This is a genomic window from Streptomyces sp. NPDC047043 (genome assembly GCF_040644055.1).
Classification (GTDB): Bacteria; Actinomycetota; Actinomycetes; order Streptomycetales; family Streptomycetaceae; genus Streptomyces.
Genome location: NZ_JBEYVO010000023.1, coordinates 1 through 57,034, shown reverse-complemented (window position 1 = coordinate 57,034; position 57,034 = coordinate 1). Strand labels below are relative to the sequence as shown.

Genomic DNA, 57,034 nt, shown 5'->3' with positions numbered 1-57,034 from the left:
TCGCTTCCGGGCGGGTCCCGCACGGAAGCCACGCAAAGCTGACAAGAACACGACATGCAACGCTTCAACGGGGGTCAACGCACCATGCGTTCCATACGTACGCCCGCAGCATCCCGGCGCGGGCGGCGCACCGCACTCGTCGCCACCGGCCTGGTCGCAGCCCTGGCGCTCACCGCCACCGCCTGCAACTCGGACGACACCAAGGCGGGTGCCGAGCCCGACTCCACGACCTCGCAGGCCGCCGACACCGGCGCCGGCAAGGTCAAGATCCCGGCCGACATCGCGAGCAAGCTCAAGGAGCACGGCATCGATGTCGACAAGTGGGCGAACGGCGGCTGGCAGGACTGGGACAAGGACAAGTGGCTCAGTGAGGCCAAGGACTTCGTCAACCCGGTGATCAAGGGCCTGTGGAAGCCGGAGCGGATGAAGTCCGCGAAGGAGGCCAACAAGACGGTCTCGACGAAGGACGCGGCCGCCGACCAGGGCGTCAGCGACCCGGATCCGGCCCCCGTCGAGGCGACGGCCGAGAAGACGCCGTACCACAACTACGCGGCCCCGGTCGGCAAGGTCTTCTTCGACTCCCCCGAGGGCTCGATGGTGTGCTCGGGCACGGTCATCAAGGACGTGAACCACCCGGGCAAGTCGAACCTGGTGTGGACGGCGGGCCACTGCGTGCACGCCGGTCAGAACGGCGGCTGGTACCGCAACATCGCCTTCGTCCCGGCCTACAACGACCTCGGCAAGTCGGAGTCCCAGCTGAGCAGCGCGAGCAGCTCGCAGATCGCTCCGTACGGCCAGTGGTGGGCGAACTGGGCCTCGACCTCCAGCCAGTGGATCCAGGGCGGTTCGGAGACGGGCGGCGCGGGTGCCGCGTACGACTACGCCATCCTGCACGTGAAGCCGGAGCAGGGCTCCAAGTCCCTCGAGGAGACGGTCGGTGCGGCGCTCGACGTCGACTTCTCCGCCCCGTCCGCGACCGAGGTCGCCAAGATGGGCGCCTGGGGGTACCCGGCGGCTCCGCCGTACAACGGTCTGAAGATGTTCAAGTGCATCGACCGGCCCGGCCGGCTCTCGCTGAGCACCTCGCTGCCGACGATGTACCGCATCGGCTGCACGATGACCGGCGGTTCGTCCGGCGGGGGCTGGTTCCGCGTGGTCAACGGCAAGACCGAGCTGGTGTCGAACACCTCGATCGGCCCGTCCGACAACACCTGGCTCGCCGGCCCGCAGCTCGGCAGGAACGCCGAGGCGCTCTACGAGAACATGAGCAAGACGTACGGCGGTCAGTGAGCCGTACCGATGCCGAAGGCCCGCTCCCTGCGACAGGGGCGGGCCTTCGGCCTGTGCCACGACCGCTCGATCCGGCTCAGGCGGCCGGTGCCGGAACGTACGGCGCGAGGTCCGCGGCCAGTTCCTCGTGCACCCGGACCTTGAGCAGGGTGCCCTCCGGGGTGTGCTCCTCGGAGATCACCTCGCCCTCGTCGTGGGCGCGGGCGACGAGCTTGCCGTGTGTGTACGGCACGAGCGCCTCGATCTCGACGGACGGCCTGGGCAGCTCGTTGTCGATGAGCGCGAGCAGTTCCGTGATGCCCTGGCCCGTGCGCGCCGAGACGGCGATGGAGCGCTTCTCGATCCGCATGAGCCGCTGCAGTGTCAGCGGGTCGGCCGCGTCCGCCTTGTTGATCACGACGATCTCGGGCACGCCGGTGGCGCCGACGTCCCGGACCACCTCGCGTACGGCGGCCAGCTGCTCCTCCGGGTTCGGGTGCGAGCCGTCCACCACGTGCAGGATCAGGTCGGACTCGCCGACCTCCTCCATGGTGGAGCGGAACGCCTCGACCAGGTGGTGCGGCAGGTGCCGTACAAAGCCGACGGTGTCGGCCAGCGTGTACAGGCGGCCGCTCGGGGTCTCCGCCCGGCGGACGGTCGGGTCCAGGGTCGCGAACAGGGCGTTCTCGACCAGGACACCGGCGCCGGTCAGGCGGTTGAGCAGGGAGGACTTGCCGGCGTTGGTGTAGCCCGCGATGGCGACGGACGGCACCTTGTTGCGCTTGCGCTCCTGGCGCTTGATCTCGCGGCCGGTCTTCATATCCGCGATCTCCCGGCGCATCTTCGCCATCTTCTCGCGGATCCGACGCCGGTCCGTCTCGATCTTGGTCTCACCGGGACCACGGGTGGCGAGGCCGCCGCCCTTGCCGCCGCCCATCTGCCGGGACAGCGACTGACCCCAGCCACGCAGCCTCGGCAGCATGTACTGCATCTGCGCGAGCGCGACCTGCGCCTTGCCCTCCCGGGACTTGGCGTGCTGGGCGAAGATGTCGAGGATCAGGGCCGTACGGTCGATGACCTTGACCTTGACGACGTCTTCGAGGTGGATGAGCTGGCCCGGGCTGAGCTCACCGTCGCAGATCACGGTGTCGGCGCCGGTCTCCAGGACGATGTCCCTGAGCTCGGTGGCCTTGCCGGAACCGATGTAGGTGGCCGCGTCGGGCTTGTCGCGGCGCTGGATCACGCCGTCGAGCACGAGCGCACCCGCGGTCTCCGCGAGGGCGGCGAGCTCCGCGAGGGAGTTCTCCGAGTCCTGCACGGTCCCCGAGGTCCAGACGCCGACGAGCACCACCCGCTCCAGGCGGAGCTGGCGGTACTCGACCTCGGTGACGTCCTCGAGCTCGGTGGAGAGGCCCGCCACGCGGCGCAGGGCCGCGCGCTCGGAGCGGTCGAACTGCTCGCCGTCCCGCTCTCCGTCGATCTCGTGGCTCCAGGCGACGTCCTCTTCCATCAGGGCATCGGCCCGAAGACCTTCGGGGTAGGTGTACGCGAAGCGCTGCGTGTCCTGGGAAGGGGATGAAGAGGAGGTCATTGGGTCCTTACGTCGTTGGGGATGCCGATTCGGCGCTCGTCACTGCGTTCAACGCACGAGCACCCCGGGAGATTCCCGTGTCCCGTGCCGCGCCGACCTCACGATGGTCGCACGGTACGGGACGTCTCGTCACCGCCTTATTTCCCGGCCTTCGCGGTCTTCGCGGTCTTCGAAGCCTTGCCGGTCCCGGCGGCCTTGGTGTTCTTCCCGTGCTTCGCATCCGGTGCCGTCTGCTTCCAGTCCGGGTGGCCGGGCATGGGCGGGGTCTTCTCACCGTAGAGCCAGCCCTTGAAGAAGCCGCTCAGGTCGCGTCCGGAGATCTCGGAGGCGAGTCGTTCGAAGTCGGCGGTGGTGGCAGTGCCGTCGCGGTGGACGGTCACCCAGGCCCTCTCCAGGCGCTCGAAGGCGGGGCTGCCGATCTCCTGGCGCAGGGCGTAGAGCACGAGCGCGGCACCGTCGTAGACGTTCGGCCGGAAGATGCTGATCTTCTGGCCGGGAGCGGGCGCCTTGGGCCTGGCCGGCGGTCCCCCGGCAGCGCGCCAGCCGTCGGAGGCGCCGTACGCGGCCTTCATGCGCTTCTCCATGGGCTTGTTCGCCTTCTCCTCCGCGTACAGGGCCTCGTACCAGGTGGCGTGCCCTTCGTTGAGCCACAGGTCGGACCAGGTGCGCGGGCTGACGCTGTCGCCGAACCACTGGTGGGACAGCTCGTGGACCATGATCGACTCGACGTACCACTTGGGGTAGAGGGGCTCGGCGAACAGCCCCTTCTCGAAGAGGGAGAGCGTCTGCGTCTCGAGTTCGAAGCCGGTGGACGCCTCGGCCATGAGCACGCCGTACGTCTCGAAGGGGTACCTGCCGACCTTGCTCTCCATCCACGCGATCTGGTCGGGCGTCTTGGCGAGCCACGGTTCGAGCTCTTTGCGGTCCTTGGCGGGCACGACGTCGCGTACGTCCAGGCCGTGCGGCCCCTCCCGGTGCAGCACGCTGGAGCGGCCGATGGACACCTGGGCGAGCTCGGTGGCCATGGGGTGCCGAGTGCGGTACGTCCAGGTGGTCGTTTTGCCGGCCCGTTCCTTGTCGGTCGGCACACCGTTGGCGACCACGGTGTAGCCGTTGGGGGCGGTGACCCGGATGGTGAACATCGCCTTGTCGGAGGGGTGGTCGTTGCACGGGAACACCAGATGCGCGGCGTCGGCCTGGTTGGCCATGGCGAGGCCGTCGTCGGTGCGCACCCAGCCGCCGTCCTCCCCCTCGGCCGACATGGGGTCGCTGGTGTGCCGCACGGTGATCCGCGTCCAACTGCCCGCCGGCAGCGGCTTGTCGGGCGTGACGACGAGATCTTCACCAGCGTCGGCGAACTTGGCCGGCTCTCCGTTGACCTCGACCGACTCGACCTTGCCGTGCGCGAAGTCGAGGTTGAGGTGGTCCAGGGTCGAGGTCGTCCAGGCGCGCATGGTCGTGACGGCCTTGAGCGGCTTGCTGTTGGTGCCGGGATAGGTGAACGAGAGGTCGTACGACTGCACGTCGTATCCGGGGTTGCCGAGGTTCGGGAAGAGGCGGTCACCGACGCCCGCCGGGGCGACCGGGGCGCCGGCGGCGAGCAGGCAGACGGAGACGGCCGAGGCGAGGAGCGCGGTCGCCTTGTGGCGGCGGGGCGTTCCGGGTTGGGCTCCGGGCCGCCGGGCCGAGGTGCCGGGGCGGGGGCGGTACGAGCCGGTGCGGGTGGCCCGGGCGCGGAAGGTCAGCAGCATGGATCACGGCTATCAGCGCACGCGCGCAGCACGGCGACGACTCGCTTTCGGCCCACCCGAACGGGTCGGTGGGGTGGGGCGGGCGGGCTCTGTACGGCTCTTGGGCGCACCCCGCGGCCCCCACTGCACCCCGTTCACGCCCCCGGCGTCTGCGCCCTGCTCACGTCGTACACACCCGGCACGTTCCGCATCGCCCGCATCAGGGCGGGCAGGTGGGCCGCGTCCGGGAGTTGGAGGGTGTAGGTGTGGCGGACGCGCTGCTGGGTCGGGGGTTCGACCGTCGCGGACACGATCTCGGCGCCTTCGAGGGCCATGGCCTCCGTCAGGTCCGCCAGCAGGTGGGGGCGGACGAACGATTCGGCGAGCAGCGTGACCCGGCACTCGGTGGTGTCGCCCCAGCGCACGTCGACCTCCGCGCGCCCCCCGCTCTTCATGCGCTCCACGGCGGCGCACTCGACGCGGTGGACGGTGACCACACCGCCGCGGACGGCGAATCCGGTCACCTCGTCGGGCGGTACGGGCGTACAGCAGCCCGCGAGCCGTACGGTCGCCCCCGGCTGGTCGACGATGACGTCGTTCGCCGGGCGGGTGGTCGACATTTCGGCGCTCGGCCGGAGCGGCGTCGAGGTCTGCCCCTCGATCGTCGGCGAGTCCTCCTGGGCCTCCGCTCCCTCCCGCTCTCCGCCCTGCGTCGGGTGCGCGGCGAGCCAGCGTTGGATGGCGATGCGGGCGGCGGGCGTGTGCGCGTGCTCCAGCCACTCCCTGGACGGCTCCGAGGCCGGGTCCTGGCCCATGAGGAGCTGGACGGTGTCGCCGTCCCTCAGGACCGTACTCAGCGTCGCCAGGCGGCCGTTGACGCGGGCGCCGATGCACGCGTGCGCGTCCTCGCCGTACTGGGCGTACGCGGCGTCGACGCATGTGGCGCCCTCGGGCAGGCCGAGCGTGCCGCCGTCGGGGCGGAAGACGGTGATCTCGCGGTCCTGGGCCAGATCCTCGCGGAGCGTGGACCAGAAGGTGTCGGGGTCGGGCGCGGCCTCCTGCCAGTCGAGGAGGCGGGAGAGCCAGCCGGGGCGGGTGGGGTCGACGCGCTCGCCGTCGGCCGCCGACTGCTCCTCCGAAGGAGGAGCGTAGGGATTGCCGAGCGCGATGACCCCGGCCTCGGCGACCTTGTGCATCTGGTGCGTACGGATGAGGACTTCGGCGACCTGGCCGTCCGCGCGGGCGACCGCGGTGTGCAGCGACTGGTACAGGTTGAACTTGGGGACGGCGATGAAGTCCTTGAACTCCGAGACGACGGGCGTCATACAGGTGTGCAGTTCGCCCAGGACGCCGTAACAGTCCGCGTCCTCGTTCACCAGCACCAGGAGACGGCCGAAGTCGGAGCCGCGCAGCTGACCGCGCTTGCGGGCCACGCGGTGGACGGAGACGAAGTGCCGTGGCCGGATGACCACTTCGGCCGGAATGTCGGCGTCGCGCAGGACCGTCCGCACCTCGTCGGCGATGTCGGCGAGGGGGTCGTCCGGGCGCGAGGCGTTGTCGACGATCAACTCCCGTGTGTGTTCGTACTCTTCGGGGTGGAGGATCGCGAAGACGAGGTCCTCCAGTTCGGTCTTGAGTGCCTGGACACCGAGCCGTTCGGCCAGCGGGATGAGGACGTCGCGGGTGACCTTGGCGATGCGCGCCTGTTTCTCGGGGCGCATGACGCCGAGGGTGCGCATGTTGTGCAGCCGGTCGGCGAGTTTGATCGACATGACGCGCACGTCACGGCCACTGGCGACGAGCATCTTGCGGAAGGTCTCGGGCTCGGCGGCGGCGCCGTAGTCGACCTTCTCCAGCTTCGTCACGCCGTCGACGAGATAGCTGACCTCCGCCCCGAACTCCTCGCCGACCTGATCGAGCGTCACGTCCGTGTCCTCGACGGTGTCGTGGAGCAGCGAGGCCGTCAATGTCGTGGTCTCGGCGCCGAGTTCGGCGAGGATCAGGGTCACGGCGAGCGGATGTGTGATGTACGGCTCACCGCTCTTGCGCATCTGGCCGCGGTGCGAGGACTCGGCCAGCACATAGGCACGGCGCAGGATTTCGAGGTCGGCGCCGGGGTAATGGGCCCGGTGCGCGTCGACGACATGGCTGATGGCGCTGGGCAGCCGGTCACGGGTGGCGGGGCCGAGCAGGGCGGCGCGGCCGAGGCGGCGCAGGTCGATCCGCGCCCGCCAGCGCGCCGCCGGGCCTGTTACCGGACCTGGGGTCGCGGGGTTAGTGGCCTCCGCACTCATGGGCACCTCCGGCTGCGTGGACCGGCGGACGGGGTGCCCCAGGGCGGACACGGCACAGGGGGATGGCAACGGTCCCCCGTCCGGGCCGGTGCTTGATGCTACCGAGCCCATCACGTGCGGCTGACCGCCTCTCGGCGAGCGTGAAACGGATCACCCATTCGAGCGAAGGTTTGTAGGTTTACGGTTTCACGCCATCTGACATGCCGTCGGCCGTGGTTTCGAACCCGGCGTCGGCGCCCCGGAGTTCCCCTTGTGCACCACCCGGCACACGAGCCTCGGATCCCAAGCCGCCCCGGTGTTCAGCGAACGAATGTTTCCAGCCACTCGTTCTCGATCTCGCCTTCGGCGACGATCACCGCGGGACCCGTCATCTCGATCTCGCCGTCGGGCCGTTCGGTGATCACCAGGGTTCCGCCGGGCACATCGACGGTGTACGTCGCCGGGGTTCCGGTGACGGCGGGGTCGGCACCGTCACGGCGGGCGGCGGCCACGGCGACGGCGCACGCGCCCGTGCCGCACGAGCGGGTCTCGCCGGAGCCGCGCTCGTGCACGCGCAGGGCGACGTGACGGGGGCCCCGGTCGACGACGAACTCCACGTTGACCCCGTCCGGGTAGGCGGAGGCCGGGCTGAAGGGCGGCGGGGAGTACAGGTTGCCGGCGTGCGCAAGGTCCTCCACGAAGGCCACCGCGTGCGGGTTGCCCATGTTCACGTTCCGCGCGGGCCAGCTGCGCTCGCCGACGCTCACCGTGACGTCCCCTTCGGGGAGCCGTGCCTTGCCCATGCCCACCGTGATTTCGCCGTTCTTGGCGAGGTGCACGGTCTTCACGCCCCCGCGTGTGGCCACGGCGAGGTCGCCCTCGGTGATGTGGCCGGCGTGCTGGAGGTAGCGCGCGAAGACGCGTACGCCGTTGCCGCACATCTCCGCGATCGAGCCGTCGCCGTTGCGGTAGTCCATGAACCACTCCGCCTCGGCCGCCATGTCCTTCGCCTCGGGGTGCGCGGCGGAGCGCACCACGTGCAGCAGACCGTCGCCGCCGATGCCCGCGCGGCGGTCGCACAGGGCGGCGACGGCGGCCGGGGGCAGGTCGACGGCGTTCTCGGGGTCCGGGACGATCACGAAGTCGTTCTCCGTGCCGTGGCCCTTGAGGAAGGCGATGCGGGTCATTCCTCGATGGTAGGCGACCGTCGTTCTTCGGCTGCAGTGCCGTCGTGACTGGTCGCGACCGCGCGACGGAGCCGCACATCGATACCGCCCCGCGCCCCTTCCAGGGGTGTTTCAGCGCAGTCTGGCTACGCGCCACACCGCCAGCACGACCACTGCCGCGACCAGGACGACGTAGGCCACGACGACCCGCCAGTCCGCTCTGCGTCCGGAGCCGCGCTGTGGCAGGCCCGGCCAGGTGTAGCCGACCCTGCGGGCGGCCATCATGCCCCAGCCGGCCGCGCAGGAGCAGATCAGCAGCCCCAGCATGGCGATCACGGCCCCGCTGTCGCCGAAGTCGAAGGCGAGCGGGAAGGCGAACATCAGGGATCCGACCGCGGCCAGGGCGACGATGGGAGCGAGCTGCCAGATGCGCAGCCTGCGCTGCGGGCGCAGCTCCACCTCGACCTCGGGCCCGCCCGCGAACATCTCCTCGGGCTCGGGGCCGTCGGCGGTCACTCCGCCCTGCGTGTCGTCGGGCCCGTCGGGGCTCAGACGGTCCCCGTCCTGCTCCGGTTCACCGCTGTCCACGGTGACGGGCTCGGTGCCTTGTGCGGTGTCGCGAGGGCCGGCCTCCATCGCCACGCGCCCTCCCAACTAGGACTTCACTGGTCGATCGAAGCTCGATGATGGCACGGCGCCGGAGGCCCGGATGGCGGCCGGAGCGTCCCGATGCCATGACGTGATCAGGCTGTAACCGGTCGTTCGACCAACGCCAGTGCGAGGTGCGGAAGTTCTGTGAGATCCGCCGCAGCCCCACTGAGCCAGTGCACCCGGGGGTCCCGCCTGAACCAGGAATCCTGGCGGCGCGCGAAGCGCTTGGTGGCGCGTACGGTCTCGGCCCGCGCCTCGTCGAGCGTGCACTCCCCCGCGAGCGCCGCGAGCACCTGCTGGTACCCCAGTGCGCGGGAGGCCGTACGCCCCTCGCGCAGGCCCTGCGCCTCCAGTGCGCTCACTTCGTCCACGAGCCCCGCGTCCCACATCCGGTCCACGCGGCGTGCGATGCGCTCGTCGAGCTCGGGGCGTGCCACGTCGACGCCGATCTGGACGGTGTCGTAGACCGAGTCATGGCCGGGGAGGTTGGCGGTGAAGGGCTTGCCGGTGATCTCGATCACTTCGAGGGCCCTGACGATACGGCGGCCGTTGCTGGGCAGGATCGCGAGCGCGGCCTCGGGGTCGGCGGCGGCCAGGCGCGCGTGCAGCGCACCGGAGCCGCGCAGGGTGAGCTCCTCCTCCAGCCGGGCCCTGACCTCGGGGTCGGTGCCGGGGAACTCCAGGTTGTCGACGGCGCCGCGGACGTAGAGCCCGGAGCCGCCGACCAGGATCGGCCAGCGGCCTTCGGCGAGCAGGGCATCGATCCTGGCGCGGGCCAGCTTCTGGTACTCGGCGACGGATGCGGTGACGGTCACGTCCCAGATGTCCAGGAGGTGGTGCGGAATGCCGCCGCGCTCCTCGGGCGTCAGCTTGGCGGTGCCGATGTCCATCCCCCGGTAGAGCTGCATGGAGTCGGCGTTGACGACCTCGCCGCCGAGCTGCCGGGCGAGAAATACGCCCAGATCGGACTTTCCTGCCGCGGTCGGTCCGACGACGGCGATGACTCGGGGGGCGGGGGGTGCGCTGCTCACCGCACCAGTCTCGCAAACCCCGGAGGGTCTCCTCGAACGAGTTACGTGACGAAGCGGGGCTGGGGTCGTTGCCCGTTGCGAGGTTCTCGCCGCCGGTTTTCGGGCGGCGGCCACCTGGTGCACGCAAACGGACGCACCGGACGACGCGGGATTTCGCCCGCACGAGTAGCGTATGGAGTGGATATGGGCGTTTTCGCACGACTTCTGCGGAGGTCGAAGGCTACGGAGGAGGCGTCAACCGCCGAGCCGCAGGCCGGTACACAGACGGCCGAATCCGAGGCGGATGAGGCGGCAGAGACGAAGGGGTCGGCCGGGACCGAGGCCACTGACCGGGCCGAGACCGAGTCGCCGGCCACGACGGAGGCCGACGAGGCCGCCTCCGGCGAGGACGTCGAGATCCCCAAGCAGCAGTCCGCCGGGGAGGCGGCCGACACCGAGGCCGGCGAGGGCGCCCGCACGTGACCGCCCCGCGCGAGCGGGCCTGAAGGGCGCGCCCGCGCGCAAGGGAAGGTGGACCATGGGTCTCCTGGACAATCTGAAGCACAAGCTCTCCCCGGCCAAGGACAAGGTCTCGGGCCTCGCGCAGCAGCACGGGGGCAAGATCACGCATGGTCTCGACAGGGCCGCGAAGGTCGTCGACGAGAAGACCAAGGGCAAGTACAGCAACAGGATCCGGACGGGGACCGGCAAGGCCAGGGACGCCATGGACCGACTCGCGCACAGGGGCGACAAGGGCGCGAGCGGCGGCAGGACCGTGCCGCGGGACACTCCGACGCCGCCGGTTTCCTGAACGCGACGGCACATCGACGGACGGCCGCGGGGCCCGAGGGCTCACGGCCGTCCGCCGTTTCGCCGGCCCGTCGGGTCTACGGCGCCGGCTCCCTGAACAGCTCTAGGACCAGGTCGCGACCACGTACCCCACGCCGTACGGCGCGTCCTCGTACAGCAGCGCGCCGGCGAGGTCCGCGCCCTCGGCCGCGCCGGCGAGGACCTGCCAGGGGGCTCGGCCCGATGCCTTCAGTTCGTACGCCAGCTCGGTGTCCAGCGCCTTGAGGGCCGCCACGTCCGCCGTCCCCAGCGCACGCGCGACCTCCGCGTCGAAGGGTGCCGCGCGCTCGTCGAGGTAGCCGGGAGCCTTGAGCGTGCGGCAGGCGCTGGCGTCGCCCATCACCAGCAGCACCACCCGCTCGGCCCGGGCGGCGATTTCCCTTCCGACTTCGATACACCGCTCGGCCTCGAGCGGTTCCCCCACACCGATTCCCTCGATCGGGGCGTCCGACCATCCGGTGCGCTCGAGCAGCCACGCGGCCACGGCGAGGGACGGCGGAAGTTCACGCCCGGACGCCTCGCCCGTCGCTCCGCCCAGCCGTACGTCGACATCCACGCCGAAACCGCGGAAGGAACCCGGCGTGCCCTCGGGGTGCGTGCCGCGCCCGCTCCGCTCGGCGGGTCCGAGGACCACGAGCCGGTCGGGCCGGGCCGCGGCGAGCACACCCAGCGCGTCCGTGCAGGCGGCACGTGCGGTGTCCAGCTCGGGCGCGGCACCCGCGGCGAGCTCGGGCACGAGAAGCGGCGGGCAGGGGCAGACGGCAGCGGCGACAAGCATGATCGGCAGCCTACTGCCGCGGGTCGGGCACGGGATCGGTGCTCCACGCGAGTTCGGCCAGCCGGTACAGCACGCGAAGCGTCGACATCACGCCTTCGATGTTCGCGTAGTACGCGTCCCCGTCCCCGATCCGGTAGACCTGGCGGCGCTGTTGGCGCAGGGCCATGCGCGGACGGTGGGTGCAGGCGATCTCGTACAGGCGGGCGCGGGCCTGCTCCAGGGTCCCGTCGAAGTGCGCCGCCTCGTCGACCTTGTACTGGTCTCCGCTACCGAACTGCACGACAACCACCCAGCGCGCCATGTCCCGCCCCCCGCCGTCCGATCGACGGGAGGAGTATGACGTGATCTCAGTGCGCCGCGCAGCCGCCCGTCGCGACCGGCAGCGGCTCCGGTACGCCGATCTTCGGCAGACCGAGCATCACGCCCGCCGGCTTCGCCGCCTCCGCCGCGTTGCGCTTCTCCCAGGCGTCGCCCGCGCGCGTCCGGCGCACGTCGAGAACGGCGCCCTCGGCGAGGAGGTGGTGCGGGGCGGCGTAGGTGATCTCGACCGTGACGACGTCGCCGGGGCGTACCTCCTGCTCCGGCTTGGTGAAGTGGACCAGGCGGTTGTCGGGGGCGCGGCCGGAGAGGCGGTGGGTGGCGCCGTCCTTGCGGCCCTCGCCCTCGGCGACCATGAGCTCCAGGGTGCGGCCGACCTGCCTCTTGTTCTCCTCCCAGGAGATCTCCTCCTGGAGGGCGACGAGACGCTCGTAGCGCGCCTGGACGACCTCCTTGGGGATCTGGTTCTCCATGGTGGCGGCCGGGGTACCGGGCCGCTTGGAGTACTGGAAGGTGAAGGCCTGGGCGAACCGGGCCTCGCGGACGACGTGCAGGGTCTGCTCGAAGTCCTCCTCGGTCTCGCCGGGGAAGCCCACGATGATGTCGGTGGTGATCGCCGCGTGCGGGATGGCGGCCCGCACCTTCTCGATGATCCCCAGGTAGCGCTCCTGGCGGTAGGAGCGGCGCATCGCCTTCAGGACCGTGTCCGAGCCGGACTGCAGGGGCATGTGCAGCTGCGGCATCACGTTCGGGGTCTCCGCCATCGCCGCGATCACGTCGTCCGTGAAGTCGCGCGGGTGCGGGGAGGTGAAGCGGACACGCTCCAGACCCTCGATCGTGCCGCAGGCCCGCAGCAGCTTGCTGAAGGCCTCGCGGTCGCCGATGTCGGAGCCGTACGCGTTGACGTTCTGGCCGAGCAGCGTGATCTCGGAGACGCCCTCGCCGACCAGGGCCTCGATCTCGGCCAGGATGTCGCCGGTGCGGCGGTCCTTCTCCTTGCCGCGCAGGGCCGGGACGATGCAGAAGGTGCAGGTGTTGTTGCAGCCGACCGAGATCGACACCCACGCCGCGTACGCGCTCTCGCGCCGCGTCGGCAGGGTGGAGGGGAATGCCTCCAGGGACTCGGCGATCTCGACCTGGGCCTCTTCCTGCACGCGCGCGCGTTCCAGCAGGACCGGCAGCTTGCCGATGTTGTGCGTGCCGAAGACGACGTCCACCCAGGGCGCCTTCTTCACGATGGTGTCCTGGTCCTTCTGCGCGAGACAGCCGCCGACCGCGATCTGCATGCCGGGGCGCTTCGTCTTCATAGGGGCGAGGCGGCCCAGGTTGCCGTACAGCCGGTTGTCGGCGTTCTCCCGGACGGCGCAGGTGTTGAAGACGACGACGTCCGCGTCCCCGTCCGACCCCTCGGGCGCGCGCACGTACCCGGCCTCTTCGAGCAGCCCGGACAATCGCTCGGAATCGTGGACGTTCATCTGGCACCCGTAGGTACGGACTTCGTAGGTCTTCACGCCCACTGCCTGGCTCCGGTCGATGCTGCTCATGTGACAAGAGTAGGCGGTGCCGAAAGTGCCCCCGGCCGCCCTGTGGACAACCTGGTGCTCACGCGCTGTCCGGCGCCCATCCCTGGCGGCGCAGCACCGCCGACACGTCCGGCGCCTCGTAGTGCTCGCCCTTGAGGACCTTGCCGTCGGCTCTGCGGGCGACCCGGCCGTCCGGGCCCAGCTTGGTCATGTTGGAGCGGTGGATCTCGGCGATCACGGCGTCCAGGTCCACGCCGTGGACGAGAGCCGTGCCGTACGCCACGTAGACCACGTCGGCCAGTTCGTGCGCGAGCCTGTCGAGGGGGCCGGTCACGGAGACCTCGGCGACCTCCGCGGCCTCCTCGGCGAGCAGCTCGCCCCGGTGGGCGGCCATGCGGGGAGAGACCTCGGTGGGCGTACTGCGGGCGTCGAGCCCCATGGCGAGATGGAATTCGCGGACCAGGTCGGCGGGCGAAGAGCTCATACGGCGACTCTAGCGATCACCACTGACAGTGCCGTCCCGCCCGGTCGTGATCGTCTTGTGATCCCTGCCCTGGTCAGCACCGCGCACCGGCTGGCAGGATCCCTGGCATGTCCAAGGTGTTCTCCCGGATCGGCAGGAACCGGGTCCTGCAGGGCGCGGCCGCCGGCCTCGTCGCCCTCGGGATGCTGCTGTGGTGGCTGCTGCCCCTGGGCGAGGACCCGCCGAGCGGGACGATCACGTTCAGCACGGGCACGCAGGCCGGGGTGTACCAGCAGTACGGCAAGCTCCTGCGCAGTGCGCTCGACAAGGACATGCCGGACCTCAGGGTGACGCTGCGGACCAGCGACGGCTCCCAGGAGAACGTCAGGCGCGTGGCGACCGGCGGGGCCGACTTCACGATCGCCGCGGCCGATGCGGTGGAGACGTACGAACTCGGGCCCGACAACCCCGGCGCCGACCAACTGCGCGGGGTCGCCCGGCTGTACGACGACTACGTGCAGCTGATCGTCCCGCGCGACTCGGACATCGAGTCCGTCGCGGACCTCAAGGGCAAGCGGGTGGCCATAGGACGGCCGAGTTCGGGTGTGCGGCTGATCGCCGAACGAGTGCTCAAAGCGGCGGGCATCGACCCGAAGAAGGAGATCACGCCGTTCGCCGACGGCATCGACACAGGCCCGGACCGGCTGAAACGAGGCAAGATCGACGCGTTCTTCTGGTCGGGCGGGCTGCCGACGCAGGGCCTGCAGAAGCTCGCCGAGACCTTCACCTTCCGGTTCGTGCCGATCTCCGCCGGTCTCGTCGCCAAGCTGCACGACCAGGGCGGCGCCACCCGCTACTACCGCGCCACCAACATGCCGGAGTCGGCCTACCCCAGCATCCAGAACGGCATCGCCGTACCCACGCTGGCGGTGTCCAACCTGCTGATGACACGCAAGGACATGGACCCCCGGCTCACCGAGTGGATAACCCGCACCGTGATCAGGAGCCGTGACGGCATCGGCACGCAGGTCCACTCCGCACAGCTCGTCGACCTGCGCACGGCGATCTACACCGACCCGCTGGCGCTGCACGAGGGCGCGCGGCGCTACTACCGGTCCGTCAAGCCGTAGGGCAGTTCCGCGGCACCGACACCGTGACGGTCAGCCCGTGCGTCCCGTGGTGGCCGTACGAGATCGAGCCGCCGCCCGCCGCGAGCAGGGTGCGGGAGATGGACAGGCCGAGGCCGGAGCCCTTGATGTTCTGGTGGCGGCCGCTGCGCCAGAAGCGGTCGCCGACCCGGGCGAGCTCCTCGTCGGTCAGTCCGGGGCCGTTGTCGCTGACCACGACCATCGAGGTGTCGCCGTCGGCCGCGACCGTCACCTCCACGCACTCGTCCTCCGGCGTGAACTTGACCGCGTTGTCGATCACCGCGTCCAGGGCACTGGAGAGGGTGACCGGATCGGCCCAGGCGGTGGTCGGCGGACAGTCGCCCACCAGCCGTACGCCCTTGGCCTCCGCGGTCGGCGTCCAGGCCGCGACGCGCTCGGCGGTCAGCGCGCCGATGTCGGTGATCCGCAGATCGGCCTCGGTGTGCTCGGCCAGCGCGAGGTCGAGCAGGTCGTCGAGCACCTCCGCGAGGCGCTTGCCCTCGGTGCGGACCGATGCGATCTCCTCGTTGTCCTCCGGCAGTTCGAGCGCGAGCAGTTCGATGCGCAGCAGCAGCGCCGAGAGCGGGTTGCGCAGCTGGTGCGAGGCGTCGGCGACGAAGGCGCGCTGCTGCTCCAGCACGTCCTCGACGTTGTCCGCCATCTCGTTGAACGAGTGGGCCAGGCGCCTGAGTTCCGGTGGACCGCCGGCAGCCGCCACCCGGGACTTCAGACGGCCGCTCGCGATCGCGTGGGTCGTGGCGTCCAGGACGCGTACGGGCCTGAGCACCCATCCGGTCAACCGCAGCGCGGCGCCGACGGCCAGCAGCATCGCGGCGATCTCGCCCACGCCGATGACCAGCCAGCCGTGCAGGATCCGCGAACGCAGCGCCCCCGTGGGCGAGTCGGTGACGACGACCGCGACGACGTCGCCGTCCCGGATGACCGGTGAGGCGACGACGAGACGGCTGCGCTGCCAGGGCCAGACCTGCTTCGGGTCGTGGCTGCGGCGGCTGAGCTTCGCCTCGGAGAACGCCTCGCGCACCACGCCCGAGTCGGGCAGGAAGAACGTCGGCGGCGCCTGCGCCATGGGGATGTCGGTGCGGCAGAACACGCCCGCGCGGATGTCGTAGACGCCGTAGTAGCTGTTGAGTTCACTGTTGAGGGTCTCGAGGCGCTCGTCCGTGGACGTGCGCGTGGAACTGCACGCATCGGTGACGAACTGGGCGAGGGCGGCGAACCGCGCGGTGTCGTCGATCCGGTCGACGACCACCTTCTGCTGCTGGGCCGCGGCCACACTGACGGCGAGCGGGATGCCGAGCGCGAGCAGCACGGCTGCCATCAGGACGATGAGCAGCGGAAGAAGTCGTGTACGCACCCGTGCACGCTACGAGGCCGGGGCGACGAGCCGGTAGCCGACGCCGCGTACGGTCTCGATCAGGGCCGGCATGCGCAACTTGGCGCGCAGGGAAGCGACATGCACCTCCAGGGTGCGTCCGGTCCCCTCCCAACTGGTGCGCCACACCTCGCTGATGATCTGCTCCCGGCGGAAGACGACTCCGGGGCGCTGCGCGAGCAGGGCGAGAAGGTCGAACTCCTTGCGGGTCAGTTGGACGACCGAACCGTCCACGCTGACCTGCCGGGTGGGCAGTTCGATGAGTACGGAGCCGAGGCGCAGCGAACTCTCGCCGCCCGCGTCGGCGTCCTCGTGGGCGGTGCGCCGGCTGACGGCGTGGATCCGGGCGAGCAGTTCCCCGGTGTCGTACGGCTTCACCACGTAGTCGTCGGCGCCGAGGTTGAGGCCGTGGATGCGGGAGCGGACGTCGGAGCGCGCGGTGACCATGATCACCGGGGTGCTGGTGCGCTTACGGATCTTCCCGCAGACCTCGTAGCCGTCCTGGTCGGGCAGGCCCAGGTCGAGCAGGACGACACCGAAGCCGTTGCCCTCGGGGACGAGTGCCTGGAGGGCCTCCTCGCCGCTACGCGCGTGCGTGACGTCGAAACCGTGCCGCGCCAGAACCGCTGAGAGAGCGGCGGCGACATGGTTGTCGTCCTCGACGAGGAGCAGTCTCATCCGGGCCCCCTTCGGTTCATCGGTCGTACGATCAGGATGGATACAAAAACGCGTGCACGCGCGTGTGCATCAACGCAGTCACGCTGATGGACGAGGACGGCGTCAAGTGGGTTCCGGTTGCGCGCCTCTTTAGTTACCCGGCCGATACGTCCCCGCGCGCAACTGCTACGACACGTGTCCGATTGCTATCGGATCGTGATGCTCAGATTCCCCTCAGATGTAATGACGCTGGTGGAACGGGGTTACTACTGTCCTCCGAAACCGAGGAGGACGGAGCCCGATAGCGATGACCGAAGTATCGGTGGCCAAGGAAGATGTGGCCGCGACCGGCGAACTGGTCGTCCTGAAGAGCGTCAACAAGCACTTCGGCGCGTTGCACGTACTCCAGGACATCGATCTGACGATCGCCCGCGGCGAGGTCGTCGTGGTCATCGGGCCCTCCGGGTCCGGTAAGTCCACCCTGTGCCGCACCATCAACCGCCTGGAGACCGTCGACTCGGGCGCGATCTCGATCGACGGCAAGCCGCTGCCCCAGGAGGGCAAGGAGCTGGCCCGGCTGCGCGCCGACGTCGGAATGGTCTTCCAGTCCTTCAACCTCTTCGCGCACAAGACCGTGCTCGAGAACGTGATGCTGGGCCAGATCAAGGTCCGCAAGGCCGACAAGAAGAAGGCCGAGGAGAAGGCCCGCGCCCTGCTCGACCGGGTCGGCGTGGCCACTCAGGCGGACAAGTACCCCGCACAGCTCTCCGGCGGCCAGCAGCAGCGCGTCGCCATCGCACGGGCCCTGGCCATGGACCCCAAGGTCATGCTCTTCGACGAGCCGACGTCGGCCCTCGACCCGGAGATGATCAACGAAGTCCTCGAGGTCATGCAGCAGCTCGCCCGAGACGGCATGACCATGATCGTCGTCACCCATGAGATGGGCTTCGCACGATCGGCTGCAAACCGCGTGGTGTTCATGGCGGACGGCCGAATCGTCGAGGAGGCTGCGCCCGACCAGTTCTTCAGCAATCCGCGCAGCGACCGCGCCAAGGACTTCCTCTCGAAGATCCTTCACCACTGACGTCGGCGCCTTCCGCCATTGCCGGTCCTCATCTCTTCATCAGCCAAAGGATGTTCATCATGAAGCTCCGCAAGGTCACCGCAGCCTCGGCCGCCGTACTCGCCCTCGCCGTGGCCGCCACGGCGTGCGGTTCCAGCGACAACGACAAGGACAGCGGTTCGTCCTCCGGAGGCGGCGACAAGAAGATCACCGTCGGCATCAAGTTCGACCAGCCGGGCCTCGGCCAGAAGACCCCGCAGGGCTACGCCGGCTTCGACGTCGACGTCGCCACGTATGTCGCCAAGAAGCTCGGTTACAGCGCGAACCAGATCGAGTGGAAGGAAGCGAAGAGCGCCGACCGCGAGACCATGCTGAAGCGCGGCGACGTCGACTTCATCGCTGCCACCTACTCGATCACCCCGGAGCGCGAGAAGTCGGTCGACTTCGCCGGCCCGTACCTGCTGGCCCACCAGGACGTCCTGCTCCGCGCCGACAACACCGACATCAAGTCGCCGGCGGACCTCAACAGCAAGAAGCTGTGCTCGGTGACCGGCTCCACTTCCGCGCAGAACGTGAAGGACAAGCTGGCGCCCAAGGCCCAGCTGCAGCAGTACCCGACCTACTCTGCCTGTCTGACGGGTCTGCAGAGCGGTGCCATCGACGCGCTCACCACGGACGACTCGATCCTCGCCGGTTACGCCTCCCAGGCCCAGTACAAGGGCAAGTTCAAGCTGGGCGGCTTCAAGATGACCAACGAGAACTACGGCATCGGCGTCAAGAAGGGCAGCGACCTCAAGGCCAAGATCAACAAGGCCCTCGAGGAGATGGTCTCCGACAAGTCCTGGGACGCGGCCGTGAAGAAGAACCTCGGCCCGGCGAACTACAAGAACGAGCCCGCGCCGACGATCGGCGACATCAAGAGCTGAAGCAACGCCTGACAGGTGCGCCGTCCTCCGCGGCGGCGCACCGGGGCATCCCTACACGCGGGAGCGCGGGAGATCGTGTTCGACTTTCTTGAAGGTTACGACGTACTGGGGGCCTTCTGGACGACGGTGCAGCTGACACTGCTCGCCGCCGTCGGTTCCCTGGTCTGGGGCACTCTGCTGGCCGCCATGCGCGTCGGCCCGGTACCTCTGATGCGCGGTTTCGGCACCGTCTATGTGAATACCGTGCGGAACATTCCGTTGACCGTGATCATCCTGTTCACGTCGCTGGGCCTCAACAACACCCTGGGCATCGACCTCGGCGCGCACGGGATCGTCGACACGGCCAACTTCCGGCTCGCCGTCCTCGGCCTGGTCGCCTACACATCGGCGTTCGTATGCGAGGCGATCCGGTCCGGCATCAACACGGTGCCGGTCGGGCAGGCGGAGGCGGCCCGGGCGATCGGCCTCAGCTTCTCCCAGGTGCTCCGGCTGGTCGTACTGCCGCAGGCGTTCCGTTCTTCCGTAGGCCCGCTGACCAACGTCCTGATCGCGCTCACGAAGAACACCACGGTGGCCGCCGCGATCGGCGTGGCCGAGGCCGCGACCCTGATGAAGACGATGGTCGAGAAGGAGGCCCAACTCATCCCGATCGCGGCGGTCTTCGCCCTGGGCTTCGTGATCCTGACGCTTCCGACCGGTCTGATCCTCGGCTGGGTGGGCAAGAAGGTGGCGGTGAAGCGATGAGTTCCGTTCTCTACGACGCGCAGGGACCGCGCGCCAAGCGGCGCAACGTTCTCTTCACCGGCGTCTTCGTGGTCGCCGTCGCGGCAGTGGTGTGGTGGGTGTACACCAGCCTCGACGACAAGGACCAGCTCGAGTGGGCACTGTGGAAGCCCTTCTTCTCCGGCACGGAAGCCTGGTCCACGTACATCTGGCCTGGTCTGAAGAACACGTTGAAGGCCGCGGCGCTGGCCATGGTCATCGCGCTGCCGCTCGGTGCGTTCCTGGGCATCGCCCGGCTCTCCGACCATGCCTGGGTCCGTGTACCGGCCGGGGTGGTGGTGGAGTTCTTCCGGGCCATCCCCGTGCTGGTCCTGATGATCTTCGGGCAGGCCCTGTACGCCAACTACACCAACGTCAGTTCGGACGACCGCCCGCTGTACGCGGTCGTCACCGGCCTCGTGCTGTACAACGCCGCGGTCCTCGCGGAGATCGTCCGGGCCGGCATCCTGGCCCTGCCCAAGGGCCAGTCCGAGGCGGCCGTGGCGATCGGCATGCGCAAGGGCCAGGTGATGCGGATCATCCTGCTGCCGCAGTCGGTCACCGCGATGCTCCCGGCCATCGTCAGCCAGCTCGTCGTGATCGTGAAGGACACCGCCCTGGGCGGCGCGGTCCTCACCTTCCCCGAGCTGCTCGCGTCGGCCAACACGATGATCGGCTACTACGGCAACACCATCGCCAGCTTCACGGTCGTCGCCGTGATCTTCATCGTGCTGAACTTCTCGCTCACAAGCTTCGCGAGCTGGCTGGAGGCCAGGCTCAGGCGCAGCAAGAAGAGCACGGGCGCCGTGGTCGGAGTGGACATGATCGAGGACCTCGAGACGGCTGGGCATGCCGCGCCCGGACAGGGAAGCGGCCTCAAGGAATAGGCACTCGGGACAGAGCTTCGAGCGAGCTCGCAATCCGCACGAGGGGTGGCGCACATGATGGCGCCACCCCTCGCGGCTGTTCGACACGGCCGCTCAATGCAGGCAGGTGCCGGCACGGAGGAGCAAGGTCAACGCCCCGGGGACCACGCCCCGGCCGCCACCGAGCCCGTCACTTGACGCAAGCACCGGCAATGGGTTGCATACGTTCTGTGATCGTGCACCCTGCTCCAACTTCCTGTTCACATACGTCCGTCAGGACACCGCCGCGGGCAGGGGGCGCCGCGCCGTGGACCCGGTGATCATCGTCGGAGCGGGGCCCGTCGGGCTCACGCTCGCCCTGGCGCTGGCGCGTCAGGAAGTGCCTTCCGTCGTGCTGGACGAGGGCCCCGGCAAGGAGGAACCGCGCCTGGCGCGCACCGTCGTCCTGCGGGAGGACACCGCCGCCCTCATGGAGCGGCTCAGCGGTGTGCCCCTGGCGCGGGAGGGTGCGCACTGGGCCGGATGGCGGGCACTGCGGCGCAAGCAGGTGATACGCGAGGTCACATTCGGCGACGACACCGAGCCCGCGCCCCTGCACATCGCCCAGCACGTCCTGACCGGCGCCCTGCGCGAGTCCCTGGCCGGCGAGCGGCTCGTCAAGGTCGCCGTCGACAGCCGCCTCGACACGATCGAGCAGGAACCCTCCGGCGTCACCGCCCACACCCGCGGCCCCAACGGCACGTGGTGGCGCGGCAGTTACCTGGTCGGCTGCGACGGCCCGCGGTCGACCGTGCGCAAACTCCAGGACATCCGCTTCCCCGGCCGTACGGCGGTGGAGCGACACGCCGTTGCCTCGCTGCGCGCGGAACTTCCGTGGACCGACGAAGCGTTGCTCCATCGGATGCCGCCGTGGCGGACGTCCGGGCCCTCGGCCGTGGAGGTGACCGCCCGCCCCCTCCCGGACGGTGTGTGGCGCGTGGACTGGCTGCTGCCGCCGGGCAAGGACCTGGTCACGCCCGAGCTGCTGCTGGCGCGCGTCCGGGAGACGCTCGCCGGCTGGACCGGCGGGCCCACACCGCCGTACGAACTCCTCGACACCGGAGTCCACACGGTCCACCACCGCCTGGCCCGCCGGTGGCGGGTCGGACGGGTCTTCCTCGCCGGGGACGCGGCGCACCTGCTCGGCGCGCTCGGCACACAGGGGCTCGACGAGGGACTCAGGGACGCCGAGAACCTCGCCTGGAAGCTGGCGCTGGCCTGGCATCACGGGCGGCACGAGGCGCTGCTCGACAGCTACCAGGCGGAGCGGCGCGCGGTGGTGGCCGCCCGGCTGCGCGCCGCCGACCAGGCGCTGCCGCTGCTGCGCGGCGGCGGAGGGCTGCGCGCGTACGTCCCCGGTTCCGCCCGGGGCCACGACGCGCTGCTCACGGACGGTCACCTGGGGCGCGGAGTGCTCGGCGCTCCGGGTGCGTACGCCCTCTCGCCGCTCGCACCCCGGCACCTCGAGGGCGAGGTGCCGGTGAGCACCGAGCCGGGGGCGATGGTCAGCGATGTGCGGGTAACCGCCGAGGACGGTTCCTTCGTACGGCTGCGGGACCGGCTCGGGCGCGGTGCGCTGCTGGTGTTGCTGGTCGCACCGGGCACGGGTGTGTGGGACCGCAAGCACTGGGCGACCGCGGGGATCATGCCCCGGCTGGCGGCTGCCGTGGCGGCGCTGCCGCATCCCGCAGAGCTATTGGTCGCGGAGAGTTACCCAGGAGCGGCTGCCCACACCGTGCTGCTGATCCGGCCCGACGGACACCTCGTCGCGGCCCTCGGCGGAGTGCGGCCGGCAGACCTGTACGCGGCGGCGGAGGCAGCGCTGGGTGGACCGGCGAAGGCGGAGGCCACGGCCGGCTCGGCTGCGAAGTGACCGTACTCACCGTCACTGTGCGGTCCACATAGTGACGGTGAGTTGACCCTTCTGCCCCCTCATGGTGTACTCCGGATCGTGACCGACACCTGTGTGCGCCTGTGGCGGAGGGTCCATATGGACCTCATCCGCTATGCGGGCTGCGTGTGTCGCCCGTCCTGCTGAATTCGCATCTCTCTCACCTGCGCGCGCCGCCCTGAGCTGTCGCGCGCTCTCCGCGAACGCTCTTCAGGACGGTGCCCGTGTCTGTCTCTCCCTCTGTCTCCGCACCTGCCCAGGCTCCGACGCAGGCGGACCTCCTCGACTTCGTACGGCGTACGGCCGCCGACGCCGAGCTGATCGCCTCACTCCCGCTCGACCCCGAAGGCCGCACCTGGGTGCGCCTGGAGGGACCCGGCGGCAGTGAAGCGTGGCTGATCGGCTGGCCGCCCGGCACGGGAACCGGCTGGCACGATCACGCCGAGTCCGTGGGCGCCTTCGTGACGGCGGCCGGCGAGCTCAAGGAGTACTCGCTCGCCGTCCGGCTGCCCGCCGACGGCTGGAAGACCCTGGAACTCACCGACGGCGTGGACCGGGAACGGCAACTGCCGGCCGGCAAGGGACGCGCCTTCGGCCGGCACCATGTCCACGAGGTGCTCAATGAGTCCACCGACCGGCACGCGATCTCCGTCCACGCCTACTACCCGCCGCTGCCGCAGATCCGCCGCTACAGCCGTGTGGGTCAGGTCCTGCGCCTGGAGCAGGTGGAGCGCCCGGAGGACTGGCAGTGAGCGGCCCCGGCGAACTGCCCGTCGGCATCGACGAGTTGCTGGAGCGGGTCCGCGCGGGCTACGAGCGGATCGAGCCGAAGGAGGCGTACGACGCCGCCCGGACCGGCGGGGCGCTGCTGGTGGACATCCGTTACGCCGCCCTGCGCGAACGGGACGGCCTGATCCCCGGCGCCCTCGTCGTCGAGCGCAACGAGCTGGAGTGGCGCCTCGACCCGCAGGGCAGCCACCGTGCGCCAGAGGCCACGAGCCATGACCTGCGAGTGGTGGTGATCTGCAACGAGGGCTACGCGTCGAGCCTCGCGGCATTGTCCCTGCACCAGTTGGGGCTACGACATGCGACCGACCTGGTCGGCGGGTTCCAGGCGTGGAAGGCTTCGGGGCTGCCGGTTACGTCCTAGGGAGCGACGCTCGTGCGGTTGGCGGTCTGCTCCGAGGCCGGCGGTTGCTCCTCGAAGACACCCGACGGTCCGTCAGAACCCCTCGTCCCCGAGGAATTCCGTGTCCTCGCCCTCCTTCTCCAGCGCCTGCCGAACCACCCGCAGGGCCATGCCCTCGGAGTAGCCCTTGCGGGCCAGCATGCCGGCGAGGCGGCGCAGGCGCTTGTCGCGGTCCAGGCCGCGTGTGGAGCGCAGCTTGCGAGCGACGAGCTCGCGCGCGGTCGCCTCCTCCTGCTCAGAGTCGAGCTGCGAGACGGCCTCGTCGATCAACGTGGAGTCGACGCCCTTGGTCCGCAGCTCCTGGGCGAGCGCACGCCGGGCCAGGCCCCGGCCGTGGTGCCTGGACTCCACCCAGGCGTCCGCGAACGCGCTGTCGTTGATCAGCCCGACCTCCTCGAACCGCGACAGCACCTCCTCGGCGGCGTCGTCCGGGATCTCCCGCTTGCGCAGCGCGTCGGCAAGTTGCTTGCGCGTGCGCGGGGTCCCGGTGAGCAGGCGCAGACAGATCGCCCGCGCCCGCTCCACCGGATCCCCTGGAGACTCCTCCTGCTCGGCCCTCGACGAGGAGGAGGAGCCCCCGTCCGCACCGAACGACTCCCCGCGGCGCCGCTGCCGACGCCCGCGGGAGCCGCCCGCACCACGGGCTCCGCCTCCACGGCGTGAGCCGCCACCGGAGGCGCCGAAGCCGTCCGGCGCCCCGTCGTCCGGCCACTCTGCGGCGCCCGGCCCGTCGCCGTACGACCCCCCCGTGCCGTACGAGCTCCTCGTGCCGCGCGCCGCCGCGCGGCCGTGTCCCCCGTCCGCGCCGTGCCCCGCATCGTCCCCGTACGCATCGCCGCCCGGCCCGGCAGAACCCCCGTCGCTTGTCCCGTCCCGCCCGTGCGGAGGGTCCGGGTAGGCGTACTCGGCCCAGTCGGTTCGCCGTGTCATGGGCTAGCTCTTGGCGGCCGGGGCCTTGGCCTTGGTCGCCTTGGCCGCCGGGGCGGGCACCGTCTTCGCGGCGTCGTCCGCGGTGGCGGAGACAGCCGCGGCGTCCTTGCCCGGCTCCGCGGTCGGCTCCTCCGGCCGCACGCCGACGCCCAGCTTCTCCTTGATCTTCTTCTCGATCTCGTTGGCCAGGTCGGGGTTGTCCTTCAGGAAGTTGCGCGCGTTCTCCTTGCCCTGGCCCAGCTGGTCGCCCTCGTACGTGTACCAGGCGCCGGCCTTGCGGACGAAGCCGTGCTCCACGCCCATGTCGATCAGGCCGCCCTCACGGCTGATGCCCTGGCCGTAGAGGATGTCGAACTCGGCCTGCTTGAAGGGCGGCGCGACCTTGTTCTTGACGACCTTGACCCGGGTGCGGTTGCCGACCGCGTCGGTGCCGTCCTTCAGGGTCTCGATGCGGCGGATGTCCATGCGCACCGAGGCGTAGAACTTCAGCGCCCGGCCACCGGTCGTGGTCTCCGGGGAGCCGAACATCACGCCGATCTTCTCGCGGAGCTGGTTGATGAAGATCGCGGTGGTCTTGGACTGGTTGAGCGCACTGGTGATCTTCCGCAGCGCCTGGCTCATCAGACGGGCCTGCAGACCGACGTGGCTGTCGCCCATCTCGCCCTCGATCTCCGCGCGCGGGACGAGCGCGGCGACGGAGTCGATGACGATCAGGTCGAGGGCGCCGGAGCGGACCAGCATGTCCACGATTTCCAGAGCCTGCTCGCCGTTGTCCGGCTGGGACAGGATCAGGTTGTCGACGTCGACGCCGAGCTTCCGCGCATACTCGGGGTCGAGGGCGTGCTCCGCGTCCACGAAGGCCACCTGGCCTCCGGCCCGCTGCGCGTTCGCCACCGCGTGCAGCGTCAGGGTCGTCTTGCCGGAGGACTCCGGTCCGTACACCTCCACCACTCGGCCGCGCGGGATGCCGCCCACGCCGAGTGCGACGTCGAGTGCGGTCGACCCTGTGGGGATGACCTCGATGGGCTCGTTCGGCCGCTCGCCCATGCGCATGACCGCGCCCTTGCCGAATTGCCGTTCAATCTGTGCGAGCGCGGCATCCAGGGCCTTCTCGCGGTCGGTTCCTGCCATGGGTTCCACCCGGTTTGCTTGAGTCGATCGCTTCACGTCAAAGACGCTAACGCCTGCCACTGACAATGCGCCCCGACGCCCGTCCTGCCTGTGGATAACTCGGGTATCTATCCGTCAAAAACGGGTCGAATTACCCGTCGTGAGCCTTGCCGGAACCTCCATGAGAATGGATGTTCGATTTTGGTGTCAAGCGCACCACGCGGCACCTCCGAGACTACGTCCGGCTCCTTCACGGGGCGTCCGCGCGCTGCCCACGGCTTCCGCTGCTTCCCACGTCGTACGACCGCTGTCTCCGGTCGTACGACGACGACGCACGGTGTCCCCGCGATGCTCTGTCCATGAATGACGAGAGAAACGCGCGAGGCGGCCACCACCCCCTTCGCTTCCGAGCTGCGCTCAGCAAGCTGTCGGTGGTGGACCGCCTCTGCCGTGCGACCGGTCTCCTCCTCGTTCTCTCCGGCCTCGTGCACCTGGTGGTGTTCGCCGTCGACGGCGGCCCGTGGGACGGTCCCGTCTCCTGGCGCAAGCCCGTGACGTTCGGGCTGTCCTTCGGGGTGACGCTGATCGCGGTCACCTGGGTCACGTCGTATCTGCGCGTCAGTCCGCGGCTGCGCTCCCTGCTGCTCGCCGTGTTCGCCGCCGACTGTGTCGTGGAGGTCGGCGGCATCACGCTTCAGGCCTGGCGGCGGGTGCCCTCGCACCTCGACATGGAGACGCCCTTCGACACCGCGGTGTCCATGACGCTCGCGGTGGGCGGGGGCGTCCTCGTGGTGCTGCTCACCGTGTTCGCGGTCGCCTCGTTCCGGTACCGGCCCACGGGCCCGGCGGGGATGGCGCTCGCAGTGCGTTCAGGTTTCGCGATCCTGCTCGTCGCGCTCGCTTCGGGCGCCGCGATGATCGCGCGCGGTGTCGTGCTCACCCGTACCGGGCACCAGGAGGCTGCGTACCACTCGACGGCCCCGCTCAAGCCGCTGCACGGCGTCAGCCTGCATGCCGTGCTGGTCCTGCCCCTGCTGGCCTGGCTGCTGTCCCGCACGTCCTGGAGCGAGCCGGCCCGGCGGCACATCGTGCTCGCGGCGACCGGCTGCTACGTGGTCGCCGTCATCGGCGCCGGGGTCTGGGCCGTCCTCACGTACTGAGCGTTCGCGCGCGCTCGTCCCGTCCCGCTCTCTTACGCCTCCGCAGTCCCTCGGGAGGAGCCGTCCCCGGACTCCTGCCGCTCGGTCAGGTCTGCCGGTTCGGCCTCCTGTCGCGGTGCCCACAGCTGTCTGGCGCGCGTGAACAGGCCGCTCCCTGATCCGCCTCTCCGGTGGCCGTGGACGCGGGGGTCGTCCGTGACCGCGTACCGCTTCACATACGCCCCCAGGAAGGCCTGCAGCGTGGCGACCGCCGGGATGGCGATCAGCGCGCCGACGGCACCGAGGAGCGCCGTACCGGCGATGACCGAACCGAAGGCGACGGCGGGATGGATGTCGACGGTCTTCGCGGTCAGCTTAGGCTGCAGCATGTAGTTCTCGAACTGCTGGTAGACCACCACGAAGATCAGCACCCACAGCGCGTACCAGGGATCGACGGTGAAGGCGATCAGCATGGGAAGGGCGCCCGCGAGATACGTCCCGATGGTCGGGATGAACTGCGAGACCAGGCCCACCCAGACGCCGAGCACGGGCGCGTAGGGCACGCCCAGGATCTGCAGCAGGATGTAGTGCGCTATGCCGGAGATGAGCGCCATCAGGCCACGCGAGTAGATGTAACCGCCGGTCTTGTTGACGGCGATCTCCCATGCGCGCAGCACCTCGGCCTGTCGCGCGGGCGGCAGTACGGAGCAGATCGCGCGGCGCAGCCGTGGGCCGTCCGCGGCGAAGTAGAACGAGAACAGCGTGATCGTCAGCAGCTGGAAGAGACCGCCGATGACCTGGGCGGACACGTCCAGTACGCCGGTGGCGCTGTTCTGCACGTAGTTGCGCAGCCAGTCGGAGCGGAGCAGGCCCTCCTGGACGTCCACGCGCTTCAGGTCGGTGTGGAAGTGGGTGTTGATCCAGTTGATGACGGAGTCGAGGTAGTTCGGGAAGTCCTCGACGATCTTGATGATCTGGCCCGCCAGCATGGAGCCGAGCAGCGTGACGAAACCCGCCGCGAGGATCATGACGGCGAGGAAGACGATGCCGGTGGCCAGCCCTCTGCGTATCCCGCGCGAGGCCATCCAGCTCACCGCGGGCTCGATGGCGAGGGCCAGGAAGAACGCGATCAGGATGTTGATCAGCAGGCCGGTGAGCTGGTGGAAGGCCCATGTGCCCAGCTGGAAGGCGGCATAGAGGCCGAGCACGAGCACCACGGCCCGCGGCAGCCAGCGGGGCATACGGGCGCCCCGCGAGGCGGCGCCGTCGGCCGGGGGCCGGTCGGGCGGCGTCGTGCCGAACGGAGATGCCTGCTGGGCCGTCTGCCCGGTCTCGTCAGTGGGTGCCACGGATCAAGTCTCGCCCACTGGTCTGACAATCAACTACCGCCCTGCGATCTTCGTGACCGATCAGCGCTTCTCCCCCGGAACGTCCATGACTGTGCAGACCACGCGCCATACGTCTTTGGCATCCCAGCCGGCCTGCAGTGCGCCGTGCACCGTGAGACCGCCGAGCTCCGCCATCACGTGGTCGCGCGCGAAGGTGTCGGCGTATCCGGAACCGAAGTGATCCGCCATCCGCTGCCAGAAGACCGTCAACCGCATGCATCCAGTATCCCGCTCCTGGGGGTGGGCCTGGGCCGGGGCCCCTTGCCGAGACCGCTTTCCGCCCTACGGTCTGACGCATGTCCGAAACAGGAGCTTCCCCACTCCCTGCCACGCCCCAGGTGCGCTCCCCGCTCTTTCGCGCCGAGCACTTCGTGTGGCTCACCGCGCGCGTGCTGGAGCAGCGCCTCTTCGCGCACCACTTCCTGAACGGGAGCGCCGACCCCGTGGAGACCGCGCTGGACGCCTACCGCAACGAGGACGGGGGGTACGGCCATGCGCTGGAGCCCGATCTGCGCGGCCCGGTCAGCCAGCCGCTGCACACCGGGCACGCGCTGCGCGTCCTCGACTCCATCGGGCGCTGCGGGGGACAGCGTGTGGAGCGCGTGTGCCGCTATCTGACCGCCGTGTCCACGGCGGACGGCGCGCTGCCGGCGATCCTTCCCAGCCAGCGCGGCTATCCGGCGGCCCCGTTCATCCCGATCGTGGACGAGCCGCCGAGCGAGCTCCTCGCCACGGGGCCGGTGGTGGGCCTGCTGCACCGCAACGAGGTGTGGCACGCCTGGTTGTTCAGGGCCACGGACTTCTGCTGGCAGGCGGTGGAATCACTGGAGAAGTCCCACCCCTACGAGATCGAGGCCGCCGTGGCGTTCCTGGACTTCGCTCCCGACCGCCCGCGCGCGGAGGCCGCCGCCGATCGCCTCGGCCGCCTGGTGCGCGCACACCGGCTCGCGGCTCTGGACCCGGACCACCTCGACGCCTGTCCGGTCGCGCCCGGTTACGCGCCCGGCGAGCAGCATTTCCCGCACGACTACGCCAAGACGCCGAGCTCACTCGCGCGCGCGTGGTTCACGGACGACGAGATGACCCGCTCCCTGGACTTCCTCGCGGCCGCGCAGGAGGAGGACGGCGGCTGGCCGATCCTCCCCCATTGCTTGACGCGTGGGCGGTACCCCCAGCGCCAGTGGGCACCCGGCATCGCCCTCGAGGCTCGCCCCCTGGTGACCATCGAGGCACTGTGCACCCTCAGGGCGTACGGCCGCTCCATCGGCTGACCCCAGGGTGCGGTCATCCGCCCATGGCCCGCACCCCGGCGGTCACGATCACGGCCGCCGCCACGACGAGCAGGAACGGGGCGCGCAGGAGCAGCGCGAGGGCGGCCGCGGCGAGCCCCGCGACCCGTGCGTCGAGCACCAGGGTGTGCCCGTCGGCGAAGGTCTGCTGGGCCGTGAGCGCGGCGAGGAGAGCCACGGGCAGGAGAGCGGCCAGACGCTTGACGAGCGGCCTCTCGAGGGCGCCCGCGGGCACGAGCAGACCGGTGAGCTTGACGACGTAGCAGCCGAGGGCGGTCGCACCGATCGCGATCCAGGTGTTCAACGGGCTTCCTCTTCCGGGTCGTTGCGTGAAGTGCCCCCGCGGCGGCCCTGCAGCCAGAGGACGGCAGGCGCAGCGAGCGCGGCCACCAGGACGGGCACACCGGCGGGCAGCACGGGCAGCAGGCCGAGCCCCAGGACGACGGCCAGGCCGGCCACGACGCGCTCGGTGGTGGTCTTCAGCATCGGCGCGAGCAGCGCCAGGAAGACCGCGGGCCCGGCGGCGTCGAGACCCCAGGCATCCGTGTCCCCGATGGCGCTCGCGCCCAGTGCGCCGAGCAGCGTGGTGAGGTTCCACAGCACGTACAGGCTGAGCCCGGTGACGGCGAACCCGATCCGCGCACTGCGCCGCGTGGGCTGCGCCAGCGTGACAGCGGTCGTCTCGTCGATGACCCACTGGGCGGCGAACGGCCGCACCGCGCGCGGGAGGGCCAGCAACTGTGACAGGCGCAGCCCGTAGAAGGCGTTGCGCACGCCCAGGAAGAAGGCGCCGGCGGCCGCCGTGAGCGGGTTGCCCCCGGCCGCGAGCGCCCCCACGAGCGCGAACTGGGAGGCGCCGGTGAACACCAGGAGGCTGAGTGCGCAGGTCTGCAGCAGCGTGAGCCCGCTGCCGGCCGAGGTCACCCCGAAGGCGAAGCCGGACAGTCCTACGGCGACGCCTACTCCGAGGGCGTCCCGTACGACGGCGGCGTCCGGTTTCCCTCCGTCTTCGGGACGTGTGTCTGCGAGAGCTGTCTGTTCTGCCACGCCTCGGACGGTAGGAGCAGCCGTCCTCGCGCGTCTTGTACGTTCTTGCGCTCACGCCGGTACGCACCCGGGGGCACTCCGACGATCCGGGTGAAGTGCCGGTTCAGGTGCGGCTGGTCGGTGAACCCGACGGCGACAGCGGCCTCCGCGGGCGCCGTACCGGCATCGAGCAGCCGCCGCGCATGCCGCACCCGTGCGTCCGTCAGCCAGGCGTGGGGCGGCATCCCGTAGGCGTCCCGGAACGCCCGCAGCAACGCGAACGGACTGGTGCCGAGATCGGCCGCGAGCCTCTCCAGGGTCGGCGGCTCGGCCAGCCGCTCCTCCAGCACGGCACGCGCGCGTGCCGCGATCCGGGCACCCGCCGTCCGCACCTCGCGCTGCGGCAACGGCCCGCCATTGAGCCGCAGCAGCCTCGTCACTGCGATGCGCAGCAGCGTGTCGGCGGCCAGCGCATTGCCGTCGTCCGCGGCCCGCAGCACCCGATGCACGAGCCGCACGGTGTACGGATCGTCGAGCACCGGACTGACGAACCCCGGCGTCCCACGAATGAGCGTGGTCTCGGCCGCGATCTCGCCGACCACCTCGGGCGACGGATACACGGCCCCGTACCGCCACCCCTCGGGCACACCGGCCCGTCCCGTGTGCGGCGTATCGGGATTGACCAGAGCGAGCGCCCCGGCCCCGGCGTACTGATCGGCCCCGCGATGGTGAAAGACCTCGACTCCGTCCGCGATGGCGGCGATGACGAAGTTCTCGTGCGTGTGCCGCACGAACTCCTTGCGGATGTACCGGGCGCGCAGCAGATCGACCCCGGGCAGCTCGGCGTACTGCCAATGCCGCGCCAACTCCTTCCCCGAACCCGCCATGCCCCCATTCTCCGCCAGGCCGGCGCAAGGCAGCCTCGGCCCGCGCGCCCCGAACCCACCCGCAGCCCTCGACCCACGACGAACCCGAACGCGCCCGGCCCAGGCCCAGCTCAGCGAAACCGCAGGTCAGAACCATTGTCAGTGGGCGGGTGCAGGATGGACGCATGGTCAGCTCCGCACACCGAGCCCTGGACGGCTTCTCCCCCGCGACCCGCGGCTGGTTCACGGGGGCCTTCTCCGCGCCCACCGCGGCCCAGGCCGGCGCGTGGCAGGCCATCGGAGAAGGCTCCGACGTGCTGGTGGTCGCCCCCACCGGTTCCGGCAAGACGCTGGCCGCCTTCCTCGCCGCCCTGGACCAGCTGGCCTCGACACCGCCACCGGCCGACCCCAGGAAGCGCTGCCGCGTCCTGTACGTCTCACCGCTCAAGGCCCTCGCGGTCGACGTCGAGCGCAACCTCCGCAGCCCCCTGACCGGCATCCGCCAGGAATCCGTACGGCTGGGCCTGCCCGAGCCCGAGGTCAAGGTCGGCATCCGCTCCGGTGACACCCCGGCCGCCGAGCGCCGCGCCCTGTCCACCCGGCCGCCGGACATCCTGATCACCACCCCGGAGTCCCTGTTCCTGATGCTGACGTCGGCCACGCGCGACGCGCTGACCGGCATCGAGACGGTGATCCTCGACGAGGTGCACGCGGTGGCGGGCACCAAGCGCGGCGCGCATCTCGCGCTCTCCCTGGAGCGGCTGGACGAGATCCTGCCGAAGCCGGCCCGCCGCATCGGCCTCTCGGCGACGGTCCGCCCGGTCGACGAGATCGCCCGCTACCTCTCGCCGCGCCGCAAGGTGGAGATCGTCCAGCCGAAGTCGGCCAAGGAGTTCGACCTCTCGGTCGTCGTCCCGGTCGAGGACCTGGGCGAGCTGGGCGGCTCCCCGGTCGCCGACGGCTCCGAGGGCACGGAGCGCCCGTCGATCTGGCCGCACGTCGAGGAGCGGATCACCGACCTCGTCCAGGCCCACCGCTCGACGATCGTGTTCGCCAACTCCCGCCGTCTCGCGGAGCGTTTGTGCAACAGGCTCAACGAGATCGCGTACGAGCGGGCCACCGGCGAGCCTCTGGACGAGCACCACGCCCCGGCGGAGCTCATGGGCGGCTCAGGCGCGGCCCAGGGCGCGCCGCCCGTCATCGCGCGCGCTCACCACGGCTCGGTCTCCAAGGAGCAGCGCGCCCTGGTCGAGGAGGACCTCAAGGCGGGCCGGCTGCCCGCCGTGGTGGCCACCTCCAGCCTCGAGCTGGGCATCGACATGGGCTCGGTCGACCTGGTCGTCCAGGTCGAGTCGCCGCCCTCCGTCGCCTCCGGCCTGCAGCGCGTCGGCCGCGCGGGACACCAGGTCGGCGCCGTCTCCACAGGCGTCGTCTTCCCGAAATACCGCGGCGACCTCGTCCAGGCCGCGGTGGTCACCGAGCGCATGCGCACCGGCTCCATCGAGTCCCTCAAGGTACCCGCCAACCCCCTGGACGTGCTGGCCCAGCAGCTGGTCGCCATGACGGCGCTGGACACCTGGCAGGTCGACGACCTGCTGTCCACGGTCCGGCGCGCGGCCCCCTTCGCCTCACTGCCCGAGTCCGCCTTCACTGCCGTCCTGGACATGCTCGCGGGCCGCTACCCCTCCGACGCCTTCGCCGAGCTGCGACCGCGCGTGGTGTGGGACCGCGTCGCCGGCACGGTCACGGGCCGCCCCGGCGCACAGCGCCTCGCCGTCACCTCCGGGGGCACGATCCCCGACCGCGGCCTCTTCGGCGTCTTTCTCGCCGGGGCCGACCCCAAGAAGGGCGGCGGCCGGGTCGGGGAGCTCGACGAGGAGATGGTCTACGAGTCCCGCGTCGGCGACGTCTTCACGCTCGGCACCAGCTCCTGGCGCATCGAGGACATCACCCGCGACCGCGTCCTGGTCTCCCCCGCACCGGGCGTCCCGGGCCGACTGCCCTTCTGGAAGGGCGACCAGCTGGGCCGCCCGCTCGAACTGGGCCGCGCGGTGGGCCAGTTCCTGCGCGAGGTCGGCTCACTGCCGAAGGAGGACGCCCGCCTGCGCCTCCTCGCGGCGGGCCTGGACGCCTGGGCCGCGGACAACGTCCTGTCCTACCTCGACGAGCAGCGCGAGGCCTGCGGCCATGTCCCCGACGACCGCACGATCGTCGTGGAGCGCTTCCGCGACGAGCTCGGCGACTGGCGGGTCGTCGTCCACTCCCCCTTCGGCGCCCAGGTGCACGCCCCGTGGGCGCTGGCGCTCGGCGCCAAGCTCTCCGAGCGCTACGGCATGGACGCGCAGGTCATGCACGCCGACGACGGCATCGTCCTGCGCCTGCCCGACGCCGACCTCATGGGCCTGGAGTTGCTCGACCAGGAGCCCATGAAGGCGGGCACGGAGTACGACGCCGACCAGGCACCCGTCGGCGCGGCGGACGTCGTCTTCGACAAGGGCGAGGTCGACCAGGTCGTCACCGACCAGGTCGGCAGCTCCGCCCTGTTCGCGTCCCGCTTCCGCGAGTGCGCAGCCCGCGCACTGCTGCTGCCCCGCCGCAACCCGGGCAAGCGCACCCCGCTGTGGCAGCAGCGCCAGCGCGCCTCCCAACTGCTCCAGGTGGCCAGCGAGTTCGGCTCGTTCCCGATCGTCCTGGAGGCGGTCCGCGAGTGCCTCCAGGACGTCTTCGACGTCCCCGGCCTCGTCGAGCTGATGGGCGACCTCGAGTCCCGCAAGGTGCGCCTGGTCGAGGTCACCACCCCCGAGCCGTCGCCCTTCGCCCGCTCCCTCCTCTTCGGGTACGTCGCCCAGTTCCTGTACGAGGGAGACTCACCGCTCGCCGAGCGGCGCGCCGCCGCGCTGTCCCTGGACTCGCGGCTGCTGGCCGAGCTGCTGGGCCAGGCGGAGCTGCGCGAGCTGCTCGACGCCGAGGTGCTCACCGAGCTGGAGCAGGAGCTGCAGTGGCTCACCGAGGACCGGCGAATCAAGGACGCCGAGGGCGTCGCGGACGTGCTGCGCCTCCTGGGCCCGCTCACCGACGCCGAGTTGGCCGAGCGGGGCGCCGAACCGCAGTGGGCCCAGGAACTCGCCGGCACCCGCCGCGCCATCCGGGTCCGTATCGCCGGCGCAGACCACTGGGCGGCGATCGAGGACGCGGGCCGCCTGCGCGACGCCCTCGGCACGGCCTTGCCGGTCGGCGTCCCGGAGGCCTTCACGGAACCGGTGAAGGATCCGCTCGGCGACCTGCTCGCACGCTACGCCCGCACCCACGGCCCCTTCACATCGGCGACGGCGGCGACCCGCTTCGGCCTGGGCGTGGCGGTCACGGAGGGCGCGTTGCAGCGGCTCGCCGCGAACGGCCGTGTCGTACAAGGGGAGTTCCATCCGGCGGGCATCGGCCAGGAGTGGTGCGACGCGGCCGTACTGCGCCGTCTGCGCCGCCGTTCCCTGGCCGCCCTGAGGCACGAGCTGGAGCCGGTCGCCCCGGCGGCACTCGCGCAGTTCCTCCCCCAGTGGCAGCACATCGGCAAGGGGCACGGACTGCGAGGCATCGACGGACTGGTGCGTGCCGTCGAGCAGTTGCAGGGCGCATCCGTGCCCGCGTCGGCCCTGGAGAAGCTGGTCCTGCCGTCCCGCGTCGCGAACTACACGCCCGCGATGCTCGACGAACTCACCTCCGCCGGGGAATTGGTGTGGGCCGGAGCGGGCTCGCTCCCCGGCAAGGACGGCTGGGTCTCCCTGTACCTGGCGGACGCGGCCCCCTTGCTGCTGCCCCCGCCGCACCCCCTGGAGCTGACGGCGCTGCACCAGTCCGTCCTGGACGCCCTGTCGGGAGGCTACGGCCTGTTCTTCCGCCAGATCGCCGACCAGGTCCGCGCCACCACCCACCCCGAGGCCACCGATCCCCAACTCGCCGACGCCGTCTGGGACCTGGCCTGGTCCGGACACCTCACGAACGACACGCTGTCCCCCATGCGCTCCCTGCTCGGCTCGGGCCGCACCGCCGGCTCCACCGCCCACCGCGCCAAGCGCGCCGTCCCGCGCGGCCGCTACGGCTCCCTGACCGCCGCCGCCCGCCCCGCCTCCCGCAGCGGTCCGCCCACCGTCGCCGGCCGCTGGTCCCTGCTCCCGTCCCGCGAAGCCGACCCCACGGTGCGCGCACACGCTCTCGCCCGCACGCTCCTGGACCGGCACGGTGTGGTCACCCGGGGAGCCGTCGCCGCGGAAGGGGTCGAGGGCGGCTTCTCGGCGACGTACCGCATCCTGTCCGCCTTCGAGGAGAGCGGTCAGGCCCGGCGCGGCTACGTGGTGGAGGGGCTCGGCGCGGCCCAGTTCGCGATGGACGGCGCCGTGGACCGCCTGCGCGCGGTGTCGAACGCCCGAGAGCGCGGCGAGACACTGCCCCCACAGCCCTTCGGCGACGGCACCCCCGACGGCTTCGCATCGCAGCCCTTCGGCGACGGCGCCCAAGACGGCTTTGCATCCCCCGACTTCGGCTCGCGCGGCGGCTTCGATCCGACCGCCGGAGCCGCCCCCAGCACGCCGCCGGGAAACCTCGCCCGCCAGAACAACTCCGAGTTCGACATCACCGGTTTCGACGACGACTTCAGCTTCCCGGACACCCCCACCTCCCGCGACGAATACACATCGCCCCGCGACCTCGCTGCCCCGGGCGCGGGCGGCCCACGAGGCGGACCGGGCTCCGCGTACGGCGGCGCATACGGATCCGCCTTCGCGAGCCGCCGCACCCGCCCCACCCCCGACTCCCGAGCCGTCGTCCTGGCCGCCGCCGACCCGGCGAACGCGTACGGCGCGGCGCTCCCCTGGCCGAAGCCGCCGACCGGCGCGGGGCACAAGCCGGGCCGCAAGGCGGGCTCCCTGGTGGTCCTCGTCGACGGCGAACTGGCTCTCTACATGGAGCGCGGCGGCAAGACCCTGCTGGCCTGGCCCGCCGACCCCGACAGCACGGCCACCGAAGACCCCCGCCTGCAGTCGGCCGCGGAAGCCCTCGCCGCAGCCGCCCGAGCGGGTTCCCTCGGCACGGTCACGGTGGAGCGGGTCAACGGCACCTCGGCCCTGACGTCCCCCATCGGCACCCTCCTGGAAGGAGCAGGCTTCATCGCCACCCCACGCGGCCTCCGCCTACGCGCGTGACCCACCGCGCATCCGTCGGCGGCCCCGCATCCCCCGACAATCACCTGCGCACGAAGCCAGACGCAGCCTCCGCCCCGAGCCACCGCACACCGGCCAGCGACCCGCCCCGCCAACGAGAAGCCCCGCACGAAACTCCACGCAGCTCCGCCCGCAGGCACGTCCCCACCACACGCCCACCGACGACCCACCCCTGCCGACAAGAGCCGGGTCCCGGCCTGCGCCCACCCGCATAGCCCCTCCACGTATCAGCCGACGGCACGCCCCGCCGACAAGGAGCCCAGCAGCCACGCCCTGCGGTATCCGCCCGCGCACATAACGCCACCCCGAGCCCACCGGCAGCCCGCACCCACCGCCAAGGCCCCCACCACTCACGGCCTCCTCCCCCGCCCACGCGTCCGCCACCGAAGCGCACCCGACCAAACCCCCATGTCCGAAGCGCTGCAGCACCCCACCGCGCGCCCGTGACCTCCGCATCCCCCCCACCCCACGCCCCGCCCACCCATGCCACCCTTGACCCATGCCCGAAGGAGACACCGTCTGGCAGACCGCGAAGCGCCTGCACATCGCGCTCGCGGGCAAGGTGCTGACCCGCAGCGACCTCCGGGTGCCCAAGTACGCCACCGCCGACCTGACCGGCCGCACCGTCCTGGACGTCACCCCGCGTGGCAAGCACCTGCTGACCCGTATCGAGGGCGGCCTGACGCTCCACTCGCACCTCAAGATGGACGGCTCCTGGAAGGTGTACGAGAACGGCCGGCGCTGGAGCGGCGGCCCGTCCCACCAGATCCGCGTGATCCTGGGCAACGCGGACCGCACAGCCGTCGGCTACCGCCTCCCCGTCCTCGATCTCCTCCGCACCACCGACGAACAGCGCGTCGTCGGCCACCTCGGCCCCGACCTCCTCGGCCCGGACTGGAACCCGGACCAGGCCCTGGCCAACCTCCTCGCCGACCCCGCCCGCCCCCTCGGCGAGGCCCTGCTCGACCAGCGCAACCTCGCCGGCATCGGCAACGTGTACAAGAGCGAGCTCTGCTTCCTGCTCGGCGTCACCCCATGGCTGCCGGTCGGCGCCCTGCCCACCGAGCGCACCGCGAAGCTACCCGGGCTCGCCAAGAAGCTCCTGGAGGCCAACCGCGACCGCCCGGTCCGCACCACGACGGGCCGCCGCGGCCAGGACCTGTTCGTGTACGGCCGCGCACCCCGCCCCTGCCTGCGCTGCCAGACGTCGATCCGGGTGGCCGACCAGGGCGACGGCTCCCGCGACCGCCCCACCTACTGGTGCCCGGCCTGCCAGACGGGACCGGCCCCGAACCCCGCCCCACATCGCGGAACCTCACGCCGTACAACTAATTGACGATCCGTCAGAAACCCTCGTACCGTCCCTTCATGCCCGTCAAGGCGTACGACCTCACCGGACGCACCGCATTCGTCACCGGGGCCGCCGGCGGCATCGGCCGCGCCTCGGCCGTGCTGCTCGCCGAAGCAGGCGCCACCGTCCACTGCGCCGACCGCGACACACAGGGCCTGCACGAGACGGCGACCCTGATCAAGGACGCCGGCGGCAGCGCCCGTACCCACCACCTCGACGTCACCGACCGCGAACAACTCCGCCAGGCCGTAGCCGCGTGCGAGCGCCTGGACGTCATGGCAGCCATCGCCGGGATCATGCACAGCAGCCCGGTCCTGGAGACCGTGGACGAGGACCTCGACCGCGTGCTGGACGTCAACTTCAAGGGAGTCCTGTACGCCTGCCAGGAGGCGGCCCGCGCGATGCTCACCCAGGAGACCGGCGGCAGCATCATCACGATGGCCTCCAGCGCCATCGACACCGGCCGTCCGGGTCTGCTCTGCTACGGCGCCGCCAAGGCGGCCGTCGTGCAACTCACCAAGACGCTGGCGAGCGAGGTCGGCAGGCACGGGATCCGCGTCAACGCGGTCGCGCCGGGCTGGACCCGCACGCCCATGACCGACCGCCATGAGGCCGAGGCGCAGGCACAGACCGAGGCGATGATGGCCCGGATGTCGCCGCTGGGCCGGGTCGGAGAACCGGAGGACGTCGCCCACACGGTGCTCTTTCTCGCCTGCGACGCGTCGTCCTTCACGACCGGCCAGATCCTGCGTCCGAACGGCGGGGTGGCGATGCCGTGGTGACCCGGGCCGCCCGCCAGGCCCTGCTCCACCGCCCGGCCTCGAGGGCCCCCGTCGCCCGGGCCTTGGGCACACAGTGCACCGGCAGCAGACTGAGCCCCCATCCCCCGGCGGCGACCGCCCCCTCCAGCGCCCCTGCACCGGGCGACAGCGCGAGCCGCAGCACGGCCCACCACCACAGCACCCCGAGCCCCAGAACAGCCCCCCGGCGCACTATCGGACCTGCCATGGACCGCCACCTCCAGCCCCGAAGCCTGCCTGCCGCCTTCGCCCGCAGGCAGGGCGCAGGGACGGCACACGGGCGCACCGCAGGCCTCCACCATGACCGTCCGGGGCCTCACCGGCAAACGGACCAGTGACGCCGTACAAGGCCCCCGAACGAGCCGTAGAAGGTCCCGAACAACACGAAAACCCCGACCGCACCTCCCCGGTTCTTCCCGGGAAGGCCCTGGCCGGGGCCTCACACGTGCTTGTCGGCTCACGCACTCACGCGCGCGAACGTCAGGCGGCGACCACGTCCACCGCCTCGGCGGGCGCCTTGATGGTCACCCGTTCCGGTGGCACACCGGTCACCGACACGGAACCCAGCATCGGACGTACCGGCGCCGGTACAGGCTCGGTGGCCGCAGCAGACTGGGCCAGCTCGGCGAGGGCGAGCTCGTCGCTCACTTCCCGCATGAGCTCGGACATCCGTACGTCCAACGCGTCGCAGATGGCGGAGAGCAGCTCGGAGGAAGCCTCCTTCTGCCCCCGCTCCACCTCGGAGAGATAGCCGAGTGAGACTCGGGCGGACGAGGAGACTTCGCGCAGAGTACGGCCCTGGCGCTGGCGCTGCCGACGCAGCACGTCACCAAGCAGGCGACGGAGCAGAATCATCGGTGGCTCCCTCCTCGGACCGCGTAGCCGCATCCTTCTCGCCCCACCGTACCGCCTTGCGCCGCGGCCGTGCGGGGAGCGATGTCGTGTTCACTCAGGGCTGCAAACATCAAAACCCCCCGTTCTGTTCCGTATCCTGTGCCCGCTCATTCCCAGTGTGTTCGCCCGCAAGCTCCTTCAGGAGCAGTGCGAGTACGCTCCGTACACTCTCCATACGAATTTCCGCGCGGTCGCCGTTCAACCGCAGGGCCTCGACTTTTCCGCCACCGGCAGAACCGGAAGCGGCTTCGAACGGCCCGTCCAGAGCGATGAAAACCGTCCCGACGGGCTTCCCGTCCTGCGGTTCGGGCCCGGCGACGCCGGTGGTCGCAAGGCCCCAGTCGGCACCGAGCGCCTTGCGTACTCCGGCCGCCATCTGGGCCGCGACCTGCGGATCCACCGCTCCGCGCTGTGCCAGCAGGGTGGCGTCGACACCGAGCAACTGATGCTTCAGCTCGGTGGCGTAGGCGGTCACCGAACCCCGGAAGGCCTTGGAGGCTCCGGGGGCGGCTGTGATTTCCGCCGCAACGAGCCCGCCCGTCAGCGACTCAGCGACCGCGAGGGTCTCACCCTTCACTGTCAGTAGTCGCACGACGTCGGCCGCCGGGGAACTCACGCTTCCGTCTCCTCCAACGCGGCCTTGCGCTCGGCGATTCCCTGCCTGCGCAGCACAATGGCCTGTCTCACATAGTCGACCCCGGTCGCCACGGTCAGCACGACCGCGGCCGCCATCACCCACCACCTCAGCGTGGCCAGCCAGCCCGTCAGCGCCAGGACGTACATGCCGACGGCCACGCCCTGCGTCAGGGTCTTGAGCTTGCCGCCGCGGCTCGCCGGGATGACGCCGTACCGGATGACAAGGAAACGCAACAGCGTGATTCCGAGTTCCCGGCCGAGGATGACGATCGTCACCCACCACGGCAGATCGCCCAGCGAGGAGAGACAGATCAGCGCCGCTCCCATGATCGCCTTGTCGGCGATGGGGTCGGCGATCTTCCCGAAGTCGGTGACGAGGTTGTAGGTGCGCGCCAGATGACCGTCGAACAGGTCGGTGATCATGGCGATGGCGAAGGCCGCCCAGGCGAGCGAGCGCCATGCCGGGTCGTACCCGCCGTCGGCCAGCATGAGCGCGACGAAGCCGGGCACGAGGAGCAGCCGCAGCATGGTGAGCAGATTGGCGATGTTCCAGACGCTGGCCTGGTTGACGGCCGCGGCCGCGATCTTTCCGCCGCGCGCCGGCTTCCCGCCGCCCGCCGCGGCATCGGAGCCTGCGACGACGGCCGCATCGGAAGCGGCATCCGACGTGGCGCCCGGAGCCGCGCTCGCGGGTGCGCCCTGCGCGCCGGAGGGGCCGTTCGCCGCCGATGCCGGTACTCCGGTCATCTGCCCGCCTCCTCACTACACGCGAACGAGCCCGCCAGCGGCTCGGCCACCAGGTCGACACCTTCCGTACCGACCACCTTGGCCTCGACGATACGGCCGACGCTCAGACCTTCGCCGCTCGTGAGCAGCACCTGGCCGTCGGTCTCCGGCGCCTGGTGCGCCCCACGGCCGTGGACACCCTCCTCGTCCACGGACTCCACGAGCACGTGCACGGTCTCGCCCACGCGCTCCTCGGCCCGCTGCGAGACCAGCTCCTCGGCCAGCCGGGAGACACGTGCCAGCCGCTCGGCGACGACGTCCTCGTCCAGCTTGTTCTCGTACGTCGCCGCCTCGGTGCCCTCCTCGTCGGAGTACCCGAAGACACCGATGGCGTCCAGGCGCGAGCCGTTCAGGAACCGCTCCAGCTCCGCCAGGTCGTCCTCGCTCTCGCCCGGGAAGCCCACGATGAAGTTGGAGCGCACGCCCGCCTGGGGTGCCTTGCTCCGGATGGTGTCGAGCAGCTCCAGGAAGCGGTCGGTGTCGCCGAAGCGGCGCATGGCGCGCAGCACACCGGGGGCCGAGTGCTGGAAGGACAGGTCGAAGTACGGGGCGATCTTCGGCGTCGAGGTCAGGACGTCGATCAGCCCGGGCCGCATCTCGGCCGGCTGGAGGTAGCTGACGCGCACCCGCTCGAGGCCGTCGACCTCGGCGAGCTCGGGCAGGAGCGACTCCAGCAGGCGGATGTCGCCCAGGTCCTTGCCGTACGAGGTGTTGTTCTCGGAGACCAGCATGATCTCCTTGACGCCCTGCTCGGCCAGCCACCGCGTCTCGTTCAGCACATCGCTCGGGCGGCGGGAGATGAAGGAGCCGCGGAAGGACGGGATGGCGCAGAAGGAGCAGCGCCGGTCGCAGCCGGAAGCGAGCTTGACCGAGGCGACCGGAGCACCGTCCAGCCGGCGGCGCAGCGGCGCACGCGGGCCCGAGGCGGGCGCGAGGCCCTCGGGGAGATCCACCGGCGCGTGTCCCGGCAGTGCGACCTCAGCGGCCGAATCCTGGCGCTCCGCGGGGCTGATCGGCAGCAGCTTGCGCCGGTCGCGCGGGGTGTGGGAGGCGTGGATGCCGCCGTTCAGGATGGTCTGCAGGCGGTCGGAGATGTCGGCGTAGTCGTCGAAGCCGAGCACGCCGTCGGCCTCGGGGAGGGCCTCGGCGAGATCCTTGCCGTACCGCTCGGCCATGCAGCCCACCGCCACGACGGCCTGGGTTCTCCCGTGCCCCTTGAGATCGTTGGCCTCCAGGAGGGCGTCGACGGAGTCCTTCTTGGCGGCGTCGACGAAGCCGCAGGTGTTGACGACGGCGACGTCCGCGTCCGCGGCGTCCTCCACGAGGTCCCAGCCGTCCGCCTCCAAGCGGCCTGCGAGCTCCTCCGAGTCCACCTCGTTACGGGCGCAGCCAAGGGTGACGAGTGCGACGGTACGGCGTTCAGGCATGGGCTCAAGACTACTTTGTCTCACTGACAGCCCACGTCGACGGGGTTGGCCGATCTTGGCCAACCCCGTGTGCACTCAACCGTTCCGACCGGGTTATCCGACCTGCGGGTCGCCCTTCGTATACGTCAGGCGCTCCACCGCTCCGGGCTGGAAGTCGTCCTCGATCTTCTTGCCGTTGACGTAGAGCTGGATCGCCCCGGCGTCGCCGAGGACGAGGTTGATCTTCTCGCTGTCCTGGAAGGTCTTGGAGTCGCCCTGCTTGAGGAGCCCGTCGAACAGGAGCCGGCCGTTGTGGTCCTTGGCCGAGATCCAGCTGCGTCCGTCGGCGGCGCTGACCTGGACGGTGACCTTGTCCTGGGGCGCGGCCGCGATGGCGCTGTCCGACGGGTCGGACTTCGGGACGTCGGACTTGCTGTTCTTGGGCGTGGGAGAGGCGGACTTGCTGGTCGTGGGCGTGGAGCCCTCGGCGACCTGGGTCTTGGTGCCGCCGCCGTCGTCGCCGCCCTTGAAGGCGGTGAACCCGACGAAACCGATCACGGCGACGATCGCGGCGACCATCGCCGCGGTCCAGTTGGGCCCGCGCCGCTCGGGGCGGATGCGTTCCGCCTCGAAGAGGGGGGCCGCCGGGGTCGGGGCCGGGCGGCCGCCGTGGTCGGCGTCGTACTGCTCGAGCAGCGGGGCCGGATCGAGGTGGACAGCCTTCGCCAGGGTCCGGATGTGCCCGCGCGCGTACACGTCTCCGCCGCAGGGGGCGAAGTCGTCCGCCTCGATGGCGTGCACGATGGCGATGCGGACCCGGGTGGCATTGGTGACGTCCTCGACGGTCAGCCCGGCGTCGATGCGCGCCTGTTTGAGGGCGCGGCCGACGGAGAGGCGGGCTGCCTCGCGGTCGTCTTCGAACGGACGCTCGTCTTCAGGGGAGTTGCCGATGGACACGGGGGCGCCTTTCGAGCGTTTAAGCCACCTGTGCTGCAGGTTCAGTCTATGGGGGGTGCGAAAGGGTGGGGCAACCGGGCGGTGGAGCTTGTTAGCCCATCGGTATGGCCGGACACGCCGATGGTGGTGCGCGCGCTTGTCGCTTCCCTCAACTTGACGTACGCGGAAGGGAAACGGTTGCTCAATGATCCCTTACGGGTGAGTCACGATCGCACATCGAAGCCCCACCCGCGCGAGCTCTTCCTCAAGCCTCCCCGCGGATCACCGCGAGCACGCCGTCCAGCTCATCAGGCTTCACAAGAACGTCACGAGCCTTCGACCCTTCGCTCGGCCCGACGATGCCCCTGGACTCCATGAGGTCCATGAGCCGCCCGGCCTTGGCGAACCCGACGCGCAGCTTCCGCTGGAGCATGGACGTCGAACCGAACTGCGTCGACACCACGAGCTCGGCCGCCTGGCACAGCAGGTCCAGGTCGTCGCCGATCTCCTCGTCGATCTCCTTCTTCTGTTTCGTCCCTACGGTGACGTCGTCCCGGAAGACGGGCGCCATCTGGTCCTTGCAGTGCTGGACGACGGCCGCGACCTCCTCCTCGGTCACGAAGGCGCCCTGCATACGGGTCGGCTTGTTGGCCCCCATCGGCAGGAACAGCCCGTCACCCTTGCCGATCAGCTTCTCGGCACCGGGCTGGTCGAGGATGACGCGGCTGTCGGCGAGCGAGGAGGTGGCGAACGCCAGCCGCGAGGGCACGTTCGCCTTGATCAGACCGGTGACGACGTCGACCGACGGCCGCTGCGTGGCGAGCACGAGGTGGATACCGGCCGCACGCGCGAGCTGCGTGATACGGACGATCGCGTCCTCGACGTCGCGCGGCGCGACCATCATCAGGTCGGCGAGCTCGTCGACGATCACCAGCAGGTACGGGTACGGCTGCAGCTCCCGCTCACTGCCCTCGGGCGGCTTGACCTTGCCGTTCCTGATGGCCTCGTTGAAGTCGTCGATGTGCCGGAAGCCGTACGCCGCCAGGTCGTCGTAGCGCAGATCCATTTCTCGTACGACCCACTGGAGTGCCTCGGCGGCCCGCTTCGGGTTGGTGATGATCGGCGTGATCAGGTGCGGAATGCCTTCGTACGCCGTGAGTTCGACGCGCTTGGGGTCGACGAGGACCATACGGACGTCCTCGGGAGTCGCGCGGACCATGATTGACGTAATCAGGCAGTTAATGCACGACGATTTACCGGAACCGGTGGCTCCGGCCACGAGCACGTGCGGCATCTTCGCGAGGTTGGCCATCACATAGCCGCCCTCGACGTCCTTGCCGAGCGCGACCAGCATCGGGTGATCGTCCTCGGCGGCCGCCGCGAGGCGCAGCACGTCACCGAGGTTGACCATCTCGCGGTCGGTGTTGGGGATTTCGATGCCGACCGCGGATTTGCCGGGGATCGGGCTGATGATCCGCACGTCCGGGCTGGCGACCGCATACGCGATGTTCTTCGTCAGCGCGGTGATCCGCTCGACCTTCACGGCGGGGCCGAGTTCGACCTCGTAGCGCGTGACCGTCGGCCCGCGCGTGAAGCCCGTGACGGCGGCGTCGACCTTGAACTCGGAGAAGACGTTGGTGAGCGAGGCGACCACCGCGTCGTTGGCGGCACTGCGCGCCTTGCCGGGACCGCCCCGCTCGAGGAGGTCGAGCGAGGGCAGCGAGTAGGTGATGTCGCCGGACAGCTGGAGCTGCTCGGCGCGCGGCGGCAGCTCGCTCGGAGCCTCGGGCGCGGGCTTGGTGAGGTCCGCGACCTCGACCTTCAGCTTCTCCTGCTTGGGTCGAGCGGCCGGTACCGGCGTAGGGGTGGGCGTCGTCTCCTCGCGGTCGCCCACGCTCACGCCCTGCGTGAGGTCGGCGACGATCGGCGAGGGCGGCATCCCGTGCATGACGGCGCCGTCGAGCGCGGCAGCGGCGGCCGCGGCGACGTCCACTGCGTCCATCGAGCGCCCCATGTCGGGCTGCGGCACCGCGGACCGCCGCGGGCGTCCCCGACGCCGCGAGAGGGCCTCCTGCTCGGCGCCGTCGGGGTCGTACGACTCCGGGGCGGGACCGCGCCTGCGGGTGCGCTGGGGCAGCGCGTCGCGCCACTGGTCGTCGTAGCGCTCGTCGTCGTCGGTGAGTTCGTCGTCCTCCGGGTCGTGGAGGATGCCGAGCTTCACGCCGAGAAGCCGCATCCGCTGCGGGATCGCGTTGACCGGGGTGGCCGTGACGACGAGCAGACCGAAGATCGTCAGCAGCACCAGCAGCGGCACGGCGAGCATTTCGCCCATCGTGTACGTCAGCGGGGTCGCCGCAGCCCAGCCGATGAGGCCCCCGGCGTCCCTTATCGCCTGCATGCCGTCGCTGCGGGCGGGCGCGCCGCAGGCGATGTGGACCTGGCCGAGCACGCCGATGACGAGTGCGGACAAGCCGATCACGATGCGGCCGTTGGCCTCGGGCTGCTCGGGGTGCCGGATGAAGCGCACGGCGATGACCGCGAGCAGTATCGGCACGAGCAGGTCGAGGCGGCCGAAGGAGCCGGTCACCAGGATCTCGACGAGGTCGCCGACGGGGCCGCGCAGGTCGGCCCAGGTGCCCGCGGCGACGATCAGTGCGATGCCGAAGAGCAGCAGGGCGACGCCGTCCTTGCGGTGTGCGGGGTCGAGGTTCTTGGCGCCGTTCCCTATGCCGCGGAAGACGGCGCCGACGGCGTGCGCGACGCCGAGCCAGAGGGCGCGTACGAGCTTGTAGATGCCCCCAGTCGGGTTCGGCGCAGGCTTCGGCGGCGGCGCCGACTTCTTCGCCGCGGCTTTCTTGGCGGGCGTCTTCTTCGCCGGAGCCTTTTTCGCAGCGGCCTTCTTCGCCGGAGCCGCCGCCTTCTTCGCGGGCTGCTTCTTGGCAGCGGAGGGACGTGAGGCCATAGGTGTGAGGTTACCGGTGTGGACGACGACGGACACGTGTGCCCACTGCTTCACCCGTTCGTGTCGCCCCTGTGAAGGCGCGGAACTGACGCGTCCTCATCCGCAACTGTGCCGCGCCCGGGCGTCAGTTCTGCGAGGACACCGAGGAGGCGCTGCCGGCACCCGGCTCCAGCGCGTCCAGCGCCCGGCGCAGTCCGGTGAGTTTGCGTTCGAGATGGGCTGCGGTCGCCACTGCCGCCGCGTCCGCCGACTCGTCGTCGAGCTGCTTGGACAGCGCTTCCGCCTGCTCCTCGACCGCCGCGAGCCGCGCCGACAGCTCGGCCAGCAGACTCGCCGGCTCCTTGGCCTCGCCGACCGCGGCCTTGCCGCCGCCACCCTCCAACTGGAGCCGCAGCAGCGCCGCCTGCTCCCGCAGCTGGCAGTTCTTCATGTACAGCTCGACGAAGACCGAGACCTTCGCGCGCAGCACCCACGGGTCGAACGGCTTGGAGATGTAGTCGACCGCGCCCGCCGCGTAGCCACGGAAAGTGTGATGCGGACCGTGGTTGATCGCGGTGAGGAAGATGATCGGGATGTCCCGGGTCCGCTCCCGCCGCTTGATGTGCGCGGCCGTTTCGAAACCGTCCATGCCCGGCATCTGGACGTCCAGCAGAATGACCGCGAAGTCGTCCGTGAGCAGTGCTTTGAGCGCTTCCTCCCCGGACGATGCCCGCACCAGCGTCTGATCGAGCGCAGAGAGGATGGCCTCCAGCGCCAGCAGATTCTCCGGCCGGTCATCGACCAGGAGGATCTTGGCCTTCTGCACCATGGCCCGCCCTCCTCGCCCCGGATGTGCACCGGGCGCCGCCCCTGGGGACGACTCCCTTTCGCCGCCCGTCCTTGTGCCGGTCATCGTAGCCGCACCCCGCCTGTCGCCACACCCTGTCACCGCGATGTCACTGTGCACGTAGCAGAAACGTAGCGGGAGACCAGAAGGTTCCCCGAATCCCGTACTTCTACACGGCTTCGGCCACACTGAGTCAGCAACTCCGCGTGAACATCGATGGTTCCCGTCACTCCCCCCGCATCCACTGCTCCATCACCGCCAGCAGGTGATCGGGATCGACCGGCTTGGTGACGTAGTCGGAGGCGCCCGACTCGATCGCCTTCTCCCGGTCGCCCTTCATCGCCTTCGCCGTCAGCGCGATGATCGGCAGGCCCGCGAACTGGGGCATCCTGCGGATCGCCGTCGTCGTTGCGTAACCGTCCATCTCGGGCATCATGATGTCCATCAGGACGACCGCGACATCGTCGTGCTGTTCCAGGACCTCGATGCCCTCGCGGCCGTTCTCCGCGTACAGCACGGACAGTCCGTGCTGCTCGAGGACGCTGGTCAGCGCGAACACGTTACGGATGTCGTCGTCGACGATCAGCACCTTCTGGCCGCCGAACCGGATGCCGCGATGCACCTGCGGCGCCGTGGTCTGCTCCTCGGCCGACCACGGCTCCGACGGCGCGGAGCGCTGGTCCGCGTCCAGTCCGTTCCTGCGGCGGCGCCTGAAGAGCGCGGCGGCGCCGTTCTGCGCCTGCTGGTACGAGCGCACCTCGGCCGGCGTCTCGATCTCCGCCTCGGAGAGCTGGGACAGGTCGACGGCGGCCACCAGGTCACTCGCCCCGAGGGCGGCCACGGGCTGCTGATAACCCTGCGGCGGCAGTTCGCTCGGGTGCAGCGGCAAATACAGCGTGAACGTCGAACCGCGTCCCGGTTCGCTCTGCGCGTGGATCTCCCCGCCGAGCAGCTGGGCGATCTCCCGCGAGATCGACAGGCCGAGGCCCGTACCGCCGTACTTGCGACTGGTCGTACCGTCCGCCTGCTTGAACGCCTCGAAGATCACCCGCATCTTGCTGGCGGCGATCCCGATGCCGGTGTCGGTCACCGAGAACGCGATCAGGTCCGCGTCCGGATCGCTCATCGAGCCGGTCTCGAGCAGCTGTTCCCGGATCGCCACCGGAACATCCCGTCCGGCGGGCCGGATGACCAGCTCGACGGCCCCGGAGTCGGTGAACTTCACCGCGTTGGACAGCAGGTTGCGCAGCACCTGCAGGAGGCGCTGTTCATCGGTGTGCAGCGTGGCGGGCAGCTCCGGGGAGACCCGTACGGACAGGTCGAGGCCCTTCTCCGCGGTCAGCGGCCGGAAGGTGGCCTCCACGTAGTCGACGAGCTGGACGAGCGCGATACGCGTCGGGGAGACGTCCATCTTGCCCGCCTCGACCTTCGACAGGTCGAGGATGTCGTTGATCAGCTGAAGCAGGTCGGAGCCGGCACCGTGGATGGTCTCGGCGAACTCGACCTGCTTCGGGGTGAGGTTGGAGTCCGCGTTGTCGGCGAGCAACTTGGCAAGGATCAGCAGCGAGTTGAGCGGCGTACGCAGTTCGTGCGACATGTTGGCGAGGAACTCGCTCTTGTAGCGCATCGACACCGCGAGCTGCTCGGCACGCTCCTCCAGGACCTGCCGCGCCTCTTCGATCTCGGTGTTCTTCACCTCGATGTCGCGGTTCTGCTGGGCCAACAGCTCGGCCTTCTCCTCCAGTTCGGCGTTGGACGCCTGCAGTGCCTTCTGCCGGTTCTCCAACTCGGCCGAGCGCTCACGGAGTTGCTCGGTAAGCTCCTGCGACTGCTTCAGCAGCTGCTCCGTCTTGGTGTTGACGGAGATGGTGTTGACGCTGGTCGCGATCATCTCGGCGATCTGATTGAGGAAGTCCTTCTGGATCTGCGTGAACGGGGTGAAGGAGGCCAGCTCGATGATGCCGAGCACCTTGCCCTCGAACAGCACGGGAAGGACGATCACTTGCGCGGGCGGCGCCTCGCCGAGGCCGGAGGAGATCTTCAGATAGCCGCTGGGCGCGTTCTCCACCAGGATCGTGCGTTTCTCCTCGGCGGCCGTCCCGATCAGCGCCTCACCCGGCCGGAACGCCGTCGGCATGGAGCCCATGGAGTAGCCGTACGACCCCAGCATGCGCAGTTCGTACGCGTCCTCGCTTTCGGCGCTCAGGTCCTTGCCGTCCATGAGCGGCATCGCCACGAAGAACGCGCCGTGCTGTGCCGAGACCACCGGGGTCAGCTCGCTCATGATCAGCGAGGCCACGTCCTGCAGGTCGCGGCGGCCCTGCATCAGCGCGGAGATGCGGGCCAGGTTGCCCTTGAGCCAGTCCTGCTCCTTGTTGGCGATCGTGGTGTCGCGCAGGTTGGCGATCATCTTGTTGATGTAGTCCTGCAGTTCCTGGATCTCGCCGGACGCGTCGACGTCGATCTTCAGGTTCAGGTCGCCACGGGTCACCGCGGTCGCCACGCGCGCGATGGCGCGCACCTGCCGGGTGAGGTTTCCTGCCATTTCGTTCACGGACTCGGTGAGGTCGCGCCAGGTGCCGTCTACGTCACGCACGCGTGCCTGGCCGCCGAGCTGTCCCTCGGTGCCCACCTCGCGGGCCACTCGGGTGACCTCCTCGGCGAAGCTGGACAGCTGGTCGACCATGGTGTTGATCGTCGTCTTGAGCTCGAGGATCTCGCCGCGAGCGTCAATGTCGATCTTCTTGGTCAGGTCACCCTTGGCGATGGCCGTGGTGACCATGGCGATGTTGCGCACCTGACCGGTCAGGTTGGACGCCATCTGGTTCACGGACTCGGTGAGGTCCTTCCACGTACCGGCCACACCGGGTACGTGCGCCTGGCCGCCCAGAATGCCGTCCGTGCCCACCTCGCGGGCCACCTTGGTGACCTGGTCGGCGAACGAACTCAGCGTCTTCACCATGGTGTTGAAGGTGTCGGCGAGCTGCGCGACCTCGCCGCGCGCCTCGATCGTCACCGTCCGGGTGAGGTCGCCGTTGGCGACCGCGTTCGCGACCTGGGAGATGTTCCGCACCTGCATGGTCAGGTTCTTGGCCATCAGGTTCACATTGCCGCTGAGGTCCTTCCAGATGCCCGTGACACCCGGCACGTGCGCCTGGCCGCCCAGGATGCCCTCGGTGCCCACCTCGCGGGCCACCCGGGTCACCTGCTCGGCGAAGCTGGACAGCTGGTCCACCATCGTGTTGACCGTCGTGACGAGCTCGAGAATCTCGCCCTTCGCGTCAACAGTGATCTTCTTCGACAGGTCGCCCTTGGCGACCGCCGTCGTGACCTCGGCGATGTTGCGCACCTGGATGGTCAGGTTGTTCGCCATGAAGTTCACGGACTGCGTGAGGTCCTTCCAGGTGCCGGAGACACCCTGCACCTCGGCCTGACCGCCGAGCTGGCCCTCCGTACCCACCTCACGGGCGACCCTGGTGACCTCCTCCGCGAACGACGACAGCTGGTCGACCATCGTGTTCAGCGTGTTCTTCAGCTCCAGGATCTCCCCGCGCGCGTCCACGGTGATCTTCTGGGAGAGGTCACCGCGGGCGACCGCGGTGGCGACCTGGGCGATGTTGCGCACCTGAGCGGTCAGGTTGCCGGCCATTCCGTTCACGGAGTCCGTCAGGTCCCGCCACACGCCGGCCACGCCGGGCACCTGCGCCTGACCGCCCAGACGGCCCTCGGTGCCCACCTCGCGGGCCACGCGGGTCACCTGGTCGGCGAATCCGGAGAGCTGGTCGACCATCGTGTTGATGGTGTTCTTCAGCTCCAGGATCTCCCCGCGCGCGTCCACGTCGATCTTCTGGGACAGGTCGCCCTGGGCGACCGCGGTCGTCACTTGGGCGATGTTGCGCACCTGGGCCGTCAGGTTGCCGGCCATTCCGTTGACGGAGTCGGTGAGCTCCTTCCACGTACCGGCCACGCCCGGTACCACCGCCTGACCGCCGAGGCGGCCCTCCGTGCCCACGTCCCGGGCCATCCGCGTCACCTGGTCGGCGAAGGACGACAGCTGATCCACCATCGTGTTCACGGTGTTCTTCAGCTGGAGCATCTCGCCGGAGACGTCGACGGTGACCTTCTGGGAGAGATCACCGTTGGCCACGGCCGTGGTCACCTGGGCGATGTTGCGCACCTGCCCGGTGAGGTTGCGGAACGCGGTGTTGACCGAGTCGGTCAGGTCCTTCCACGTACCGGCGGCGCCGGGCACCTGCGCCTGACCGCCCAGCTCGCCCTCGACACCGACCTCCCGCGCCACGCGCGTGACCTCGGAACCGAAGGACGACAGCTGGTCGACCATCCCGTTGACGGTGTTCTTCAGCTCGAGCATCTCGCCGGCCACGTCGACGGTGACCTTCTGGGACAGGTCACCGTTGGCCACGGCCGTCGTCACCGCGGCGATGTCCCTCACCTGAATGGTGAGATTCCGGAACACCGTGTTGACGGAATCCGTCAGGTCCTTCCACGTACCCGCCGCGCCCGGCACGTTCGCCTGCCCGCCCAGCTGCCCGGCAGCACCGACCTCGTTGGCCACACGCGTGACCTCGTCCGCGAAGATCCGCAGCGTCTCGGTCATCTGGTTGATCGTGTCCGCGAGCTGCGCGACCTCGCCACGTGCGGAAACAGTCACCTTCTGCGACAGGTCACCGTTGGCGACCGCGGTGGTGACCTGCGCGATCCCGCGCACCTGGGCCGTCAGGTTGCCCGCCATGAGGTTCACCGAATCGGTGAGGTCCTTCCACACACCGGCCACACCCGGCACCTGCGCCTGACCGCCGAGCTCACCCTCGGTGCCCACCTCGCGCGCGACTCGCGTCACCTCGGAGGAGAAGGACGACAGCTGGTCCACCATCGTGTTGACGGTGTTCTTCAGCTCCAGCATCTCGCCGGCGACATGAACGGTGACCTTCCGCGACAGGTCGCCCTTCGCCACCGCGGTCGTCACCAGAGCGATGTCCCGCACCTGGGCCGTCAGCCGGTACGCCATCGTGTTGACGGAGTCCGTGAGGTCCTTCCACGAACCCGACATGCCACGCACGCGTGCCTGCCCGCCGAGCTTGCCCTCGGTGCCCACCTCACTGGCCACGCGCGTGACCTCGTCGGTGAACGTCGACAGCTGATCGACAAGATTGTTTACAGTCCGCCCGACCTTGAGGAACTCCCCGCGCAGCGGATGCCCGGTCCCGTCCGGAGCCTGCGTCCGCAGCTCCATGCGCGGAGACAGATCACCCTCCGCCACCGCCGACAGCACCCGGCCGACCTCGGAGACGGGCCGTACAAGGTCGTCCACAAGCGCGTTGGAGGCCTCGATCGCGGCCGCCCAGGAACCCTCGTAGGCACCTGTCTCCAGCCGTTCCGTGAGCTTGCCCTCACGGCCCACCATGCGCCGCACCCGCGACAACTCACCCGTCAAATGCAGATTGCGGTCGGCCACCTCGTTGAAAACCGCAGCAATCTCCGACATCACGCCGTCGCCCGACACCGTGAGCCTCTTACGGAAGTTCCCGTCCCGCATCGAAACGAGAGCCGCCAGCAGTCGGTTCAGGGCCGCCGTGTCCACCGCGGTGGTTCCACCACGCGGTTTGCGCTGGTTGTCCAGGGACTGTCCGCCTTTCGCGCGCGTCTTAGTGCCCCGCGTCGCTGCGCCAGACTCCACTGTGTCCCTCCCGCAGGGGTCGACCGTTACTGCCGTGCTCCGGTACTACTGCCCGACGTACCCGTTACTGCTGCGTATTTCTGCCCGATATACCAGGCCACACCACGGGCTGCTGCCCGCTGTACGCGGAAGTCACTCAGCCTGCCCGGACCTTCACAAGAAGCTTGCCCAGTGTTTCACCCTGCCTGAACCCGGCCATAACAGTTCGGCAGCTTCGCACATCGTCCGCACACCCTCTGGGCGGAAACACTGCAGACCGGCATCCGCATGGCCGTCGAAGGTAAGTAACCTTGCATGCGGCTGTCCAGCCGCGCCGGTCCGTCCGGTCTGGGCGGTGGCACGAGTACGAGCGGGCATCGGAGGGGCGGCCGCACACATGACCACCGGACTGATCCCGGGGGGACAGCCCCCGGACCCCCGGCCGACGGGCGGTCTGCCGCATCAGCGGCACGAGCCGGTCGGCCAGGGAGCCCTGCACGTCGACAACCGGACGAGGAGTTCTGTGATCACCGCGCGCGCGGCCGCCAGCTTCGAGCCCGTCGGGCGATCGGTAGCGACTGCCCGCTCCTTCGTCCGCGACACCCTTCAGGGCTGGGGCTTCGCCGACATCGTCGACGACGCCGTGGTCCTCACCAGCGAGCTGGTGACCAACGCCGTGGTGCACGCCGGCACGTCCGCGGACGTCCTGTGTCTGCGCACCGACGAAGGGGTACGGATCGAGGTCGCCGACCGCTACCCGGAGCGCGAGATCCCCCTCCAGGGCTCGCCCGTCAACATGGGCAGCCCCGACCGCGAGGGCGGCCGTGGGCTCCAGCTGTGCGCGGCGCTGGCCGGCCGCTGGGGCGTCGAGTACACGCCGACGCACAAGCAGGTCTGGTTCCAACTCGCCCTCCCCGAGCGCGCCGTGGGCACGCGCGCGGCAGGCCCGTCCCTCCCCGCCGACCTCCTCCCGCTCGCCGACGGCCGGGTCCGCGTCGCGGTCGTCCAGATCGACCGCACCGGCGCCATCACGTCGTGGAACGAGGATGCGGAGGAACTCTTCGGCTACGCGGCCGACCAGGTGATCGGAAAACCTCTCACCGATCTCGCCGCCTGGCCGCACACCCCCGGCACCAGCACCGGCATCGCAGAAGCTCTCCAACTCTCCCGCTGGGAAGGCAGTTACGGCATAAGGGGCGCCAACGGCCGTGTCACGCCCGTGTACGCCTCCCACCTCCGCGTCCGAGACACGGGCGGCGAGCCGTCGACGGTCTGCCTCCTGGTCCGCGACCACGAACGGGCCGTCCTGCAGACCCCGTTGCGCATGCCGGCGTCCGACAGCGGCACCGTCTCCGACGGCCAGAGCACCGACCCCTTCGAGGTGTTCATCGGCTCCCCGGCCCCGGACGACCTCGACGGCCTCCTCCAGCGCACGGTGGAACGCGCCCGCGACATGCTCGACGCCGACTCCGCGTTCCTGCTTCTCGCGACCGACGACGAAACGGAGTTGGAGGTCCGCGCCTCCACCGGCCTGCCCTCCGCCCGCCAGCGCTTCGCGCGCGTGCCCGTCGAAGCGGGCCCCGGTCGCTACGGCTCGGCCCGCATGCCTGCGGTCCACGACGACCTGACGGCCGTACCGGGCGCCGTACCGCTGCTGAGCGGCACCGGCATGCGCTCGGTCGTCACGGTCCCCCTGAAGGTCGAGGGCCGCCTCACGGGCTCCCTGGGCGTTGCGGCCGAGGCACCCGGCAGATACTCCAACGAGGAGGCACTGCGCCTCCAATTCGCCGCCGACCGCATCGCGTTGGCCGTCGAGTCGGCCCGCCTGGGCGAGCTGGAGCGCCTGCGCCGCGGCTCACTCAGCTTCCTCGTCGAGGCCTCCGACCTCCTCGCCGGCACCCTGGACCGCGACCAGACCCTGGCCCTGATGGCCCAGATGACAGTCCCCACGCTCGCCACCTGGTGCGCGGTCTACACGATCGCCGACCAGGCCTCCGAGCCGTACCTGTCGTACGTCCTGCACGAGGACGAGGAACTCATCGACGGCATCAAGTCGTTGCTCTCGAAGGTCCCGCCGCCGGACCCGGTCCCGACGCCCGGCGCCCGCGTCTGGTCGGCTCCCGGCGAGGTCGCCCACCGCGCGGCCCTGCGCAGCTCGATGCGCAGCCTGGGCCTGAGCGGCGGCCCGACCCACCAGATCGCCTCCGGCATCGGCCCGACCCTCGCCACGGCCTCCGCGGTCGGCGGCGAAACCGTCGTCCTCCCCCTGGTCGCCCGCAACCGCGTCATCGGCATGCTGACCCTCGGCAAGCCCACCGACGAACACTTCCGCCAGGAAATCCTGGAACTGGCCGAGGACTTGAGCCGCCGCGCCGCACTGGCCCTGGACAACGCCCGCCTCTACTCCGAGCGCACGGCCATCAGCCAGTCCCTCCAGCGCAGCCTCCTGCCCCCGGAGCTCCCGGAGATCGGCGGCGTCGAGGTCGAGGTCATCTACCGCGCGGCCGGCGAGGGCAATGAGGTCGGCGGCGACTTCTACGACCTCTTCCCGATCAGTGACGGCGCCTACGGCTTCGCAATCGGCGACGTCTGCGGTACGGGCCCGAACGCAGCGGCAGTCACGGGCCTGGCCCGGCACGCCCTGCGCCTGCTGGCCCGCGAGGGCCTCAGCGGCCCCGCGGTCCTGGAGCGGCTGAACTCGGCCATTCTCGACGAAGGCGCCCGCAGCCGCTTCCTGACCCTCCTCTACGGCGAGCTGCGCCCCCAGGAGGACGGCAGCGCGGAACTGAAGGTGGTCTGCGCCGGCCACCCGCTCCCGCTCCGCCTGCGCCAGGATGGCACGGTCGAACCGGCCGCCGAACCCCAGCCGCTCCTCGGCGTCATGGACGACCTGGAGCTCTACGAGCAGACGGTCACCCTCGACCCGGGCGATGTCCTCCTGTGCGTCACTGACGGCGTCACGGAGCGCCGCGAGGGCACCCGCATGCTGGGCGACGACGGCCTCACCGACGTCCTCACGACCTGCACGGGCCTGACGGCGGGCGCGGTCGCGGCCCGCATCATGCGCGCAGTGGAACGCTTCGCATCCGACGCCCCGTCCGACGACATGGCGATCCTGGCAATGCGGGTCCCCGGCCTCCACAAGGACTGAGAAAGATACGGGCACGAAAAAGGCCCCGCCCAATTGGGCGGGGCCTTTCGAATAGAGCCCCCAAACGGAATCGAACCGTTGACCTTCTCCTTACCATGGAGACGCTCTGCCGACTGAGCTATAGGGGCCTGTCGCCTTTTCGAGGTTTCCCTCGCGGCAACGGAGTAGATCATACCCCGAACATACGCGTGCTCCCAACCACGACGGCCGGTCCGGCCGCCTGCTCAGAAGGCAGGCTGAAGCAGTCCACCCAGCGCATTGCAGGCGCCTACGATCCGCTGCATGTCCCGCTTCGTCAACGCTGCGTCCACAGGCAGCGCGAGAGTCTCGTCGGCGGCCCGCTCGGTCTCCGGCAGCGACACACACCGACGGAACTCCGGCAGCCGGTGCACGGGCGTCTTCACCGGCACCCGACACTCAACTCCCCTGGCCCGCACGGCCCGAGCGAAGGCGTCCCGATCGGGCCGCCCGTTCCCCGGCACCCGCACGACGTACTGCTGGTATGTGTGCCCGTCACCGCCGTCGGGCGTGCGCACACCCCTCAACTTCGCATCGAGATACGCGGCCCGCTCCCGCCGCTGAGCAATCTCGTCGTACGGCGCCTCGGACTCGCCCTGCTCCAGCACCAGAAGCCCGTGCCGCTGCCCGACACCGTGCAGCCGCGCGATGTCGGCCGGCCGACCGAAGCGGTGTACGACAACGACCGCCGCCGTACGCGGAGTTATGGACGCCTCCACAGCGGACGCGTCGAGGCAGTACGTCACCGGATCTATGTCGGCGAACACCGGCAGCGCACCGGCGAGGGCGACGGCCCCGGCGACCTCGGTGTTCCCGAAGGCCGGCACGACGACCTCGTCACCGAGTCCGACGCCGGCGGCCCTGAGCATTGCAGCAGTACCCATGCTTCGGATGGTTGTTGCGCAACGTGAACTTCAAGTGACGCAGAACAAAAAAGGGTTGGACCCCGAACCGAAGTTCAGGATCCAACCCTTTGAATAATTGTTCGGCGGCGTCCTACTCTCCCACAGGGTCCCCCCTGCAGTACCATCGGCGCTGTAAGGCTTAGCTTCCGGGTTCGGAATGTAACCGGGCGTTT

At 70.2% G+C, this 57,034-nt stretch carries 47 protein-coding genes, 1 tRNA gene and 1 rRNA gene; 18 read left to right on the top strand and 31 right to left on the bottom strand.

Going from position 1 to position 57,034, the window contains the following annotated elements:
- Positions 1 to 84: 84 nt before the first annotated feature.
- Positions 85 to 1,290, top strand: coding sequence for a hypothetical protein (locus tag ABZ880_RS32545; RefSeq protein WP_361270141.1), 1,206 nt, complete (start codon positions 85 to 87; stop codon positions 1,288 to 1,290).
- A gap of 76 nt (positions 1,291 to 1,366) precedes the next feature.
- On the opposite strand, the gene hflX is transcribed toward ABZ880_RS32545, so the two are convergent.
- From hflX to miaA, 6 genes are all read right to left on the bottom strand, one after another.
- Positions 1,367 to 2,860, bottom strand: coding sequence for a GTPase HflX (gene hflX, locus ABZ880_RS32540; RefSeq protein ID WP_361270138.1), 1,494 nt, complete (start codon positions 2,858 to 2,860; stop codon positions 1,367 to 1,369).
- Positions 2,861 to 2,997: 137 nt separating this feature from the next.
- Positions 2,998 to 4,611 carry a M1 family metallopeptidase gene (locus ABZ880_RS32535; RefSeq protein ID WP_361270135.1) on the bottom strand — a complete coding sequence of 538 codons (1,614 nt, stop codon included), beginning with the start codon at positions 4,609 to 4,611 and terminating at the stop codon, positions 2,998 to 3,000.
- A gap of 134 nt (positions 4,612 to 4,745) precedes the next feature.
- Positions 4,746 to 6,884, bottom strand: a complete 2,139-nt coding sequence (locus ABZ880_RS32530) for an HD domain-containing protein (protein ID WP_361270133.1) — start codon at positions 6,882 to 6,884, stop codon at positions 4,746 to 4,748.
- A gap of 299 nt (positions 6,885 to 7,183) precedes the next feature.
- Complete coding sequence (dapF, locus tag ABZ880_RS32525) at positions 7,184 to 8,050, bottom strand: diaminopimelate epimerase (protein ID WP_361270130.1); 867 nt, start codon at positions 8,048 to 8,050, stop codon at positions 7,184 to 7,186.
- A 111-nt stretch (positions 8,051 to 8,161) separates the two neighbouring features.
- Positions 8,162 to 8,665 carry a hypothetical protein gene (locus ABZ880_RS32520; protein WP_361270458.1) on the bottom strand — a complete coding sequence of 168 codons (504 nt, stop codon included), beginning with the start codon at positions 8,663 to 8,665 and terminating at the stop codon, positions 8,162 to 8,164.
- A gap of 107 nt (positions 8,666 to 8,772) precedes the next feature.
- Positions 8,773 to 9,711, bottom strand: a complete 939-nt coding sequence (miaA, locus tag ABZ880_RS32515; RefSeq protein ID WP_361270127.1) for a tRNA (adenosine(37)-N6)-dimethylallyltransferase MiaA — start codon at positions 9,709 to 9,711, stop codon at positions 8,773 to 8,775.
- A gap of 183 nt (positions 9,712 to 9,894) precedes the next feature.
- On the opposite strand from miaA, the gene ABZ880_RS32510 reads away from it, so the two are divergent.
- Both ABZ880_RS32510 and ABZ880_RS32505 read left to right on the top strand, forming a co-directional pair.
- Positions 9,895 to 10,173 (top strand): hypothetical protein, encoded by a 279-nt coding sequence (locus ABZ880_RS32510; RefSeq protein ID WP_361270125.1) that lies wholly within the window; start codon positions 9,895 to 9,897, stop codon positions 10,171 to 10,173.
- A 55-nt stretch (positions 10,174 to 10,228) separates the two neighbouring features.
- Entirely contained in the window at positions 10,229 to 10,501 is a 273-nt protein-coding gene (locus ABZ880_RS32505; RefSeq protein ID WP_361270122.1) for an antitoxin, read from the top strand.
- Between the two features lie 102 nt (positions 10,502 to 10,603).
- On the opposite strand, the gene ABZ880_RS32500 is transcribed toward ABZ880_RS32505, so the two are convergent.
- From ABZ880_RS32500 to ABZ880_RS32485, 4 genes are read right to left on the bottom strand one after another with little or no spacing between them, the layout of a single operon-like run.
- The gene (locus ABZ880_RS32500; protein ID WP_361270119.1) at positions 10,604 to 11,317 is read right to left on the bottom strand and encodes a class III extradiol dioxygenase subunit B-like domain-containing protein; all 714 of its coding nucleotides are present in this window, start codon (positions 11,315 to 11,317) and stop codon (positions 10,604 to 10,606) included.
- 10 nt (positions 11,318 to 11,327) lie between these two features.
- Entirely contained in the window at positions 11,328 to 11,618 is a 291-nt protein-coding gene (locus ABZ880_RS32495) for a hypothetical protein (protein ID WP_361270116.1), read from the bottom strand.
- Between the two features lie 46 nt (positions 11,619 to 11,664).
- Positions 11,665 to 13,179 (bottom strand): tRNA (N6-isopentenyl adenosine(37)-C2)-methylthiotransferase MiaB, encoded by a 1,515-nt coding sequence (gene miaB / locus ABZ880_RS32490; RefSeq protein WP_361270113.1) that lies wholly within the window; start codon positions 13,177 to 13,179, stop codon positions 11,665 to 11,667.
- Positions 13,180 to 13,237: 58 nt separating this feature from the next.
- Positions 13,238 to 13,642, bottom strand: a complete 405-nt coding sequence (locus ABZ880_RS32485) for a MazG nucleotide pyrophosphohydrolase domain-containing protein (protein ID WP_361270111.1) — start codon at positions 13,640 to 13,642, stop codon at positions 13,238 to 13,240.
- A gap of 107 nt (positions 13,643 to 13,749) precedes the next feature.
- Between ABZ880_RS32485 and ABZ880_RS32480 the strand changes: the two genes are divergently transcribed.
- Positions 13,750 to 14,751, top strand: a complete 1,002-nt coding sequence (locus tag ABZ880_RS32480) for a TAXI family TRAP transporter solute-binding subunit (RefSeq protein ID WP_361270108.1) — start codon at positions 13,750 to 13,752, stop codon at positions 14,749 to 14,751.
- On the opposite strand, the gene ABZ880_RS32475 is transcribed toward ABZ880_RS32480, so the two are convergent.
- Entirely contained in the window at positions 14,741 to 16,144 is a 1,404-nt protein-coding gene (locus ABZ880_RS32475) for a HAMP domain-containing sensor histidine kinase (RefSeq protein WP_361270105.1), read from the bottom strand. The two genes, ABZ880_RS32480 and ABZ880_RS32475, sit on opposite strands and share 11 nt — an antisense overlap.
- 9 nt (positions 16,145 to 16,153) lie before the next feature.
- A complete protein-coding gene (locus tag ABZ880_RS32470; protein ID WP_361270103.1) occupies positions 16,154 to 16,840 on the bottom strand; it encodes a response regulator transcription factor in 687 nt (228 codons plus the stop codon).
- Positions 16,841 to 17,126: 286 nt separating this feature from the next.
- Here ABZ880_RS32470 and ABZ880_RS32465 point away from each other — a divergent pair, with 286 nt between their 5' ends.
- The 8 genes from ABZ880_RS32465 to ABZ880_RS32430 all read left to right on the top strand — a co-directional run bounded on the left by ABZ880_RS32465 (position 17,127) and on the right by ABZ880_RS32430 (position 23,516).
- Entirely contained in the window at positions 17,127 to 17,903 is a 777-nt protein-coding gene (locus tag ABZ880_RS32465) for an amino acid ABC transporter ATP-binding protein (RefSeq protein WP_361270100.1), read from the top strand.
- A 59-nt stretch (positions 17,904 to 17,962) separates the two neighbouring features.
- On the top strand, positions 17,963 to 18,808 hold the full coding sequence (locus ABZ880_RS32460) for a glutamate ABC transporter substrate-binding protein (RefSeq protein ID WP_361270097.1): 846 nt from the start codon (positions 17,963 to 17,965) through the stop codon (positions 18,806 to 18,808).
- A gap of 75 nt (positions 18,809 to 18,883) precedes the next feature.
- Positions 18,884 to 19,552 (top strand): amino acid ABC transporter permease, encoded by a 669-nt coding sequence (locus ABZ880_RS32455; protein WP_361270095.1) that lies wholly within the window; start codon positions 18,884 to 18,886, stop codon positions 19,550 to 19,552.
- Positions 19,549 to 20,457: an amino acid ABC transporter permease gene (locus ABZ880_RS32450; protein ID WP_361270093.1), complete on the top strand. Its 909-nt coding sequence runs from the start codon at positions 19,549 to 19,551 to the stop codon at positions 20,455 to 20,457. The genes ABZ880_RS32455 and ABZ880_RS32450 overlap by 4 nt, the downstream gene beginning before the upstream one ends.
- 286 nt (positions 20,458 to 20,743) lie before the next feature.
- Positions 20,744 to 22,348, top strand: coding sequence for an FAD-dependent monooxygenase (locus ABZ880_RS32445; protein WP_361270090.1), 1,605 nt, complete (start codon positions 20,744 to 20,746; stop codon positions 22,346 to 22,348).
- A 78-nt stretch (positions 22,349 to 22,426) separates the two neighbouring features.
- Positions 22,427 to 22,513 carry a putative leader peptide gene (locus ABZ880_RS32440; RefSeq protein WP_310875732.1) on the top strand — a complete coding sequence of 29 codons (87 nt, stop codon included), beginning with the start codon at positions 22,427 to 22,429 and terminating at the stop codon, positions 22,511 to 22,513.
- Positions 22,514 to 22,590: 77 nt separating this feature from the next.
- On the top strand, positions 22,591 to 23,118 hold the full coding sequence (locus tag ABZ880_RS32435; RefSeq protein WP_361270087.1) for a cysteine dioxygenase: 528 nt from the start codon (positions 22,591 to 22,593) through the stop codon (positions 23,116 to 23,118).
- The gene (locus ABZ880_RS32430; protein WP_361270085.1) at positions 23,115 to 23,516 is read left to right on the top strand and encodes a rhodanese-like domain-containing protein; all 402 of its coding nucleotides are present in this window, start codon (positions 23,115 to 23,117) and stop codon (positions 23,514 to 23,516) included. The genes ABZ880_RS32435 and ABZ880_RS32430 overlap by 4 nt, the downstream gene beginning before the upstream one ends.
- 72 nt (positions 23,517 to 23,588) lie before the next feature.
- Here ABZ880_RS32430 and recX read toward each other — a convergent pair whose 3' ends face one another.
- Together recX and recA are read right to left on the bottom strand one after the other, a co-directional pair.
- The gene (recX, locus tag ABZ880_RS32425; protein ID WP_361270082.1) at positions 23,589 to 24,485 is read right to left on the bottom strand and encodes a recombination regulator RecX; all 897 of its coding nucleotides are present in this window, start codon (positions 24,483 to 24,485) and stop codon (positions 23,589 to 23,591) included.
- A gap of 3 nt (positions 24,486 to 24,488) precedes the next feature.
- A complete protein-coding gene (recA, locus tag ABZ880_RS32420) occupies positions 24,489 to 25,616 on the bottom strand; it encodes a recombinase RecA (RefSeq protein ID WP_361270079.1) in 1,128 nt (375 codons plus the stop codon).
- Positions 25,617 to 25,954: 338 nt separating this feature from the next.
- Here recA and ABZ880_RS32415 point away from each other — a divergent pair, with 338 nt between their 5' ends.
- The gene (locus ABZ880_RS32415; protein WP_361270077.1) at positions 25,955 to 26,755 is read left to right on the top strand and encodes a hypothetical protein; all 801 of its coding nucleotides are present in this window, start codon (positions 25,955 to 25,957) and stop codon (positions 26,753 to 26,755) included.
- 32 nt (positions 26,756 to 26,787) lie between these two features.
- On the opposite strand, the gene ABZ880_RS32410 is transcribed toward ABZ880_RS32415, so the two are convergent.
- Together ABZ880_RS32410 and ABZ880_RS32405 are read right to left on the bottom strand one after the other, a co-directional pair.
- Positions 26,788 to 28,083, bottom strand: coding sequence for an AI-2E family transporter (locus tag ABZ880_RS32410; protein WP_361270075.1), 1,296 nt, complete (start codon positions 28,081 to 28,083; stop codon positions 26,788 to 26,790).
- Between the two features lie 60 nt (positions 28,084 to 28,143).
- Entirely contained in the window at positions 28,144 to 28,338 is a 195-nt protein-coding gene (locus ABZ880_RS32405) for a DUF3046 domain-containing protein (RefSeq protein WP_361270072.1), read from the bottom strand.
- A gap of 80 nt (positions 28,339 to 28,418) precedes the next feature.
- Here ABZ880_RS32405 and ABZ880_RS32400 point away from each other — a divergent pair, with 80 nt between their 5' ends.
- Complete coding sequence (locus ABZ880_RS32400) at positions 28,419 to 29,393, top strand: hypothetical protein (RefSeq protein ID WP_361270070.1); 975 nt, start codon at positions 28,419 to 28,421, stop codon at positions 29,391 to 29,393.
- A gap of 13 nt (positions 29,394 to 29,406) precedes the next feature.
- Here ABZ880_RS32400 and ABZ880_RS32395 read toward each other — a convergent pair whose 3' ends face one another.
- From ABZ880_RS32395 to ABZ880_RS32385, 3 genes are read right to left on the bottom strand one after another with little or no spacing between them, the layout of a single operon-like run.
- Positions 29,407 to 29,715: an AzlD domain-containing protein gene (locus ABZ880_RS32395; RefSeq protein WP_361270068.1), complete on the bottom strand. Its 309-nt coding sequence runs from the start codon at positions 29,713 to 29,715 to the stop codon at positions 29,407 to 29,409.
- The gene (locus ABZ880_RS32390) at positions 29,712 to 30,458 is read right to left on the bottom strand and encodes an AzlC family ABC transporter permease (RefSeq protein WP_361270065.1); all 747 of its coding nucleotides are present in this window, start codon (positions 30,456 to 30,458) and stop codon (positions 29,712 to 29,714) included. Before ABZ880_RS32390 ends, ABZ880_RS32395 begins: the two co-directional genes overlap by 4 nt.
- A complete protein-coding gene (locus ABZ880_RS32385) occupies positions 30,371 to 31,324 on the bottom strand; it encodes an AraC family transcriptional regulator (protein WP_361270063.1) in 954 nt (317 codons plus the stop codon). The genes ABZ880_RS32390 and ABZ880_RS32385 overlap by 88 nt, the downstream gene beginning before the upstream one ends.
- Positions 31,325 to 31,488: 164 nt before the next feature.
- Between ABZ880_RS32385 and ABZ880_RS32380 the strand changes: the two genes are divergently transcribed.
- From ABZ880_RS32380 to ABZ880_RS32370, 3 genes are all read left to right on the top strand, one after another.
- Positions 31,489 to 36,495, top strand: coding sequence for an ATP-dependent helicase (locus ABZ880_RS32380; RefSeq protein ID WP_361270060.1), 5,007 nt, complete (start codon positions 31,489 to 31,491; stop codon positions 36,493 to 36,495).
- A 517-nt stretch (positions 36,496 to 37,012) separates the two neighbouring features.
- Entirely contained in the window at positions 37,013 to 37,849 is an 837-nt protein-coding gene (locus ABZ880_RS32375) for a DNA-formamidopyrimidine glycosylase family protein (RefSeq protein ID WP_361270057.1), read from the top strand.
- 32 nt (positions 37,850 to 37,881) lie between these two features.
- On the top strand, positions 37,882 to 38,646 hold the full coding sequence (locus tag ABZ880_RS32370) for an SDR family NAD(P)-dependent oxidoreductase (protein WP_361270054.1): 765 nt from the start codon (positions 37,882 to 37,884) through the stop codon (positions 38,644 to 38,646).
- Here ABZ880_RS32370 and ABZ880_RS32365 read toward each other — a convergent pair.
- The 9 genes from ABZ880_RS32365 to ABZ880_RS32325 all read right to left on the bottom strand — a co-directional run bounded on the left by ABZ880_RS32365 (position 38,594) and on the right by ABZ880_RS32325 (position 52,808).
- A complete protein-coding gene (locus tag ABZ880_RS32365) occupies positions 38,594 to 38,872 on the bottom strand; it encodes a hypothetical protein (RefSeq protein WP_361270051.1) in 279 nt (92 codons plus the stop codon). The genes ABZ880_RS32370 and ABZ880_RS32365 overlap by 53 nt on opposite strands.
- A gap of 272 nt (positions 38,873 to 39,144) precedes the next feature.
- The gene (locus ABZ880_RS32360; RefSeq protein ID WP_030947329.1) at positions 39,145 to 39,519 is read right to left on the bottom strand and encodes a helix-turn-helix transcriptional regulator; all 375 of its coding nucleotides are present in this window, start codon (positions 39,517 to 39,519) and stop codon (positions 39,145 to 39,147) included.
- Positions 39,520 to 39,628: 109 nt separating this feature from the next.
- Positions 39,629 to 40,174: a CinA family protein gene (locus ABZ880_RS32355; protein WP_361270049.1), complete on the bottom strand. Its 546-nt coding sequence runs from the start codon at positions 40,172 to 40,174 to the stop codon at positions 39,629 to 39,631.
- Positions 40,171 to 40,941, bottom strand: coding sequence for a CDP-diacylglycerol--glycerol-3-phosphate 3-phosphatidyltransferase (pgsA, locus tag ABZ880_RS32350; RefSeq protein ID WP_361270047.1), 771 nt, complete (start codon positions 40,939 to 40,941; stop codon positions 40,171 to 40,173). Before pgsA ends, ABZ880_RS32355 begins: the two co-directional genes overlap by 4 nt.
- Entirely contained in the window at positions 40,938 to 42,407 is a 1,470-nt protein-coding gene (rimO, locus tag ABZ880_RS32345; RefSeq protein WP_361270043.1) for a 30S ribosomal protein S12 methylthiotransferase RimO, read from the bottom strand. Before rimO ends, pgsA begins: the two co-directional genes overlap by 4 nt.
- A gap of 93 nt (positions 42,408 to 42,500) precedes the next feature.
- Positions 42,501 to 43,343, bottom strand: coding sequence for a RodZ domain-containing protein (locus ABZ880_RS32340; RefSeq protein WP_361270040.1), 843 nt, complete (start codon positions 43,341 to 43,343; stop codon positions 42,501 to 42,503).
- A 244-nt stretch (positions 43,344 to 43,587) separates the two neighbouring features.
- Positions 43,588 to 46,284, bottom strand: coding sequence for a DNA translocase FtsK (locus ABZ880_RS32335; protein ID WP_361270038.1), 2,697 nt, complete (start codon positions 46,282 to 46,284; stop codon positions 43,588 to 43,590).
- 124 nt (positions 46,285 to 46,408) lie between these two features.
- A complete protein-coding gene (locus tag ABZ880_RS32330; RefSeq protein ID WP_361270035.1) occupies positions 46,409 to 47,092 on the bottom strand; it encodes a response regulator in 684 nt (227 codons plus the stop codon).
- A 244-nt stretch (positions 47,093 to 47,336) separates the two neighbouring features.
- Positions 47,337 to 52,808 (bottom strand): HAMP domain-containing protein, encoded by a 5,472-nt coding sequence (locus ABZ880_RS32325; protein ID WP_361270033.1) that lies wholly within the window; start codon positions 52,806 to 52,808, stop codon positions 47,337 to 47,339.
- A gap of 376 nt (positions 52,809 to 53,184) precedes the next feature.
- Here ABZ880_RS32325 and ABZ880_RS32320 point away from each other — a divergent pair, with 376 nt between their 5' ends.
- A complete protein-coding gene (locus tag ABZ880_RS32320; RefSeq protein ID WP_361270030.1) occupies positions 53,185 to 55,938 on the top strand; it encodes a SpoIIE family protein phosphatase in 2,754 nt (917 codons plus the stop codon).
- Between the two features lie 55 nt (positions 55,939 to 55,993).
- Here the strand turns inward: ABZ880_RS32320 and ABZ880_RS32315 are convergent.
- The 3 genes from ABZ880_RS32315 to rrf form a co-directional block, all read right to left on the bottom strand.
- Positions 55,994 to 56,066: transfer RNA gene (locus ABZ880_RS32315), tRNA-Thr, on the bottom strand.
- 96 nt (positions 56,067 to 56,162) lie between these two features.
- Positions 56,163 to 56,825, bottom strand: coding sequence for a DegT/DnrJ/EryC1/StrS family aminotransferase (locus ABZ880_RS32310; RefSeq protein ID WP_361270455.1), 663 nt, complete (start codon positions 56,823 to 56,825; stop codon positions 56,163 to 56,165).
- 114 nt (positions 56,826 to 56,939) lie between these two features.
- Positions 56,940 to 57,034, bottom strand: a 5S ribosomal RNA gene (gene rrf, locus ABZ880_RS32305); the annotation flags it as partial.

Excerpts from the sequence above, each read along its gene's own strand:
- ABZ880_RS32545 (WP_361270141.1), top strand. The coding sequence starts at position 85 with ATGCGTTCCATACGTACGCCCGCAGCATCCCGGCGCGGGCGGCGCACC.
- hflX (WP_361270138.1), bottom strand. The coding sequence starts at position 2,860 with ATGACCTCCTCTTCATCCCCTTCCCAGGACACGCAGCGCTTCGCGTAC.
- ABZ880_RS32535 (WP_361270135.1), bottom strand. The coding sequence starts at position 4,611 with ATGCTGCTGACCTTCCGCGCCCGGGCCACCCGCACCGGCTCGTACCGC.
- ABZ880_RS32530 (WP_361270133.1), bottom strand. The coding sequence starts at position 6,884 with ATGAGTGCGGAGGCCACTAACCCCGCGACCCCAGGTCCGGTAACAGGC.
- dapF (WP_361270130.1), bottom strand. The coding sequence starts at position 8,050 with ATGACCCGCATCGCCTTCCTCAAGGGCCACGGCACGGAGAACGACTTC.
- ABZ880_RS32520 (WP_361270458.1), bottom strand. The coding sequence starts at position 8,665 with ATGGAGGCCGGCCCTCGCGACACCGCACAAGGCACCGAGCCCGTCACC.
- ABZ880_RS32510 (WP_361270125.1), top strand. The coding sequence starts at position 9,895 with ATGGGCGTTTTCGCACGACTTCTGCGGAGGTCGAAGGCTACGGAGGAG.
- ABZ880_RS32505 (WP_361270122.1), top strand. The coding sequence starts at position 10,229 with ATGGGTCTCCTGGACAATCTGAAGCACAAGCTCTCCCCGGCCAAGGAC.
- ABZ880_RS32500 (WP_361270119.1), bottom strand. The coding sequence starts at position 11,317 with ATGCTTGTCGCCGCTGCCGTCTGCCCCTGCCCGCCGCTTCTCGTGCCC.
- ABZ880_RS32495 (WP_361270116.1), bottom strand. The coding sequence starts at position 11,618 with ATGGCGCGCTGGGTGGTTGTCGTGCAGTTCGGTAGCGGAGACCAGTAC.
- miaB (WP_361270113.1), bottom strand. The coding sequence starts at position 13,179 with ATGAGCAGCATCGACCGGAGCCAGGCAGTGGGCGTGAAGACCTACGAA.
- ABZ880_RS32485 (WP_361270111.1), bottom strand. The coding sequence starts at position 13,642 with ATGAGCTCTTCGCCCGCCGACCTGGTCCGCGAATTCCATCTCGCCATG.
- ABZ880_RS32480 (WP_361270108.1), top strand. The coding sequence starts at position 13,750 with ATGTCCAAGGTGTTCTCCCGGATCGGCAGGAACCGGGTCCTGCAGGGC.
- ABZ880_RS32470 (WP_361270103.1), bottom strand. The coding sequence starts at position 16,840 with ATGAGACTGCTCCTCGTCGAGGACGACAACCATGTCGCCGCCGCTCTC.
- ABZ880_RS32465 (WP_361270100.1), top strand. The coding sequence starts at position 17,127 with ATGACCGAAGTATCGGTGGCCAAGGAAGATGTGGCCGCGACCGGCGAA.
- ABZ880_RS32460 (WP_361270097.1), top strand. The coding sequence starts at position 17,963 with ATGAAGCTCCGCAAGGTCACCGCAGCCTCGGCCGCCGTACTCGCCCTC.
- ABZ880_RS32450 (WP_361270093.1), top strand. The coding sequence starts at position 19,549 with ATGAGTTCCGTTCTCTACGACGCGCAGGGACCGCGCGCCAAGCGGCGC.
- recX (WP_361270082.1), bottom strand. The coding sequence starts at position 24,485 with ATGACACGGCGAACCGACTGGGCCGAGTACGCCTACCCGGACCCTCCG.
- recA (WP_361270079.1), bottom strand. The coding sequence starts at position 25,616 with ATGGCAGGAACCGACCGCGAGAAGGCCCTGGATGCCGCGCTCGCACAG.
- ABZ880_RS32415 (WP_361270077.1), top strand. The coding sequence starts at position 25,955 with ATGAATGACGAGAGAAACGCGCGAGGCGGCCACCACCCCCTTCGCTTC.
- ABZ880_RS32405 (WP_361270072.1), bottom strand. The coding sequence starts at position 28,338 with ATGCGGTTGACGGTCTTCTGGCAGCGGATGGCGGATCACTTCGGTTCC.
- ABZ880_RS32400 (WP_361270070.1), top strand. The coding sequence starts at position 28,419 with ATGTCCGAAACAGGAGCTTCCCCACTCCCTGCCACGCCCCAGGTGCGC.
- ABZ880_RS32385 (WP_361270063.1), bottom strand. The coding sequence starts at position 31,324 with ATGGCGGGTTCGGGGAAGGAGTTGGCGCGGCATTGGCAGTACGCCGAG.
- ABZ880_RS32380 (WP_361270060.1), top strand. The coding sequence starts at position 31,489 with ATGGTCAGCTCCGCACACCGAGCCCTGGACGGCTTCTCCCCCGCGACC.
- ABZ880_RS32375 (WP_361270057.1), top strand. The coding sequence starts at position 37,013 with ATGCCCGAAGGAGACACCGTCTGGCAGACCGCGAAGCGCCTGCACATC.
- ABZ880_RS32370 (WP_361270054.1), top strand. The coding sequence starts at position 37,882 with ATGCCCGTCAAGGCGTACGACCTCACCGGACGCACCGCATTCGTCACC.
- ABZ880_RS32365 (WP_361270051.1), bottom strand. The coding sequence starts at position 38,872 with ATGGCAGGTCCGATAGTGCGCCGGGGGGCTGTTCTGGGGCTCGGGGTG.
- ABZ880_RS32360 (WP_030947329.1), bottom strand. The coding sequence starts at position 39,519 with ATGATTCTGCTCCGTCGCCTGCTTGGTGACGTGCTGCGTCGGCAGCGC.
- pgsA (WP_361270047.1), bottom strand. The coding sequence starts at position 40,941 with ATGACCGGAGTACCGGCATCGGCGGCGAACGGCCCCTCCGGCGCGCAG.
- rimO (WP_361270043.1), bottom strand. The coding sequence starts at position 42,407 with ATGCCTGAACGCCGTACCGTCGCACTCGTCACCCTTGGCTGCGCCCGT.
- ABZ880_RS32335 (WP_361270038.1), bottom strand. The coding sequence starts at position 46,284 with ATGGCCTCACGTCCCTCCGCTGCCAAGAAGCAGCCCGCGAAGAAGGCG.
- ABZ880_RS32330 (WP_361270035.1), bottom strand. The coding sequence starts at position 47,092 with ATGGTGCAGAAGGCCAAGATCCTCCTGGTCGATGACCGGCCGGAGAAT.
- ABZ880_RS32320 (WP_361270030.1), top strand. The coding sequence starts at position 53,185 with ATGACCACCGGACTGATCCCGGGGGGACAGCCCCCGGACCCCCGGCCG.
- ABZ880_RS32310 (WP_361270455.1), bottom strand. The coding sequence starts at position 56,825 with ATGCTCAGGGCCGCCGGCGTCGGACTCGGTGACGAGGTCGTCGTGCCG.